Origin of the sequence: Curtobacterium sp. PhB115, assembly GCF_003752025.1 — a bacterium.
In the GTDB taxonomy this organism is placed as follows: Bacteria; Actinomycetota; Actinomycetes; order Actinomycetales; family Microbacteriaceae; genus Curtobacterium.
Genome location: NZ_RJKR01000010.1, coordinates 115,344 through 171,864, shown reverse-complemented (window position 1 = coordinate 171,864; position 56,521 = coordinate 115,344). Strand labels below are relative to the sequence as shown.

General features: G+C 72.1%; 52 protein-coding genes and 1 riboswitch (2 of these 53 only partly in view). Of the genes, 33 read left to right on the top strand and 19 right to left on the bottom strand.

Annotated features, from left to right (window positions below; genetic code table 11):
* A protein-coding gene (locus tag EDF19_RS14985) for an acyl-CoA dehydrogenase family protein (protein WP_123681655.1) crosses the window boundary here: on the top strand, positions 1-704 show its 3' portion. The gene continues 490 nt to the left of window position 1, outside the view; 704 of the gene's 1,194 nt are visible here — the last part of the coding sequence; the start codon falls outside the window, past its left edge; the stop codon is at positions 702-704.
* A 228-nt stretch (positions 705-932) separates the two neighbouring features.
* On the opposite strand, the gene EDF19_RS14980 is transcribed toward EDF19_RS14985, so the two are convergent.
* Both EDF19_RS14980 and EDF19_RS14975 read right to left on the bottom strand, forming a co-directional pair.
* Positions 933-2,972, bottom strand: a complete 2,040-nt coding sequence (locus tag EDF19_RS14980) for a prolyl oligopeptidase family serine peptidase (RefSeq protein WP_123681654.1) — start codon at positions 2,970-2,972, stop codon at positions 933-935.
* Positions 2,969-3,865, bottom strand: coding sequence for a patatin-like phospholipase family protein (locus EDF19_RS14975; protein WP_123681653.1), 897 nt, complete (start codon positions 3,863-3,865; stop codon positions 2,969-2,971). Before EDF19_RS14975 ends, EDF19_RS14980 begins: the two co-directional genes overlap by 4 nt.
* A 147-nt stretch (positions 3,866-4,012) precedes the next feature.
* Here EDF19_RS14975 and EDF19_RS14970 point away from each other — a divergent pair, with 147 nt between their 5' ends.
* Positions 4,013-4,822, top strand: coding sequence for a GAF domain-containing protein (locus EDF19_RS14970; RefSeq protein ID WP_148071109.1), 810 nt, complete (start codon positions 4,013-4,015; stop codon positions 4,820-4,822).
* A 41-nt stretch (positions 4,823-4,863) separates the two neighbouring features.
* The gene (locus tag EDF19_RS14965) at positions 4,864-5,049 is read left to right on the top strand and encodes a hypothetical protein (protein ID WP_123681651.1); all 186 of its coding nucleotides are present in this window, start codon (positions 4,864-4,866) and stop codon (positions 5,047-5,049) included.
* A gap of 78 nt (positions 5,050-5,127) precedes the next feature.
* Here the strand turns inward: EDF19_RS14965 and EDF19_RS14960 are convergent, their stop codons facing one another.
* Positions 5,128-6,159, bottom strand: a complete 1,032-nt coding sequence (locus tag EDF19_RS14960; RefSeq protein ID WP_123681650.1) for an NADPH:quinone reductase — start codon at positions 6,157-6,159, stop codon at positions 5,128-5,130.
* A gap of 140 nt (positions 6,160-6,299) precedes the next feature.
* Positions 6,300-6,662, bottom strand: a complete 363-nt coding sequence (locus EDF19_RS14955) for a helix-turn-helix domain-containing protein (protein ID WP_123681649.1) — start codon at positions 6,660-6,662, stop codon at positions 6,300-6,302.
* 113 nt (positions 6,663-6,775) lie between these two features.
* Between EDF19_RS14955 and EDF19_RS14950 the strand changes: the two genes are divergently transcribed.
* A complete protein-coding gene (locus tag EDF19_RS14950; protein ID WP_123681648.1) occupies positions 6,776-7,423 on the top strand; it encodes an NAD(P)-dependent oxidoreductase in 648 nt (215 codons plus the stop codon).
* 333 nt (positions 7,424-7,756) lie between these two features.
* On the opposite strand, the gene EDF19_RS14945 is transcribed toward EDF19_RS14950, so the two are convergent.
* Positions 7,757-9,079 (bottom strand): MFS transporter, encoded by a 1,323-nt coding sequence (locus EDF19_RS14945; protein ID WP_123681647.1) that lies wholly within the window; start codon positions 9,077-9,079, stop codon positions 7,757-7,759.
* A 147-nt stretch (positions 9,080-9,226) separates the two neighbouring features.
* Here EDF19_RS14945 and EDF19_RS14940 point away from each other — a divergent pair, with 147 nt between their 5' ends.
* Complete coding sequence (locus tag EDF19_RS14940; protein ID WP_123681750.1) at positions 9,227-10,084, top strand: LysR substrate-binding domain-containing protein; 858 nt, start codon at positions 9,227-9,229, stop codon at positions 10,082-10,084.
* Between the two features lie 38 nt (positions 10,085-10,122).
* Here the strand turns inward: EDF19_RS14940 and EDF19_RS14935 are convergent, their stop codons facing one another.
* Positions 10,123-11,049: a hypothetical protein gene (locus EDF19_RS14935; protein ID WP_123681646.1), complete on the bottom strand. Its 927-nt coding sequence runs from the start codon at positions 11,047-11,049 to the stop codon at positions 10,123-10,125.
* Between the two features lie 257 nt (positions 11,050-11,306).
* On the opposite strand from EDF19_RS14935, the gene EDF19_RS14930 reads away from it, so the two are divergent.
* Positions 11,307-12,275, top strand: coding sequence for an aldo/keto reductase (locus EDF19_RS14930; protein ID WP_123681645.1), 969 nt, complete (start codon positions 11,307-11,309; stop codon positions 12,273-12,275).
* A gap of 139 nt (positions 12,276-12,414) precedes the next feature.
* On the opposite strand, the gene EDF19_RS14925 is transcribed toward EDF19_RS14930, so the two are convergent.
* Complete coding sequence (locus EDF19_RS14925; protein ID WP_123681644.1) at positions 12,415-13,116, bottom strand: NADPH-dependent F420 reductase; 702 nt, start codon at positions 13,114-13,116, stop codon at positions 12,415-12,417.
* Between the two features lie 9 nt (positions 13,117-13,125).
* On the opposite strand from EDF19_RS14925, the gene EDF19_RS14920 reads away from it, so the two are divergent.
* The 4 genes from EDF19_RS14920 to EDF19_RS14905 all read left to right on the top strand — a co-directional run bounded on the left by EDF19_RS14920 (position 13,126) and on the right by EDF19_RS14905 (position 14,975).
* Positions 13,126-13,434, top strand: a complete 309-nt coding sequence (locus EDF19_RS14920; RefSeq protein ID WP_123681643.1) for a GNAT family N-acetyltransferase — start codon at positions 13,126-13,128, stop codon at positions 13,432-13,434.
* 22 nt (positions 13,435-13,456) lie between these two features.
* Positions 13,457-13,918 (top strand): VOC family protein, encoded by a 462-nt coding sequence (locus EDF19_RS14915; RefSeq protein ID WP_123681642.1) that lies wholly within the window; start codon positions 13,457-13,459, stop codon positions 13,916-13,918.
* Positions 13,919-14,001: 83 nt separating this feature from the next.
* Positions 14,002-14,472, top strand: coding sequence for a MarR family winged helix-turn-helix transcriptional regulator (locus EDF19_RS14910; protein WP_123681641.1), 471 nt, complete (start codon positions 14,002-14,004; stop codon positions 14,470-14,472).
* Complete coding sequence (locus tag EDF19_RS14905) at positions 14,469-14,975, top strand: metallophosphoesterase (RefSeq protein WP_123681640.1); 507 nt, start codon at positions 14,469-14,471, stop codon at positions 14,973-14,975. Before EDF19_RS14910 ends, EDF19_RS14905 begins: the two co-directional genes overlap by 4 nt.
* A 118-nt stretch (positions 14,976-15,093) precedes the next feature.
* Here the strand turns inward: EDF19_RS14905 and thiD are convergent, their stop codons facing one another.
* The 3 genes from thiD to thiM form a co-directional block, all read right to left on the bottom strand.
* On the bottom strand, positions 15,094-16,623 hold the full coding sequence (gene thiD, locus EDF19_RS14900) for a bifunctional hydroxymethylpyrimidine kinase/phosphomethylpyrimidine kinase (protein ID WP_123681639.1): 1,530 nt from the start codon (positions 16,621-16,623) through the stop codon (positions 15,094-15,096).
* On the bottom strand, positions 16,620-17,384 hold the full coding sequence (gene thiE, locus EDF19_RS14895; protein WP_260217224.1) for a thiamine phosphate synthase: 765 nt from the start codon (positions 17,382-17,384) through the stop codon (positions 16,620-16,622). Before thiE ends, thiD begins: the two co-directional genes overlap by 4 nt.
* Positions 17,381-18,256: a hydroxyethylthiazole kinase gene (gene thiM / locus EDF19_RS14890; RefSeq protein ID WP_185022878.1), complete on the bottom strand. Its 876-nt coding sequence runs from the start codon at positions 18,254-18,256 to the stop codon at positions 17,381-17,383. Before thiM ends, thiE begins: the two co-directional genes overlap by 4 nt.
* Positions 18,245-18,340: riboswitch (TPP riboswitch) on the bottom strand. It overlaps the preceding gene by 12 nt.
* A gap of 124 nt (positions 18,341-18,464) precedes the next feature.
* Here thiM and EDF19_RS14885 point away from each other — a divergent pair.
* Complete coding sequence (locus EDF19_RS14885) at positions 18,465-19,436, top strand: NUDIX hydrolase (RefSeq protein WP_123681638.1); 972 nt, start codon at positions 18,465-18,467, stop codon at positions 19,434-19,436.
* Positions 19,437-19,846: 410 nt separating this feature from the next.
* Here EDF19_RS14885 and EDF19_RS14880 read toward each other — a convergent pair whose 3' ends face one another.
* Together EDF19_RS14880 and EDF19_RS14875 are read right to left on the bottom strand one after the other, a co-directional pair.
* The gene (locus EDF19_RS14880) at positions 19,847-21,085 is read right to left on the bottom strand and encodes an MFS transporter (protein ID WP_123681637.1); all 1,239 of its coding nucleotides are present in this window, start codon (positions 21,083-21,085) and stop codon (positions 19,847-19,849) included.
* Positions 21,082-21,726 carry a GntR family transcriptional regulator gene (locus tag EDF19_RS14875; RefSeq protein ID WP_221180680.1) on the bottom strand — a complete coding sequence of 215 codons (645 nt, stop codon included), beginning with the start codon at positions 21,724-21,726 and terminating at the stop codon, positions 21,082-21,084. The genes EDF19_RS14880 and EDF19_RS14875 overlap by 4 nt, the downstream gene beginning before the upstream one ends.
* Before the next feature lie 140 nt (positions 21,727-21,866).
* Between EDF19_RS14875 and EDF19_RS14870 the strand changes: the two genes are divergently transcribed.
* The 4 genes from EDF19_RS14870 to EDF19_RS14855 all read left to right on the top strand — a co-directional run bounded on the left by EDF19_RS14870 (position 21,867) and on the right by EDF19_RS14855 (position 25,212).
* Complete coding sequence (locus EDF19_RS14870) at positions 21,867-22,613, top strand: phosphotransferase enzyme family protein (protein ID WP_123681636.1); 747 nt, start codon at positions 21,867-21,869, stop codon at positions 22,611-22,613.
* Between the two features lie 25 nt (positions 22,614-22,638).
* Positions 22,639-23,715 (top strand): winged helix DNA-binding domain-containing protein, encoded by a 1,077-nt coding sequence (locus EDF19_RS14865; RefSeq protein ID WP_123681635.1) that lies wholly within the window; start codon positions 22,639-22,641, stop codon positions 23,713-23,715.
* Positions 23,716-23,887: 172 nt separating this feature from the next.
* Complete coding sequence (locus tag EDF19_RS14860) at positions 23,888-24,841, top strand: nuclease-related domain-containing protein (RefSeq protein WP_123681634.1); 954 nt, start codon at positions 23,888-23,890, stop codon at positions 24,839-24,841.
* Positions 24,841-25,212, top strand: coding sequence for a hypothetical protein (locus tag EDF19_RS14855; RefSeq protein ID WP_185022877.1), 372 nt, complete (start codon positions 24,841-24,843; stop codon positions 25,210-25,212). The genes EDF19_RS14860 and EDF19_RS14855 overlap by 1 nt, the downstream gene beginning before the upstream one ends.
* On the opposite strand, the gene EDF19_RS14850 is transcribed toward EDF19_RS14855, so the two are convergent.
* Entirely contained in the window at positions 25,206-25,568 is a 363-nt protein-coding gene (locus EDF19_RS14850) for an RNA-binding S4 domain-containing protein (RefSeq protein WP_070418630.1), read from the bottom strand. The two genes, EDF19_RS14855 and EDF19_RS14850, sit on opposite strands and share 7 nt — an antisense overlap.
* 33 nt (positions 25,569-25,601) lie before the next feature.
* Here EDF19_RS14850 and EDF19_RS14845 point away from each other — a divergent pair, with 33 nt between their 5' ends.
* Positions 25,602-25,859 carry a hypothetical protein gene (locus tag EDF19_RS14845; RefSeq protein ID WP_260217222.1) on the top strand — a complete coding sequence of 86 codons (258 nt, stop codon included), beginning with the start codon at positions 25,602-25,604 and terminating at the stop codon, positions 25,857-25,859.
* A gap of 190 nt (positions 25,860-26,049) precedes the next feature.
* Positions 26,050-27,210, top strand: coding sequence for a hypothetical protein (locus tag EDF19_RS14840; RefSeq protein WP_123681633.1), 1,161 nt, complete (start codon positions 26,050-26,052; stop codon positions 27,208-27,210).
* A 1-nt stretch (position 27,211) separates the two neighbouring features.
* On the opposite strand, the gene EDF19_RS14835 is transcribed toward EDF19_RS14840, so the two are convergent.
* Positions 27,212-28,705: a S1C family serine protease gene (locus EDF19_RS14835; RefSeq protein WP_260217221.1), complete on the bottom strand. Its 1,494-nt coding sequence runs from the start codon at positions 28,703-28,705 to the stop codon at positions 27,212-27,214.
* 159 nt (positions 28,706-28,864) lie between these two features.
* Here EDF19_RS14835 and EDF19_RS14830 point away from each other — a divergent pair, with 159 nt between their 5' ends.
* The 7 genes from EDF19_RS14830 (at position 28,865) to EDF19_RS14800 (ending at position 37,465) form a co-directional block, all read left to right on the top strand.
* Positions 28,865-29,899: an iron ABC transporter permease gene (locus EDF19_RS14830; protein WP_123681632.1), complete on the top strand. Its 1,035-nt coding sequence runs from the start codon at positions 28,865-28,867 to the stop codon at positions 29,897-29,899.
* Entirely contained in the window at positions 29,896-30,906 is a 1,011-nt protein-coding gene (locus tag EDF19_RS14825) for an iron ABC transporter permease (RefSeq protein WP_260217220.1), read from the top strand. Before EDF19_RS14830 ends, EDF19_RS14825 begins: the two co-directional genes overlap by 4 nt.
* Positions 30,907-31,294: 388 nt before the next feature.
* Positions 31,295-33,781, top strand: coding sequence for a glycosyltransferase family 2 protein (locus tag EDF19_RS14820; RefSeq protein ID WP_123681631.1), 2,487 nt, complete (start codon positions 31,295-31,297; stop codon positions 33,779-33,781).
* The gene (locus EDF19_RS14815; protein WP_123681630.1) at positions 33,781-35,334 is read left to right on the top strand and encodes a chitinase; all 1,554 of its coding nucleotides are present in this window, start codon (positions 33,781-33,783) and stop codon (positions 35,332-35,334) included. Before EDF19_RS14820 ends, EDF19_RS14815 begins: the two co-directional genes overlap by 1 nt.
* Positions 35,335-35,536: 202 nt before the next feature.
* Positions 35,537-36,016, top strand: coding sequence for an FHA domain-containing protein (locus tag EDF19_RS14810; RefSeq protein ID WP_123681629.1), 480 nt, complete (start codon positions 35,537-35,539; stop codon positions 36,014-36,016).
* Complete coding sequence (locus EDF19_RS14805; RefSeq protein ID WP_123681628.1) at positions 36,016-36,720, top strand: MerR family transcriptional regulator; 705 nt, start codon at positions 36,016-36,018, stop codon at positions 36,718-36,720. Before EDF19_RS14810 ends, EDF19_RS14805 begins: the two co-directional genes overlap by 1 nt.
* A 184-nt stretch (positions 36,721-36,904) precedes the next feature.
* Complete coding sequence (locus EDF19_RS14800; protein ID WP_123681744.1) at positions 36,905-37,465, top strand: MerR family transcriptional regulator; 561 nt, start codon at positions 36,905-36,907, stop codon at positions 37,463-37,465.
* 1,354 nt (positions 37,466-38,819) lie between these two features.
* Here the strand turns inward: EDF19_RS14800 and EDF19_RS14795 are convergent.
* The gene (locus tag EDF19_RS14795; protein WP_123681627.1) at positions 38,820-39,632 is read right to left on the bottom strand and encodes a ParA family protein; all 813 of its coding nucleotides are present in this window, start codon (positions 39,630-39,632) and stop codon (positions 38,820-38,822) included.
* A gap of 60 nt (positions 39,633-39,692) precedes the next feature.
* Between EDF19_RS14795 and EDF19_RS14790 the strand changes: the two genes are divergently transcribed.
* The 3 genes from EDF19_RS14790 (at position 39,693) to EDF19_RS19415 (ending at position 43,899) form a co-directional block, all read left to right on the top strand.
* The gene (locus tag EDF19_RS14790) at positions 39,693-43,103 is read left to right on the top strand and encodes a pyruvate carboxylase (protein ID WP_123681626.1); all 3,411 of its coding nucleotides are present in this window, start codon (positions 39,693-39,695) and stop codon (positions 43,101-43,103) included.
* A 1-nt stretch (position 43,104) separates the two neighbouring features.
* Positions 43,105-43,608, top strand: coding sequence for a peptide deformylase (locus EDF19_RS14785; RefSeq protein WP_123681625.1), 504 nt, complete (start codon positions 43,105-43,107; stop codon positions 43,606-43,608).
* Positions 43,609-43,767: 159 nt separating this feature from the next.
* Positions 43,768-43,899, top strand: coding sequence for a hypothetical protein (locus EDF19_RS19415; protein WP_260217219.1), 132 nt, complete (start codon positions 43,768-43,770; stop codon positions 43,897-43,899).
* 181 nt (positions 43,900-44,080) lie between these two features.
* Here the strand turns inward: EDF19_RS19415 and EDF19_RS14780 are convergent, their stop codons facing one another.
* Entirely contained in the window at positions 44,081-46,018 is a 1,938-nt protein-coding gene (locus EDF19_RS14780) for a long-chain fatty acid--CoA ligase (protein WP_123681624.1), read from the bottom strand.
* A gap of 121 nt (positions 46,019-46,139) precedes the next feature.
* Between EDF19_RS14780 and EDF19_RS14775 the strand changes: the two genes are divergently transcribed.
* The 3 genes from EDF19_RS14775 (at position 46,140) to EDF19_RS14765 (ending at position 49,346) form a co-directional block, all read left to right on the top strand.
* On the top strand, positions 46,140-47,093 hold the full coding sequence (locus EDF19_RS14775) for an ROK family glucokinase (RefSeq protein WP_123681743.1): 954 nt from the start codon (positions 46,140-46,142) through the stop codon (positions 47,091-47,093).
* Between the two features lie 48 nt (positions 47,094-47,141).
* Positions 47,142-47,867: a 1-acyl-sn-glycerol-3-phosphate acyltransferase gene (locus EDF19_RS14770; protein WP_123681623.1), complete on the top strand. Its 726-nt coding sequence runs from the start codon at positions 47,142-47,144 to the stop codon at positions 47,865-47,867.
* A gap of 93 nt (positions 47,868-47,960) precedes the next feature.
* A complete protein-coding gene (locus EDF19_RS14765; RefSeq protein ID WP_123681742.1) occupies positions 47,961-49,346 on the top strand; it encodes a class II 3-deoxy-7-phosphoheptulonate synthase in 1,386 nt (461 codons plus the stop codon).
* Positions 49,347-49,610: 264 nt separating this feature from the next.
* Here EDF19_RS14765 and pknB read toward each other — a convergent pair whose 3' ends face one another.
* Both pknB and EDF19_RS14755 read right to left on the bottom strand, forming a co-directional pair.
* Complete coding sequence (gene pknB / locus EDF19_RS14760; RefSeq protein ID WP_123681622.1) at positions 49,611-51,692, bottom strand: Stk1 family PASTA domain-containing Ser/Thr kinase; 2,082 nt, start codon at positions 51,690-51,692, stop codon at positions 49,611-49,613.
* Between the two features lie 91 nt (positions 51,693-51,783).
* Positions 51,784-53,106, bottom strand: coding sequence for a LysM peptidoglycan-binding domain-containing protein (locus EDF19_RS14755; RefSeq protein WP_185022876.1), 1,323 nt, complete (start codon positions 53,104-53,106; stop codon positions 51,784-51,786).
* A 170-nt stretch (positions 53,107-53,276) separates the two neighbouring features.
* On the opposite strand from EDF19_RS14755, the gene EDF19_RS14750 reads away from it, so the two are divergent.
* Entirely contained in the window at positions 53,277-53,633 is a 357-nt protein-coding gene (locus EDF19_RS14750; RefSeq protein WP_123681620.1) for an Rv2175c family DNA-binding protein, read from the top strand.
* 72 nt (positions 53,634-53,705) lie between these two features.
* On the opposite strand, the gene EDF19_RS14745 is transcribed toward EDF19_RS14750, so the two are convergent.
* Positions 53,706-54,824: a polyprenyl synthetase family protein gene (locus EDF19_RS14745; protein ID WP_123681619.1), complete on the bottom strand. Its 1,119-nt coding sequence runs from the start codon at positions 54,822-54,824 to the stop codon at positions 53,706-53,708.
* 142 nt (positions 54,825-54,966) lie between these two features.
* On the opposite strand from EDF19_RS14745, the gene EDF19_RS14740 reads away from it, so the two are divergent.
* On the top strand, positions 54,967-55,371 hold the full coding sequence (locus EDF19_RS14740; protein ID WP_123681618.1) for a DUF3040 domain-containing protein: 405 nt from the start codon (positions 54,967-54,969) through the stop codon (positions 55,369-55,371).
* Positions 55,372-56,166: 795 nt separating this feature from the next.
* On the top strand, positions 56,167-56,521 hold the 5' portion of the coding sequence (gene mraZ / locus EDF19_RS14735) for a division/cell wall cluster transcriptional repressor MraZ (protein WP_017886616.1). It continues 77 nt past the right edge of the window; the window shows 355 of its 432 coding nt (coding positions 1-355); its start codon is at positions 56,167-56,169; the stop codon falls past the right edge of the window.

The window sequence follows — 56,521 nt, the reverse complement described above, 5'->3', positions numbered from 1 at the left end:
AGTGGGTGCTCGACGGTGAGAAGCGCTGGATCGGCAACGCCACCTTCGCCGACGTCGTCGTGATCTGGGCGAAGGACGTCGAGGACGGGCAGGTCAAGGGCTTCCTCGTCACGACGGACACCCCCGGGTTCACCGCCACGAAGATCGAGGACAAGATCGCGCTGCGCAGCGTCCAGAACGCCGACATCGTCATGCACGGCGTGCGGGTGCCGGAAGCACGGCGGCTGCAGCGGGCCACGTCGTTCCGTGCGACGGCCGAGGTCCTCCGACTGACCCGGACCGAGGTCGCGTGGCAGGCGGTCGGCATCGCGGTCGGCGCGTACGAAGCGGCCCTGGCCTACGCCCGCGAGCGGATCCAGTTCGGCAAGCCCATCGCCGCGCACCAGCTCGTGCAGGACCTGCTCGTCAAGTCGCTGTCGAACATCACGGCCTCGATCGCCCTGTGCACGCAGGCTTCGGCCATGCAGGACGCGGGGGTCGGGGGTGACGAGCACTCGGCGCTGGCGAAGGCGTTCGCGACGTCGAAGATGCGTGAGACCGTCGCCTGGTGCCGCGAGGTGCAGGGCGGCAACGGCATCGTGCTCGACACGGGCGTCGCGCGGTTCTTCGCGGACGCCGAGGCGATCTACTCGTACGAGGGCACGCGCGAGGTGAACACGCTCATCGTCGGTCGGGCGATCACGGGCCAGGCTGCGTTCGTGTAGCGCGCCGCGGCCGGCGTCCTGCTGGGCCGCCGGCGCGCCCGCTGCCCTGCTGGCCCGCCGGTGCGCCCGCTGTCCTGCTGGGCCGCCGGCGCGCCCGCTGTCCTGCTGAGCACCGGTGTCCGTGCGATGAACCCACGCACACGGGTGTGCAATGCGCGCACACCGGTGTTTCGCGCCCGAGCGCCGGCCAGAGCCCCGGCCCGAGCGCTGGCCAGCCCCCGCCGCCCGCTACCCCAGCAACTCGGGCCGCTGCCACTCCGCCCCGCGCACGTGCTGGTCGAGGAACGCGAACACCGTCTCGTACCAGACCACGGCGTGCTGCGGCGCGAGCACCCAGTGGTTCTCGTCCGGGAAGTACAGGAAGCGGTGCGGCATCGACCCGTCCGGCGCCGCGTGGTGCTCGGCGAGCTCGGACCACAGGCGCAGCCCCTCGCCGATCGGCACTCGGTAGTCCTTGTCGCCGTGGATGACGAGCATCGGCGACGAGATGTCGGTGACGAACCGGTGCGGGTCGTTCGCCTCGAGGCCGGCGGCGTCGAAGATCGACTCCCAGTAGTGCGACGCGTCCGTGGTGCCGTTGAACTGGTCGAGCGCCCAGAGGCTCGCGTGCGTCACGATCGCCCGGAACCGGTCGGTGTGCCCGGCGACCCAGTTCGCCATGTAGCCGCCGAACGAGCCGCCGAGCGCCGCAGTACGGGTCTCGTCGATGTCCGGTCGTGCGACGACCTCGTCGGTGATCGCCATGAGGTCCGTGTACGGCGCCTGCCCCCACGCGTTCCAGCCGCGGTTCACGAAGTCGAGCCCGTACCCGGTCGACAGCGCCGGGTCGGGGAGGAGCACCGCGTACCCGCGCTCCGCGGCGAGCATCGGGTTCCAGCGCCACGACCACTGGTTCCACGAGTTGAGCGGTCCGCCGTGGATCCAGAGCAGCAGCGGGTGCGGCCCGTCGCCGTCCGGCACGACCAGCCAGCCACGCACACGGGCACCGTCGGCGGCGGTCGTCTCGACCTCTTCCAAGCGCGCGGGCACCTCCGGCAGGGGCGCCGGGGTCGCGAGCGTGGTCACCTGTCCGTCCGTCGCGATCCGCACGGGGTGCAGCGGCGCCGCCCAGGAGGCACGGAGCGCGACGACCACGCCCGTCGCCTCCGCCACGCGCAGGCCGGAGTACGCGAAGTCGTCGTGGGTCACCTGCTCGACGGCGCTGCCGTCGAGCGGGATCCGGAAGACCGGTGCGCGGCCGTCTTGGTCGGCGACGGCGAGGAGCGCCCGGTCACCGTGCTCGAAGACGAGCTCATTCGGCCAGCGGTCCCAGTCGGTCGCGATGCGGCGAGCATCGGACCCGTCGATGCCGGCGGTCCAGACCTCTTGCTGGTGCGCGCCTGCGGGCGTCGAGCGGACCGTGCGGACCCACGCGATCGTCCGGCCGTCGTGGCTGAGTGCAGGCATCTCGTGATCGACGTCGACGTCGTCGAACAGCACCGTGCGGTGGCCGCTGGAGCGCTCGATCGTGACGAGCGTCGAGCGGTCCCCACGGGCCTCCCGGACGCCCACGGTCGCGACCAGGACCGATCCGTCGGGCGTGAGCGCCCCGTCGACGTGGTCGAGTGAACGGCCCGGTGCCGGGGTGAGGTCAGCCAGGTCAGGGAGCCGGGCGGCGCCAGCCGCTGTCGCATCCGCACTGAGGTCGAGGGCCAGCACGTGGGTCTGGTCGGGACCGAGGTCGTGGTCCCAGTACCGAACGGGGTAGGTCTCGTGCAGGATCGCGTGGACCTTCTTGTCCTTGCGGGCCTTCCGGAGCTCGGCGTCGGCGTCGATCACGGTCGACGGGTCGGAGCCCGCGCCCGGCAGGAGGTCGGCGGTCAGTGTGACGACGTCGGCGGCCGCTGCCGTCGCGAGCACGCCGCCGACACCGCCGGTGAGACGGGTGAGGGGCCGGGCCTCGCCACCGGCTGCCGGGAGGACCCAGAGCTGCGGTGCCTCGACGTCCTTCGCGTCGGCGTCGGGGCGGGCGGACACGAAGAGCAGGTCACCGGTGCGGGTGAAGGCGACGCCGCCCTCGCCCTTGGCGGAGCGGGTGAGGCGGACCGGTCGGGCGTCTGCGTCGTCGCCGTCTGCTGGCACCTGCCAGATCGAGCGCCGGTAGCCGGTCGCGTCCGCGTCGAGCGCACTCACGGTCAGGGCCACGCGGGACCCGTCCGGACTGATGGCGATCCCGTCGACCCGGGGGAGCGCGATGTACTGGTCGAGGTCGGAGAACGGCGTCGTCATGCGACCACGCTATCGACGACCTCTGACCAGAACGCCGCGACCTGCTCGGCGACGGCGCTTCCCTGCGCTCGACCGGCCTCGGCAGAGGGTGCCTGCGTCGCCAAGGACAGCGAGTTCGTCCCGAAGGCCTGCTGCGCGGTGCTGTCGGCGACGATCACCTCGACGGAGCTGCCACCGGCGCGGAGCGATTCCACCGCGACGTCGAGCCACGGCCCGAGCGGCGAGGGACCCTCGGGGCCGCACGCGATCACGAGCACCCGTTCGTGCCCGGCAGCGGCGTCGGCGTTCGTGCCGGAGCGCATCCCGCCGTCGACGTACGGCCGACCCTCGATGCCGACGGGCGACCACACGAACGGCACCGAGCAGCTCGCGGCGACCGCACGGGGGAGCGGCACGCCGTCGGCCGAGGTGAGGAGCCGGAAGGTGCCGTCGGTGGCGTCCACGGCGGTGACGGCGAGGGGCTTCGCCGGCCACTCGGTCGACGGCAGCGTCTCGCTGAAGGTCGCGGTCCGCTCGTCGTCGCTCTGCCCGCCGGTCACCTGCTGCGCCGCGAGGCCGAGGCGCGCTCGGGCGTCCTGCTCACTGGTGGCTCCCTCGAGCGCTGCGCCGATGCGCTGCTGGACGGCCTCGGCGTCGATGGCGGCTGGTTCCTCGTACGTGGTGGGCGCGGGGGTGTGCTGCTGGTCGTACGCCTGCTGCACCGCCCCGCTCCGGACGAAGGCGCCGACGACGCTGCCCGCACTCGTGCCGACGACGAGGTCGGCCGCGTCGAGGTCGACGCCGGCGTCCTGCAGCGCCGAGAGGACCCCGACCTCCCAGGCGATCCCGGCGACACCGCCGCCTCCGAGGACGAGGGCTCTGGATCCGGGTACGGGTGTCGCGACGTCGGTCATGGGTCCTGCTTACCAGCTGCGAGCGACGGGCCGGTGGAGGCCGGGACGTCCTGTGGAGAACCGGGCCGCGGGGGCCGGGGTGCCCCGGGGAGCGCCGGCCTGTGGACAACTCCGTCTGCGTCGGTGGCGTGACCTAGCGTCGTGGTCATGGGGCAACAGCGTTCAGGACGGGTCGGCTCGGTCGTGTGGCCGATCGTGGTGGCTGCCGCGCCCACCGCCGCGTTCCAGCTGCCGAACCTGTTCGTGACGCCGACGGTGCGGGCGGTGCTCGTGGTGTTCGGGCTCGTGGTGCTGGTCGCAGCGGTCGTGGTCCAGGTCGTCCGCGCCCGGCGCAGCGACTCCGCCCGGATCGCCGCCGAGGAGAACGCGACCGCGTCCGAGCTCGAGCACGCCACCGCGATCCGGTACGCGTTCGGCCAGATCGCGACGCGGCTCGTCCGGTTCACCGAGCTGCCCCGGTCCCAGCGCCACGGCGAGCTCGCCGTCATCGCGGACCGCGTCGCCGTCGCCCTCGCGTTCTACCTGCTGCCGACGGTGCCGGACGTCCGGGCCAACGTGTACCAGCTGTCCACCGACCTGCGGGCGCTCGAGCCGATCGGCCACGGCGGAGCGGGCGACACCGCCGGGGTCTTCCGCGCGGGCACGCCCTACGGGGACCGCAACCTCGAGTGGGTCCTCGTCGGGGGCTCACCACGGATCGTCGGCGACCGCTCGGCCGACGTCGACGTCGACCAGGACGTGCCGGGTTTCGAACCGCGGTACACCTCGTACGTCTCGGTGGTGATCCGATCCGACGAGTACTCGTTCGGCATGCTCACCGTCGACTCCCCGGCTCCCGACGCGTTCACGGACCTCGACGCCAACAACGTCGCGATGATGGCCTCGTTCCTCGCCGTGGCGTTCTCGTTGACCTACTCGTTCCCCGAGCGCGACCGCAATCCAAGGAAAGGCCCGTGATGCTCACACGCTCTGTCGGACGCTCGACGTACGATGCCCCCATGACGACCGTGAACCCTGCTCCGCTGTCGTTCGGGCGTGCCCGGATCTCCTCGCCGAACTGGAACGACACCACCACCGACGCCGACTACGAAGACCTCGACGTCATCGCCGCCAACATCGAGCGCGAGCGCGCTGCTGCCCGGATCCGGGTCCACGCAGCCATCGCCGCGCGTCGGGGTCGCTGACCCGTCCCGCATCGTCCACGACGAACGGCCCCCGCGGATCCGCGGGGGCCGTTCGTCGTCGGCAGACCGGGCGGGGTGCTACGGCGCCTCGGTGACGTCGATGAGGACCTTGCCGACCGTGTCGCCCTCGACCGCGTCGTGCGCTGCAGCGGTGCGCTGCAAGGTGAAGCGGGTGAGCGGCAGGCCCGCGTCCTCGCCGACGGGCAGCACACCGTCCTGCAACGCTTCCGAGATGTCCTCGGCCGCGGCGGCCAGTGCTTCGTCGCCGATCGTGTAGAGCAGCACGAACTGGTAGCGGGCGTTGATGCTCATGTTCGGGCGGACCGGCAGCACGGCCTCGTCGCCACCGTTGTTCGCGTAGATCGACACGACGCCGTGGTTCGCCAGCACGTCGGCGACGAGTGCGGCGTTCTGCGGGATCGACACCTCGACGACGATGTCGACGCCGTCGGGAGCGATCGCCCGGATCTGTTCCGCGGCGTCGTCCTGCCGGTAGTTCACCGTGTGGTGGGCTCCGGCCGCGGTCGCCAGGGCGGCCTTCTCGTCCGAGCTGATCGTCGAGATCACCGTCGCACCCGCCCACCGAGCGAGCTGGATGGCGGCGTGTCCGACCGCGCCGGCACCGCCCGCCACCAGGACGACCACGCCGTCGAGCGCGTCGGGGCCGAGACGCGACGGACCGTGCTCGTGGGTGGTCAGTGCGCGGTGCGCCGTCATCGCGGGGACGCCGAGCGAGGCCCCGACGTCGAAGCCCGTGCCCTCCGGCAGCGGGACGACACGTTCGGCGGGGACGACCGTGTACTCCTGCGCAGTGCCCGTCGGGCGCGACGCCGCGGCCATGAAGAGCCACACACGGTCGCCGACGGCCAGGTGTCCGACGCCCGGGCCGACCGCGTCGACGACACCGGCGCCGTCCTGGTTCGGCGTGATCTCGGGGAAGGGCAGGCCGTCGCCGTAGGTGCCGCCGGCTCGCGCCTTCCAATCGGTGGGGTTCACGCCCGAGACGACGACGCGGACACGGACCTCGCCGGGTCCGGGTTCGGGGACGTCCCGCTCGACGAGGTCGAGGACGCTGCTGTCACCGGGCTTCGTGTAGACGATCGATCGCATGGCCCCAGGCAACCACGCGTGCGTGATCGTGAGCAGAAATGGTCGAGTGCGCGCGGGCGACCCGACCATTTCTGCTCACGATCGCGCACGCATGCACGCACGCATGCACGCACGCACGCACGCCCGATCGCACGCGCGTCTCAGTGCGCGTCGTACTCGCTGCGCGACACCGTGACGTCGTCCATGTGCGAGGTCGCCCAGTCCTCGAGCGGCTCGAGCACCCGGCGGAGCGACCGCCCGCGATCGGTGAGTTCGTACTCGACGTGCGGGGGGATCTCGGGGAAGACCGTGCGCGTCACGAGGCCGTCGCGCTCGAGCGCCCGGAGCGTCTGCGTGAGCATCTTCTGCGACACGCCCTGCACCCGGTTCGCGATCGCCGAGTACCGTTGCGGCCCGTCGGCGAGGGTGCCGATCGTCAGCACGCTCCAGCGGTCGCCGATGCGGTCGAGCAGCTGCCGGCTGGGGCAGTCCGCCGCGTAGGGGCTGTACTCGAGTGCTGACATCGTGGCCTGACCTCCGTGATGAACGGGTTCCGTAACGCACCGCGAGGTGCCTACTTACTCAAAGAGAGTAACTCTTGTACGGTGAGGAACACCAGCTCCACGAAAGGAACAGCATGACCAGCATCGTCGTCTTCGGAGGCACCGGCTACGCCGGCTCCGCCATCACCCACGAGGCCCTCTCGCGCGGCATCACCGTCACCGCGGTGGCCCGTGACACGAGCAAGCTCGAGCCTGCCGAGGGCCTGACCCTCGCTCAGGGTGACGCGTTCGACGCCGACTTCGTCGCCGAGGTGACGAAGGGCGCGGACGTGATCGTCGTCGCACTGCACGCCGTCCAGGCCGACGGCAGTGAGCTCAAGGACAAGTTCCAGCACTTCGTCGACGCTGCGGCCAGCGCCGGTGCGCGTCTCGGCATCGTGGGCGGCGCCGGTTCGCTGCTCGTCGCCGAGGGTGGCCCGCGCCTGTTCGACACCGCCGAGTTCCCGGATGCCTTCAAGGGTGAGGCGAAGAGCCACGCGCAGATCCTCGATGCACTCCGCGCCGGTGACACCGAGGTCGACTGGTTCTACGTGAGCCCGGCAGCGGCCTTCGGCAGCTACAACCCGGGCGAGCGCCGCGGCACCTACCGCACGACCGACGAGGTCCTGCTCACCGACGCCGACGGCAACTCGGACGTCTCCGGTGCCGACTACGCGCTGGCCTTCGTCGACGAGATCGCGACCCCGACGCACCACCAGACGCGCTTCGGCGTGGCGTACTGAGGCAACCGCTCACCGGACGGGACGGGCGTGGCGGGGCCACCCCGTGCCTCCCGTCCGTCCCGGACCGAGTCCGCGCCCTGTTGCGGGCATTGCGCCCCTGTGTGTCGGGGCGCGACGCCCGCAGCGGGGCGCAACGCCTCGGCCCGCAACGGGGCGCGACGCCCGCAACGGGGCGCAACGCCTCGGCCCGCAACGGGGCGCAACGCCTCGGCCCGCAACGGGGCGCGACGCCCGCAACGGGGCGCAACGCCTCGGCCCGCAACGGGCGGGAGGCCCGTGGCGACGTCGCCACGGGCCTCCCGTCCGGTGAGCGGGCGCGCTCACCGCCCCGCCTCAGTGGGCGACGATCGCCGGCAACGGCACGTGGTGGCGCATGCGGACCGCGAGGTGCAGGCCGCCTCGGCGGGCAAGGACGAGCGCGATCACGGCGGCGGCCGCGGCGGGGACGCCACCGGCGACCATCATCCCGACGTGCGCACCGAAGTGGTCGACGACCTGGCCCATGAGTGGCCCGCCGATCGCCTGACCACCGAGCAGCACCAGGACGTAGAGCGACATCACCCGGCCGCGGATCGCCACGTTCGACGACAGCTGCACGAGTGAGTTCGACGCGGTCTGGAACAGCAGTTGGGACATCCCGACGGCCACGAGCGCCACGGTGAACGGCGCGATGACGGGGATCGACCCCGAGACGACGAGCAGCACACCGGTCAGGAACACCCCGCCGACGATGGTCCGGAGCCGCACGACCGCTCGTCGGGTGGAGAGCAGTGCGCCGACCAGGGCACCGATCGCCACGGCGGAGTTGAACACGCCGTAGCCGCCGGCGCCGACGTCGTAGACCTCGGACGCGAACGCCGACAGCAGCACCGGCATCGTCAGCGCGAACACCGAGAAGAACGCGACGAGGATCACCGGCACGATGATCGTCGGCTTGTTCACGGCGTAGCGGAGTCCCTCCATCAGCTGCCCCTTGCCGCGGGGCGCCGGGGGAGTCCGGTGCAGCTCCGAGACCTTGAGGAACCCGAGCGTCACGACGACGGCGACGCAGGCGAGGGCGTTCACGCCGAACGACCAACCTGCTCCGACCGCCACGAGCAGTGCGCCGGACAGCGCCGGCCCGATCATCCCGCCGAGCTGGAACACCGACGAGTTCACGCTGATGGCGTTCCGCAGGTGCTGGTGGCCGACGATCTCGGTGACGAACACCTGGCGTGCGGGGTTGTCGATGACCGTCACCATGCCGACGACGAACGCGATCACCCAGATGTGCCACGCCTGCACCACCCCGGCGAGCGTCAGCACCGCGAGCAGCGCGGACAGCACCGCGAAGGCGCCCTGCGTGATCATCATGAGCGCGCGCTTCGAGAACCGGTCGACGAGCACCCCGCCGAGCAGCCCGAACAGCAGCATCGGCGCGAACTGGCAGGCGACGGTGATGCCGACCTGCGCGACCGAGCCGGTCAGCTGCAGGACGAGCCAGTCCTGCGCGATGCGCTGCATCCACCCCGCGGTCATGGCGACGAGGTTGGTGGCCGTGAACAGCCGGAAGTTCGGCACGGACAGGGCGATGAGGGTGTGCCGCCACGGGGGACGGGTGGCCTGGATCGGGAGGGGTTCGGTGGGCGGGGGGAGGGTCGTCGATGACGCGCTCACGGTGGGGGATCTCCGGACGTCGGCTGCGGAACTGGTACCCCATCGAAACTACGTGACCGCGACCCATTCGATACCCCTATGGTGGCTATCAGTCCATTGCGAAGTCGAATGACCGCGCGAACGAACCGCGAACGAACGGAGTCCGCCGTGCTCGATCCGGTCCTGCTGCAGACCTTCCTGGCCGTCGCCGAGACCGGCAGCTTCACCCAGGCCGGCAGTCGCCTCGGCATCAGTCAGCCGACGGTGTCCCAGCACGTGCGGCGGCTCGAGACCGCGGTGTCCCGAACCCTCGTCGCCCGGGACACCCGGGGCGTGGCACTCACCGACAACGGTGACGCGATGGCCGGGTTCGCGCGCACGATCCTCGCCGCACACGCCACCGCGGACTCGTACTTCTCCGGGTCGGCGACGCGTGGACGCCTCCGGTTCGGCGCCGCCGACGACCTCGCGATCACGCAGTTGCCGCGGATCCTCCGGGACTTCCGGCGTCTGCACCCGCAGGTCAACCTCGAGCTGACCGTGAACCAGTCGTCACCGCTGCTGCGTCGGGTGCACGCCGGCCAGCTCGACCTCGTCTTCATCAAGCAGACCGCTGGGGAGTCCGCCGAGGGAACCCGCGTCGCGACCGACCAGATGGTGTGGATGGCCCAGGACGGCATCGCGGTCGAGCGCGACGAACCCGTGCCGCTCATCGCGTACCAGGCGCCGAGCATCAGCCGGCAGATGGCGATCGACGCGCTCGAGGCCGCCGGTCGCACGTGGCGGATCACCTGCAACACCCGTGACGTGAACGGGGTGCTCGCGGCCGTGCGGGCCGGCATCGGTGTCGCGGTCTTCCCGCACTCGCTGATCCCGGCGGACCTCGTGAAGGTCTCGCAGCGGCTCGGGCTGCCGGACCTGCCCGCGGTGGACTACGTCCTCATCGCGAACCCGACGGTGCAGCGCGAGCCGATCGATGCCCTGACGAACGCGATCCTGTCCCGAGGGGTCGTCCGCGCCGTCTGACCGGCCCCCCGCGAGGACCGATCAGGTGACGCCCGGCCCTACGGGGCGAGCGTCGGGGTCGTCCCGCTGCCCGTCAGGTCGGGGAGCGTCACACCGGCGAGCGGCAGCAGCGCCGACGCCACGGCCCAGAGCAGCACGAGCGTGCCGACCCCGCCGAGCACGGCGCCGAGGAGCGCGACCGGTCGCTGCCAGGTCGCGGCACGGTTCCGCAACGTGACGATCGAGAGCAGCAGCGCGAGCAGCCCGAGGACGACCCCCGCACCGTGCACGGTCGCGGGTGCGGTGAACCACCACGCCGCGAGTCCCAGCGTGGCGATGCCCGCCACGGCGCCGATGACGGCCCCGGGGGTCGCACCGAGCGCACGGCTCGGCTCGGGTGCGGCGGCCGCGGTCACGGGCTGGTCGAGCAGTTCGGTCTGGAGGCCCGGCTCGGCCTGGGCAGGGACGGTCGCCTCCGCCACGGGTGGCGCTGGTGCGAGCGGCGGGACGGGGACGACCGGCGCGGGCAGTCCGGCGGCGGCGGACCGGGTCAGCGGCGACGACGGCGGGGTCATCGCGGGGACCAGTGCGGCTGCGGCCTGCTGGTGGGCGAAGCGGCGGGGCGTGCGGTAACCGATCGGGCCGACGGGCTCCGGCTCGGTGCCCTCGACGACGACGTGCTCGAGGCCGGGCACCGAGAACCGCGGCTGACCGGCCGCCGGCACGGGCGACGGCACCGGTGCCTGCGGAGCACGCTGTGCGGCCTGCACGGGCGGGGCGGCGTCGATCGGGGAGACGGGTGCTGGTGCGGGGGTGACGCCAGCGGTGTCGAACGGCACGGTGTGCACGCTCGGCGAGGTCGGGGCCGGCGGCAGGAGGTGCTCCTGCGGCGGGTAGTCCGGCACGGTCACGTCGTCCTCGACGAGGGTCGCGATCGACGCGGGCTCCGCTGCCCGGCCGGTCGCGGCGGGGGCCGATCCCGGCAACCGGCCTGAGGGGGTCGATGCCGGCGCACCACCGGGCGCGGGTGCCGAGGAGGGCGCGGGGCGTGCCTCCAGGCCGGGGGCGCCGTCCGGCGGTGTGGTGACCCAGGCGGGCACGGGACGGCGTGGCCGGTCCGAATCCGGCATGCGATGCGATGCCACTGCGGTGCTCCCTCCGTCGACTGATCCATCGTCAGTTCTAGCGGCAACCGGTGCCCGATCCGCAGCCCCAGTTCCGGGGTCGCCGGTACGGTCGACGCATGACCGGAATCGAACACCGTCCACTGGGCCCGTCCGGGCTCGTCGTCTCCACCGTCGGCCTCGGCTGCAACAACTTCGGACGACCGGGCACCGCGTCCGAGTCGCAGGAGGGCACCGACGCCGTCGTCCGCGCCGCGCTCGACGCCGGAGTCACGCTCTTCGACACCGCCGACATCTACGGTGGCACCCCCGGCATGTCCGAGGAGATGCTCGGCAAGGCCATCGCCGGTCGCCGTGACGAGATCGTCCTCGCCACCAAGTTCGGCATGGACATGCAGGGTGCGAACGGGCCGGACTGGGGCGTCCGTGGCTCCCGTCGGTACGTGCGGCTCGCCGTCGAGTCGTCGCTGCGCCGCCTCGGCACCGACTGGATCGACCTGTACCAGATGCACCGGCCCGACGGTGTGACGCCGATCGAGGAGACCCTGTCGGTCCTCGACGACCTCGTCCGCGAGGGCAAGATCCGGTACGTCGGGCACTCGAACTTCGCCGGGTGGCAGATCGCCGAGGCCGAGCTGACCGCCTCGATCGCGGGGACGACGTCGTTCGTGTCGGCGCAGAACGAGTACAGCCCGCTGTCCCGTGCCGTCGAGGACGAGGTGCTGCCGGCGGTCCGTGCCTACGCGCTCGGGTTCCTGCCGTTCTTCCCGCTGTACAACGGCCTGCTCACCGGCAAGTACACGAAGGCCGGGGGCCCTGCCGACGGGCGCCTGTCGAAGGCGAAGCCGCAGCTGCTCGAGGACGCGCCGTGGGACGTCCTCGACGACTACCAGCGCTTCTGCGACGAGCGCAACGTGACGATGCTGCAGGCGACGTTCGCGTGGCTCCTCGCGCAGCCGGGGCTGTCGAGCGTCATCGCGGGGGCGACGAAGCCGGAGCAGATCACGCAGAACGTCGAGGCGGGCACGACGTGGGAGCCCTCCGAGGACGACATCGCCGACATGACGGTGATCTTCGACCGGGCGTGAGCGGCGCCGGGCGCGCGCGGCGTGGGCGCGGGTCGGCGCGGGCGGGCGCGGGCGGCGCGACCTCGCGCGCTGAGCGACAGTTCACGGGCTGCGGAGCGCGTGAACTGTCGCTCAGCGCGAAACGTCGCGACGCTCGGCGTTACCGGGTGGCGGCGGAGAGCGCCTCGCGCAGTTCGTCGGAGGTCAGGCGCGGGCCGTACCCGGGGGTGTCCCGCTGGATGCGCCAACCCTCGGCGAGGGGTCCCGCGTCGACGACGTCGAAGCCGAACTCGTCGATGAGGTCCGTGACGACCTGCTTCGCCTCGGCGTCGTCGCCCGCCACCACGAGCGCGCGGCGGTCCGGCGTGCCAGCAGGGGTCGCGTGCCCGGTGAGGTCCGCGGCGCCGATGTGGTTGAACGCCTTCACGACCCGGGCGCCGGGCAGGTGGTCCTGCAGCAGTTCGGCGGTCGTCGTCGACTCGTCGTCGAGCGCGGCGATGTGCCCGTCGCGCTCCCAGTAGTAGTTGTTCGTGTCGATGACGACCTTGCCGACCAGGGGCTCGACGGGGATCGTCTCGATCGCGGCGAGCGGTACCGTCACGACGACGAGCTCGCCGGCTGCGGCTGCCTCGTCGCGGGTCGCTGCACGGGCACCGTCGCCGAGCTCGGCGACGAGGTCGGTCAGGGTCTCCGGGCCGCGCGAGTTCGCGATCACGACCTGGTGGCCGTGCTGCACGGCGAGCCGTGCGAGCTGGGATCCGATGTTGCCTGCGCCGATGATGCCGATCGTCGTCATGGTGTCCTGGAACGCCGTGCCGCGCCGTCCATTCCCCGTGCGGCACTCTCGGCGCGCGTGGAGCATGATGGCGGCATGGACGAGGACGGCGAGCGCGAGTTCCGCGACGAGCGCGATCGGGACCGCTACGCCATGTACGTCGGCGGCGAACTCGTCAGCGTCCTCGACCACCGCGACAACGGCGACGCGGTAGCGTTCCCGCACACGTACACGGTCCCGAAGCACCGCGGCCACGGCTACGCGGCGGAACTCGTCGAGTTCGCGGTCGCCGACGTCGAGACGAACACCACGAAGCGCATCGTGCCGATGTGCTGGTTCGTCGGCAAGTGGTTCGACGACCACCCCGAGAAGGCACACCTGCTCAGCCGCAGTGTCGCGGACTGAGCCGACGCGAGAAGAGCGCCCCATGCCCACCATCACCCCCTTCCTCTGGTACGAGGACCAGGCCGAACCGGCCGCCAGGTACTACGTCGACCTGTTCCCCGACAGCGCGATCGACAGCGTCGCGAAGACGCCGGACGGGCAGACGCTCGTCGTCGAGTTCACCCTGCTCGGCCAGCCGTACCGAGCCATGAACGGTGGCCCCGGGCACCCGCACACCGATGCGGTCTCATTCCAGGTCGACGTCGACACGCAAGAGGAACTCGACCGGATCTGGGACGCCCTGCTCGCCGACGGCGGCACGCCGAGCATGTGCGGCTGGCTGTTCGACCGCTGGGGCGTCGCCTGGCAGGTCACGCCGTCGATGATGGGCGAGCTGATGACCGGGTCGGGAGACCCGGAGGCGAACGCCCGCGTCTTCCAGGCCATGATGCAGATGCAGAAGCTCGACATCGCGGCGCTGCGGGCCGCGGGTTCGGGGCACTGAAGCCCCGTTCCACGTACCCGCCGGTATGGTGGCGGGACCCGAACACCGCCGGCAGGCGCCGGCATCGACAGGCTGGAGCCACCATGGACCACCCGAGCTCCGAGGTCCGCAACAGCGAGATCGGCCGTGCCTACACGGAGCTCGCCCGGATCACCCGACGTGCGAGCATCCGGGCACGCGGCTCCGACCAGGTCCTCAGCGTCGTCGACCAGTCCCTCGTCGACTTCGTCGTGCAGCACGAGGGCTGCATGGCGATCGACATCGCCCGGTACCTGCGGCTCAACCGTTCGACGATCTCCCGGCAGCTGTCCGGGCTGCTCGCGACGGGGCTGATCCGCACCACCGACGGCGGCACCGGCAACGCGAAGCCCCTCGAGGCCACCGACGCCGGTCGTGCCGCCCTCGCACGGTCCGTCCAGCTGCACCGCGACGCCCTCGAGGAGCGGCTCGCGGGTTGGTCCGACGACGACATCGCGCTGCTCGCCGGGCTCCTCGAACGACTCGGGGCCGCCGACGAGGAAGGCCTGCCGATCCCCGGACGCAGCACGCCGTGACGACCTCGTTCGTCCTGCTGTCCGACACCCACCTGCCGAAGCGCGCGAAGGACCTGCCCGACGGGTTGTGGGCCGACATCGACGCCGCCGACCTCGTGGTGCACGCCGGCGACTGGGTGGACCTCGCCACGCTCGACGCGGTCGCGGGGCGTTCGCGTCGGTTCGAGGGGGTCCGCGGCAACAACGACGGCCCCGAGTTCGACGACCGACTGTCCCTCGTGGCACGGTTCACGGTCGAGGACCTGCGGTTCGCCCTGGTGCACGAGACCGGGGCCTCGACCGGCCGGGAACGTCGGATGGCCGCGGAGTACCCGGACGTCGATGTCCTGGTGTTCGGGCACTCGCACATCCCGTGGGACACCGTGGCGCCGTCGGGGCTGCGGCTGCTGAACCCGGGGTCACCGACCGATCGTCGCCGACAGCCGGACTGCACGTGGATGCGCGGGACGGTCAGCGGCGCGGAGCTGTCCGTCGAGCTGGTGCGCCTGCCGCCCGCGCGGTAGACGCCCCGCGCGGTAGACGCCCCGCCGCCCCCGCCGCCCCCGCCGCCGCCGCGACCTCGCGCCGCCGGATTTCGCGCTGGCCGACACCTCACGCGCCGCGGACCCCGTGAACTGTCGCTCAGCGCGTGAACTCGGAGGGACCCGCGCCCGCCAGCTCGAGCGGCATCCGGAAGAACGCCAGCTCCCATTCGGTCGAGCGCCGGAACGCCCGCGCCATCCGGCCCCGCTCCTCCGGGGTCGCGGCCGCCGCGAGCTCCTCGACGAGCCGGGTCGCCTCGGCACTCGACGCCGCGAAGCCGGGGTCTCCGTAGGCGGTGATCCAGTCCGCGAACGCGTGCCCCTCCGGTGCCGTCCCGAGCTGCGACCCCACCCACGCGTACACCCGGAAGCAGGGGAGCACCGCCGCCGCGAGGACCGCGACCGACCCGGAGTCCGCGGCCTGCTGCAGGTGTGCGAGGTACCCGGCGCACGTCGGGTGCACGGGGTCGTCGGCACGGGCGCCGGCGAGCCGACGGTGGTGGAGGTCCCGCGCCTCGGCGGCACACCCCTCGGCCGCCGCCGCCCAGAACGCACCAGCGCCAGCCGCAGCACCAGCACCGCCAGCACCCGCGCCAGCCGCAGCACCAGCACCAGCACCGCCAGCCCGACCCAGCGCCGCCAAGTGCCGCTCGTACGCCCGCAGGTAGTGCACGTCCTGCGCCAGGTACCCCGCGAACACGTCCGCGTCGAGCGACCCCTCCCGCAGCCCCACGAGGAACCCGCACGCGAGCGTCGACCGCAGCAGGGAGTCGACGTCGCTCCACCACACGTCGGTGAAGCCGACCGAGGGCAGCGCGGAGCGGACCACGGCGCCGTGGTCGATCGGACCGTTCCCGGATCCGACGTACAGCGAATCCGCCCCCTCCAGCGCCGCCGTCAGCCACGTCTTCGCCGACCCGACGGCCACCTCCCAGTCGCCGTGCCGCGCAGCGAGGGTCGCGATCGCACTCGACAGCGAGCACCCGGTGCCGTGCGTGTTCGACGTCGCGACCCGAGGGGCGGTGAACCGCCGGACCGACCCGGAGGGCGACACGAGCAGGTCGTCCGACGTCGGCCCCTCGTCGTGCCCGCCCTTCGCCAGCACGAGCACGTCCCACCGTGCAGCCACGGCGCGAGCGGCCTCCAGCGAAGACAACACGGCACCAGAACCGGCACCAGCACCAGCGAGCTCCGCCAACACCGCCAGCTCCGCCCGGTTCGGCGTCACCAGGTCAGCCAGCCCGAACAGCTCCCGCATCGCCGACGCAGCGTCCTCGTCCAGCAACCGGTCACCACTCGTCGCCACCATCACCGGATCGACGACGACCACCGGCGGCCGGTGCTCCCGCAGCCACTCGGTCACGACCCGCACGACCGGCGCCGTCCCGAGCATCCCGATCTTGACCGCGTCGATCGTCACGTCGTCCGACACCGCGTCGAGCTGCTCCCGCAGGAACGCGACGTCCGGCACGTGCACCGACCGCACTCCGTGGGTGTTCTGCGCGACGAGCGCCGTCACGACGCCCATCCCGTACCCGTCGTGCGCCGCGATCGACTTGAGGTCGGCCTGCAGCCCGGCGCCGCCGGTCGGGTCGGTCCCGGCGATGCTCAGGACGCGCGGGATCGTCACGACGCAACTCCTGCCTGGGCCGCGCCGGTTCCGGGGCGAGGCACCCACGGGAGGCCCGGATCACCCTGACGGGACCGTCCCGGCTCCGCCCCGTGTCCGGGTCCAGGACCCCACGCGGCCACGTACGCAGCCGCCGCGGATCCGGGGTCCGCTGCGGCGCAGATGCCCGACACGATCGCGACCCCGGCGGCGCCCGCGGCCCGGAGCGGCACGACGTCGTCGAGGGTCACGCCACCGATCGCGACGCAGGGCACGTCGGTGGCCGCAGCGAGGTGGGCGAAGCCCTCGTGCCCGAGGGCCGGCGGGTGGTCGGCCTTCGTGCTCGTCGGGTGCACGACCCCGACGCCGAGCAGGTCGACGGTCCCGTGGGGGAGCCGGGCGACGGCGGCGAGGTGCTCCGGGGTGTTCGCGGTCAGCCCGACGTGGGCGTCCGGTCCGAGCAGGGCACGGGCGGCGGTCACGGGGACGTCCGACTGGCCGAGGTGCACCCCGGCGACCCGGTGTCCGGCGTGCCGGGCGGCGAGGGCGACGTCGAGCCGGTCGTCGACCACCACGCTCGCCCGGTCACCCACGGCGTCGGCCACCGCACAGGTCAGCGCCAGGAGGTCCCGTGCCGAGGCGTCCTTGTCCCGCACCTGCACGATCCGGACGCCGGCGTGCACGGCTGCGCGCACGACCCCGAGCACGCCGACGCCGTGCCGGTCCGACAGTGCGCCGTCGGTGACCAAGTAGACGCCGTGGTCGTGCCGCAGCCCGTTCATGCCGACACCACCAGGGACGCGGCCTCGGTCTCGACGGTGATGCGGGCCTCGCGGACGACGTCCTCCGGGGTGAGCGACGCCAACCGGTCGAGGAACAGCGGCTGGAAGGTCCCCGGCCCAGCGGCGTCGCGCGCCGCGAGCTCGGCCGCGATCGTGTGCACCGCAGTGGCAGCGACGGCGGCCGCGCCGGCGTCGTCGGGCGCGACCGACGTGAACGCGGCGACGACCGCGCCGAGCGCGCAGCCGCCACCGGTGATCCGTGTCAACAGGTCCGTGCCGTTCGCGACCCGGACCACACCGATGCCCGGCGCGACCACCAGGTCGACGGGACCCGACACGGCCAGCGCGGCCACGAGCCTCCCGGCTGGACGTGGACCGGCCACGGCGTCGACCGCAGCCTCCCGGGCGTCCTCGGTGCCTGCCGTGCTGTCGACGCCGCGGCCACCGGCCGAGGTGCCGAGCAGGGCGAGGACCTCGGAGGCGTTGCCGCGCAGCACCGTCGGGTGCAACCCGAGCAGGTCTCGGGCGAGTGCGGTGCGGACGGGCAGCGAACCCACCGCGACCGGGTCGAGGACCCACGGGGTGCCGGCGTCGACGGCTGCCGTGGCGGCCTCGAGCGCAGCGACCCGTGGTTCGGCGTGCGGCGTGCCGGTGTTGACCAGCAGGGCGTCGGCGACCCGGGCGAACGGCCCCGCCTCCGTTCGGACGTCGACCATCGCGGGCGAGGCCCCGAGCGCCAACAACACGTTCGCGGTGACGTTCTGCACCACGGTGTTCGTGATGCACTGCACCAGCGGGCTCCTGGCACGCACGGCCTCGAGCAGTTCGGCGGTTCGGTGGGCCCAGGCAGGGGAGGGCGCAGCGGTTTCCATGGACGATCCCTTCGCGAGTACGAGCTCGAGCAGGTTCGACGGGTGTGATCTCAGCCGCTGGATGCGGCACCCCGTGTCTCGATCGACACCGTACACGAGGAGCTGCGTCGCGCCACGGGTCGTCGTCTCCCGCGTCGTCTCCCGCTCGTCGTCTCCGGCCCCCGTCGTCTCCGGTCACATGTGCGGCCCCGTGTGACAGGGTTGACGGGTGCCAGACTCCACGCCTCCCGGACCGCCACCGGGCCCCCGCGATCCCGGCGACGCCTGGGCGGTCGGACCCGACGGCACGAAGGCCTGGGGACTCTTCGGAGCCGCCGGTCTGCTCGTCGACGACGGCGCCGGACGGGTGCTCCTGCAGCACCGCGTCGAGTGGAGCCACCACGGCGGGACCTGGGGCATCCCCGGGGGCGCACGCCACCAGGGCGAGGACGCCGTGACCGGAGCGCTCCGCGAGTCCGCCGAGGAAGCCGGTGTGCCGCACGACGGCGTCGACCTGCGGCACACGGCTCTGCTCGACCTCGGGTTCTGGACGTACACGACGGTGGTGGGGCGTGCCTCCCGGCCGTTCGAACCGGTCATCGCGGACCGGGAGAGCCTCGCGCTGTCCTGGATCCCCGTCGACGAGGTCGATGCGCTGCCGCTGCACCCCGGGTTCGGGGCGTCGTGGCCGGCGCTCCGCGAGGCCATCGCCACCACACCGCACATCGTGGTCGACGCTGCCAACGTCGTCGGCAGTGTGCCGGACGGGTGGTGGAAGGACCGGGCCGGGGCTGCCGCACGGTTGCTGTCGTCGGTCGCGGCGCTCGCCGAGGGTGGGGTCCCGGCTGACCTGCTCGAACTGCCCTTCGCCCGGTGGTGGCCGCGGTGGACCGTGGTGCTCGAGGGCGAGGCGCGAGGGGCTGCGGGTGCGGGGGCTGCTGACGGCGCTGACGACGGTGCCGGTGCGGGTGTCGGTGTCGGTGCCGGTTCCGGTGCCGGTTCCGGTTCCGGTTCCGGTGTCGTCGAGGTCGTGCGGGCTCCGGGCTCCGGCGACGACGCGATCGTCGATGCTGCTCGTGGCGCGGTCGAGCGAGGCGACGCTCCTGTCGTGGTCGTCACGGCGGACCGCGAACTCCGTGCCCGCGTGGAGGCGTTCGGTGCCGTGGTGCGCGGCCCGTCCTGGCTCCGCGACCAGTTCTAGCGTGGGCGCGCGGTTGCGCGGGGTCGCACGGTGCGAGGTCGCACGGTGCGAGGTCGCGGGGTCGCACGGTATCGCACGGTGCGAGGTCGCGGGGTCGCACGGTGTCGCACGGTGCGAGGTCGTTCCGCGCCGCCGGCCGCAGTGTGCGAGGTTCCGCGCCCCGTGCGAGCCTGCGCGGCTCGCACACCGGTCGGAACCTCGCACCGTGGCTCAGCGCCCCTCGCACCGTGCGAGGTGCCGCGAGCCCGGCCCCGGGCTCGCACGGTGCGAGGTCGCGCCGCGCCGCCGGCCGCAGTGTGCGAGGTTCCATGCACCGTGCGACCCCGCGCGGCTCGCACACTGGTCGGAATCTCGCACCATGGCTCAGCGCCCCTCGCACCGTGCGACGCCGCACCCCGCAACCGCACCCCCTACGGGATGTACCGCCGCGACGACACGAGCACCGCTCCCCACGACGCGACCCCGAGCCCCACGACGACCCACAGGATCACCGGCAACGCCACGACGCTCGCGACCGCCGCGATGACGGCCGGCGCCAGGAACCCCGCGTACGCCGCCGCGTAGAACACCCCGGTCAGCCCGGCCAGGTCCCGCGACCCGGCGATCCGCTGCACCTCGAGCAGTGACGACACCAGCGCGATGCCGATCCCCACTCCGATGACGACGTTCGCCACGAGCCCGATCACCACGGACTGCAGCTGGATCGCGACGACGACGACCGCGATCCCCGCGGTCATGCACGCCAGTGCGGTCAGCAGCCCCCGTGCGGAGACGAGCGAATTGATCCGTGCAGCGAGTGGCTGGACGGCGCTGGACACCCCGAGCGCGACGACGGTGGCGGCGGTGGCGAACACGAGCCCCCACGTGCCGGTCGCCCCTGCGATCCGGGTCGGCAGGTACCCGTACCCGATCGCCGCCGAGCCGAAGATCCACGGTGCGGTGACGAGCACGACCCGGGTGAACCGCTTGTGCCCGGCGCTCGGGACGGCGAGCTGCCTCCACCACGGGCCGGGGACTCCACCGCGGCGGTTCGTCTCGGGGGTCCGCCACACGACGACGGCGAAGGGTGCCGCGACGGCGATGTGCACCAGGAAGGGCAGGACTTCCGGGATCGGACCCCACTGCGCGATGAGCCCGGCGACGAGTGCGCCGGACGCCGACCCGAGGGTGAACGCGAGCGAGGCGCGACGGGCCCCGGACCCCGCGTCGGCCGAGGGGTCGAACCGGCCCTGCGACAGCTCCTTCACCCAGCTGTTGCCGACCGCCATCGCGATGCCGACGGTGACGCCGGAGAAGAGTCGTCCGACTGCCAGGAACACCGGCCCGAACGGTCCGAGCGCCAGGAGTCCGCTGCCGATCACGGCGGACACGATGCCGGCGAGCATCAGGGGGCGGCGGCCGTGCCGGTCGGACAGGGACCCGGCGACGAGCAGTGCCGGCGCGAGCCCGAGCACGTAGACACCGAGGAAGACGTTGACGACGACCGACGAGTAGTGCTCGCGGCCCTCGTACATGAGCAGCAGCGGCGAGAACTGGTTCCCACCCCACGAGCAGACGAACACGGCGCCCCACACCGCGACCCAGGGCATCACCCGGGCGTCCGGGACGGCGATCGACCCGGTGGTCGGGATGCTCCCCGTCGCGCTCACAGGGCACCCCGGTGCGATGCCACGTGCGCGTGCAGCACCTCGGCGTAGCGAGTGGCGTCCCCGGCCTCCAGCGCGGCCGCGAGCGCCCGGTGGTCGTCGAGCGACGCCTGCAGCTGCGACGGCTGCACGCGCATGAGCTGGTGGCGCAGCCGGTTCTGCCGATCGCGGAGGGTCTGCGCGAACCGGATGGCGATCGCGTTCCGCGACGCGCCGATCACTGCGCCGTGGAACGTCGCGTCCGCCTCGATGAACCGGTCGACGTCGCCGGTCGCGACGGCCTGCTCCTGTTCCGCGAGCACGGCCTGGAGGCCCGGGGTGACGTCCGCCACGCGGCCGTCGGTCACGACGCGGGTCGCCGCCGTTGCCTCGATCGCCTCGCGCATCTCCAGCACGTCCGCCGCCTCGTTCGGGGACATCGGGCGCACCACCGCGCCCTTCCGGGACTCCAGCGTGAGCAGGTCCTCGGCCGCCAGGCGCAGGAAGGCCTCGTGCACGGGTGTCCGGGACACGCCGATCTCCTGGCACAGGGCGTTCTCGCTGATCGCTGCGCCACCCGGCAGGTCACCACGGATGATCGCCCGCTTCACGTGCTCGTAGGCGCGGTCGGATGCCGCCTGGGTCGTCGTCGTGCTGGTCTCCACGGCGACGATGGTACGCCCTTGCATGCAACGCTGCATGCCGTCACGTGACGTGTTGTTCACACCGACGAACGACACGTGGAGGCTCCCGTCGATACGCTGGCTCCCACGTCAACGGAGACGCACACACAGGAGGTTCCCCCATGGAGCGGATCACCAGGGCAGACGACCGCGTGCACCGCCCGGCAGGGCCGTGGACACCGACCGTGCACCGGCTGCTCGCGCACCTGCACGAACAGGGCTTCGTCGCCGCACCGGAACCGATCGAGCTGGGGCACACGCTCGAGACGGTCTCGTTCGTCCCGGGCACCGCGGGGGAGTACCCGTGGACCGACGACGTCGCGAGCGAGGCCGCCCTCGTCACGAGCGCCCGGCTGCTGCGGCACTACCACGACGCCGCGGCGACCTTCCCGCGCGACGACTCCCGCGACGTGTGGTCGCAGGCGGACCGCTGCCCTGCCGAGACGATCGTGCACGGCGACTTCGCCCCGTACAACTGCGTCTACGACGGCATCGCCGCGGTCGGTCTCATCGACTTCGACACCGCACACCCCGGCCCCCGCGTCTGGGACGTCGCGAGTGCCGTCTACCGGTTCGCACCGTTCACCACCGGCACGGTCGAGGGGTCGACGGCGCCGGCGCTCGACGAACGGCTCGCCCGCGCCGCGGAGTTCTGCCGCGCCTACGAACTCGACGACCGGTCCCGCGCGGTCCTCGCCGAGACCATCACGGCGTCGCTCGTCGCCATGGTCACGACGATCGAGCACGAGGCCGCCGCCGGGAACCCGAAGTTCGTCAGCGACCTCGCGCACGGACACGCCGACCTCTACCGGGCCGACGTCGCCTACGTCGAGGAGCACGCCGAGGCCATCACCGCCGCCGTCGCGTGACGGTGGTGCCGGGCATGCTGAGCAGATGAACCCCACCCCGGCGCAGCTCCGCACGGCGCGACTCGCCGCGCAGGGGATCGCCGTCCCCGGGCTCGACCCGACCGGTGCCGTCGAACGCATGCTCGCCGTGCAGGGGCAGGACCTCGGCCAGGTGCTCTGGGCGATCGGCGTGCGCTCGCCGGGGTCGACCCGTGACGACGTCCGAGCCGCCTTCGACCGCGGCGACCTCGTCCGCTCCTGGCCGATGCGGGGGACCCTGCACGCGATGCGGCCCGACGACCTGCGGCTCCTGCTCTCCCTGACCGCCGAACGGACGCTCCGGAGCATCGCCCGGCGCGCCGCGGAACTCGGCATCGACCAGCCGCTGCTCGACCGGGCTCGGGACACCACCGTCGCCGCGCTCACCGGGGGCAGGTCCCTCGTCCGCGACGAACTCTTCGAGGTGTACCGGACCGCGGGCATCGACCCAGCCGGGGGCCGTGGCTACCACCTGCTGCTGCAGCTCTCGCAGGAAGGACTGGTCGCGTGGGGGCCCACCGCCCGCGTCGGCCAGGGGCTCGTGCTGCTCGACGAATGGGCACCGGCGACCGAGCCGTTGCCCGACCGGGACGAAGCGCTCCGCCGCGTCCTCACCGGGTACCTTCGCGGCCGAGGTCCCGCCACCGAGGCCGACGCCGCGAGCTGGACGAAGCTCCCGCTCGGGGACCTCCGACGGGCCCGAGCCGCTGCCGGTGACGCCGTCGAGGACCTCGGCGGCGGATTCCTCGCCCTCGCCGACCGACCGACCACCGCCGGCATCCCGACCGGACACCTGCTGCCCGGCTTCGACGAGTACCTGCTCGGCTACGCGGACCGCTCCGCCCAGCTCGACCCCGCGCACGCCGACCGGGTCGTCCCGGGCGGCAACGGCATGTTCCTGGCGATGGCCGTCGTCCGCGGCCGGGTCGTCGGCACCTGGAAGCGCACCGAGCGGCGGGGCGACGTCCTCGTCACCGTGACCCCGTTCAGCCCGCTCGACGCCGCTGCCGTCCGCGCACTCGACGCCGCCGCTGCCCGCTACGCGGCGTTCCTCGGTGCACCCGTGGTGACCACCGTGGTCTGACGCGACCCGGCGCCGAGCCGCAGCCCGACGCTGCGGGGCCGCACCGCGCCTCCAGACCGGCACGGCCGACCCGCCGCTGGCACGTCGGCGCGGAACCGGCGGCGTAGGCCCAGACCGTACCCAGCAACCGTGCGGCGGACTCCGACACTCCCTCTAGTACTGTCACAAGGCCATGACCGACAGCCCGGCCGACGCCACTCCGTACGAAGTCCTCGGCGTCCCCGCGACCGCTGACGAGGAAACCCTCCGCCGGGCCTACCGGCGTGCCGCTCGCGAGTCCCACCCGGACCTCGGCGGCGACGCGCACCGCTTCCGCCAGGTGCAGCTCGCCTGGGAACGCATCGGGACGCCGTCGGCGCGGCGCGCCTACGACGTCGGTTCGCGCGGGTCCGGGTCCGGCGCGTTCGGTCCAGCTGGTTCGTCGGATGGGTCTGCTCGGAGGCCCGGCACCGGTCGCGACGACTACGCACCCCCGGCGGCGCGCCGGGACACCCGCCCGCGAGCCCGGTCCCACGGACACCCCGGCGGTCGTTCCCGCGAGGTCTTCCTGCAGGCCGAGCGCGAGTGGGTCGGACTCGGCGACCCCATCGAGGACCCGTACGACCCCGTCCTGGTGCGTTCGGCGCCCCGGCACATCCGGCGACTGCTCGGCGAGGCCCTGGCGGAAGAGGCCACCGCCTCGATCATCGCCGACATGGGCATCGGCGTGACCGTCTGGCACGACCTCGACGCCGGAGCCGACGGCAAGCTCGACCACGCCGTCCTGACGCCGAGCGGGCTCTGGGCGGTGGAGTCCATCGACTGGGGGGCACCCGTCCACATTGAGCACGGCGAGATCGTCGGCGAGACACTGGCACCGGGGGAGCGCCCCGTGAAGGAGCTCGTCCGTGCCGCCCGCGCCGTCCAGAAGCAGACCCGGGTGCGGTTCACCGGCCGGCTCCTCGTCGTGCCGGACTCCGCCGTCGAAGAGGACGTGCAGCTCGTCGGCTCCCCGAAGAAGCCCACGGCCCTCGTCGTCCGCCGCAGTGCGCTCGGCCAGGTGCTGACCGGGGTCTGGTCGCCGGTCGGCTCCGTCGACGTGTTCGAGATCCGCGACCGCCTGCAGCAGACCGTCCGGTTCGTCTGATGCCCGAACCCGTGGTCGTGCTCGTCGGTGGGTGGGAGCACCAGTGCTGCGGACCGGCCGTCGAGATCGGTGACGTCGTCGAGTACGGCGTCGTGCCCGCTGACGGCGCGCGTCGGTTCGACGAGGTCCGGCACGACACGGTGCGGACGCAGACCATCCGTGGTCGGGTGGTGGAGCTGTACGCCGTCGGGGTCGACGGTCGTGTCGCCATCGAGCGGGTGCCGAGCGGCTCGGCGCTCTGTGGGTCCGACGAGGACGACGACGGGCACCTCGAAGCGCGGTGGACCGGCCAGCCGATCACGGTCGAGTGGGCCGCCGACGAGGAGTTCGAGGTCGTCGTCGACCCGTACGGCAAGCCGCGGCGTCAGTAGCCGCGGAGCTTCTCGAGGTCGCGGCGCTCCCGCTTGCTCGGGCGTCCGGCGCCGCGGTCCCGCATCGGGACGAAGCCGGCTTCCTCCTTCGGCAGACGCGGCGGGGTCTTGTCCTCGAAGTGCTTCGCGGCCTCGGGAGCGCTCGTCCGCTTCAGGATGATCCCGGTCACGACGACGATCCGGTCGAAGCCGTTCTGCCGCACGCGGACCTCGTCACCGGGGCCGATCGGTTGCGCCGGCTTCGCGCGCTCCCCGTTCACCCGGACGTGCCCGGCCTTGCACGCAGCGGTCGCGGCGGAGCGGGTCTTGGTGATCCGCACCGCCCAGATCCAGCTGTCCACGCGAGCCTTGGCCATCCCCTCACTCTAGGCTCCCCGTACGCTGGCACGGTGAGTGCGGGCGAGCAGGACGCGATCGCGAGGGCCCGGGCGCTCGGCGTGCTGGCGGACGCCGCGATCGGGGACCGGCTCGTGGTCCGGGCCCACCACGGTGACGGCGCGCAGGACGCCCTCGGCGAGCTCGTCGCCCGGACGGTCGACACGGTCACGATCGCGACGCGCCGCGGTCCGGTCGAGGTGCGGCTCGCCGACGTCGTCGCTGCGAAGCCGGTCCCGCCGCCTCCGCCGCCGCGCGCTCGTCGCCGCTGACCCCGCACGGTGCGAGGGTCGCGGCGCCGCGGGTCGCACGGTGCGAGGTTCCGGCGAGTGTGCGGGGCCGCGCGGGTGCCACCGTGCGAGGAACCTCGCACACTGCGGCACCGGGCACGGCGCGCCCTGCCCCGCGCGAACCCGGCGAGCCGCGGGCCCCCGGGCGCCCCTCCCGACGTAGCCTCGTGCCATGGCAGTCCCCGTCCCGCTCGGCACCGAGGACCGCACCGCCCGCCTGACCCTCCGCCGCCCGGACCGCTGGCGCCGCGAGGACTCCTCCCAGGCGGACCTGCGCGTCACCGGCGACGACATCGTGCTCACCGTCCGCTCCCGCCCGAGCGACCGCGCGATCGGCGACGAGAACACCGGCCTCCTCGCGCGGCTCCCCGGCTCGGTCGACGGCCTGCTGCTCGTCGGCTGCGACACCTGGACCGCCGCCGGAGCCCCGGCTCGACTCGTCGAGTACGTCCGCCCCGACGACGAGGGCGACGTCGCGGGAGCGCACCTGCTCTTCGTCACCGGTCGGCACCGTGTGGACCTGACGATCGAGCGGCCCCTCCGCCGACTGCTCGAGACCGACGACCTCGTGTTCGCCGTCCTCGAGAGCGTCCGCGCGACCGAGCCGGTGCCGGTGCGACCCGAGCGTGACCTCGAGCCCCTGCCGGACCCCGCGCCGGCACCCGCCCTCGACGGACCCCGGCTCAGCGCCGCCGCCGTCGGCACGCTCGGGAGCCTCGCCGGCCGCCGTTGGAACCCGACGCTCCTCCGCACCGCCGCGGGCCGCGAGCTCATCGAGGCCGGTCTCGTCGGCCGCCTCGGCACGCTGCCGGAGGCGACCCAGACCCTCCTCGGGCCCTGGCAGGGCGATGCCCAACCCGTCACGCTGGAACAGCACCTGCCCGACGGCGGCGAGTCGCGCCTCCAGGCCTGGTCGGAGACCGTCGTCGACGGGACCGACGAGACGGGCCTCGTGGTCGCGTCCCTGACACCGGACCGCGTCGTCGCGCTGGCGGCCGGGAGGCTCGGCGTCGGTCCGGCATGGACCTTCCCGTTCCGCACGGGGTCGCTCCCGGCGCACCTGCTCGGGCGGAAGCTCGCCGGCGGTGCGGACGCACCGGACCTGCCGGAGTCGCTCGTCGAGGCGGACCCGCGGCTCGCGCGGTTCTGGGCGGCACCCTGGACGGTGTCGTACCTGCGTCGGCCCGGCAAGCCGAAGCCGATCACGATCGTGCACGCGGACGAGCTGGGGTTCGCCCGCGTGGGCAAGACGGAAGCCGGGGAGACCGTCTTCGTGACGGACTCCCCGGCCAACGTCCACCGGTCGCTCGTGCGGGCGCTGCTGCCGGCCTAGATCAGGCGGCGGGACCGGCGGTCAGGGTGACCGTGACGGTCTTCGCGGCGCCGGTGGTGTCGGTGTAGCCGACGGTGACCTTGTCGCCGACGGAGTGCGACTGGATCGTCTCGGTCAGCTGGTCCGAGGTCGTGATCGCGGTGCCGTCGAGGCTCGTGATCGTGTCACCGGCGACGAGGCCGGCGCTCTCCGCACCGGAGCCCTCGACCGTGCCGGCGACCGCGACGCCGGTGGTCGTGCTGGTGGCGCTGCTGACCTCCACCCCGAGGAACGCGGGCAGACCGATGGTGATCGTGTCGGAGGACTCACCGGCGAGGATCTTCTGCGCGATGGCCTTCGCGGTGGTGATCGGGATCGCGTACCCGGTGACGTCCGTCGTGCCCGAGGACGCTGCGGTCGCCATGCCGACGACCTCGCCCTCGCTGTCGACGACGGGGCCGCCGGAGTCGCCGGAGACGATGTTCGCGGCGATCTCGATCAGGCCGGTCAGCGACTCGGTGCCGGTGCCGGACTCGCTCTGGACCTGGATGTCCTGGTCGGTCGCGGTGACGGTGCCCTCGGCGGCGACGAGGTTGCCCGTGCCCTCCGCGTTGCCCACGTCGGTGACGGTGTCGCCGGTCGACGGCTCACCGTCGTCGTCGAGCGTCACGGTGGACAGCCCCGAGGCGTCCTCGAGCTTCAGGACGGCGACGTCGTTGGTGGCGTCGGTCCCGACGACGTCGGCCTTGTACTCCTTGCCGGTGGTCTCGTCGGTGACGGTGATGCTCGTCGCGCCCTGGATGACGTGGTTGTTCGTCAGGACGGTGCCGTTCGAGCTGAGGATCATGCCGGTGCCGGCGGCCTGCGAGGACTCGTCGTAGTTCAGGACCGTGTTGATCGTGACGACGCCCTTCTTCTGCGCGGTCGTCGCGGCGGTGGCGGCGGACTCGGTGCTCGTCCCGGTGCTGCCGTCGGTGCCGGTGCTGCCGTCGCTCGAGCCGGTGCCGTCGCCGGGGACCGTGAAGCCGTTCGTGCCGTCGCTCGTGCCCGAACCGGTGCCGGTGTCCGGCAGGGTCGTGGTGCCCTGCGACTGGCTCGACGTCGTGGTCGTGCTCTGCGACGACAGGCCGAGGGCGGTGCCTCCGGCAGCGCCGACGATCGCGAGTGCGGCGATGCCGGACCCGATCATCAGGCCGAGGCGGCGGGGACGCTTCGTCGTCGCGCCCGGGTGGTTCGCCGTGGCGGCGGTGTGCGCCCAGGCGTGGTGGGTGCCGGTGAGGGCCGGGCTGCCGATCAGGTACGGGCCGCGGCCGTCGGGGGAGTAGGCGTAGGGGCCGGAGCCGTCCGCGCCGTAGAGGTACGGGCCGGAACCGTCGAACGCGTACGCGGGGCGCAGCGTGGCGGGGTCGGCGTGCGGCGCCTCCCAGCTGATCCCCGGAGCCTGCTGCTGCGCGGCCTCGGTGCGGGCGGTGCCGTTCTCGTCGTGGTCGGCGGCGGGGGTCGGGTTCTCGTTCATCGGTGCTCTCCGGTCGTCCCTCGACGACCCGGTCGGGTGTCGATGGAGACCAGTACAAGCGGCTTCCCCATGACGGAGCTATGAACGAACCCTGCGACCGCTCCGGGGTTGCTCGGGGACCGCCGTACGAGGCCCTCCGTTAGGCTCGCCTTACTTCCCATGCGTTCCCCGTCGTCCACGCCCCCGGCTCCCAGTTCCGTCGCCCGCCTCGTCGGTGCGACCGTGCTGGCCGTCGTCGTCCTCGCGGTCGCGGTGGCGCTCTCGATCGCGTACGGGTCCAGGCCGATCCCGCTCGGCACCGTGCTCGACACAGTCCTGCACCCCGGCCGGAACGACGAGGTCGGCCTGATCGTCCTCGGGAACCGCGTGCCCCGGACCGTCGTCGGGCTCCTCGCCGGGGCAGCCCTCGGCGTCGCCGGTGCGGTCATGCAGGGCGTGACACGGAACCCGCTCGCCGACCCCAGCGTGCTCGGCATCAACTCCGGTGCGGCACTCGCGGTGGTCGTCGGCATCGCGGTGTTCGGCGTCAGCGGCACGGCGGGCTACCTGCCCTTCGCGTTCGCCGGCGCAGCGCTCGCGGCCGTGCTCGTCTACGGGATCGCCGCGGTCGCCAGGGGCGGGCTGACCCCCGTCGGTCTCGCGTTGTCCGGGGCGGTCGCCGCCGCCGCGCTGTCGTCGGTCACGACCGCGGTGCTCGTCACGAACGCGAGCCTGCTCGACCAGCTGCGGTTCTGGCAGGTCGGTGCCCTCGCCGGCAAGGACCTCGGCACCGCCGGCATCATCACCGTCCCGGTCCTGGTCGGACTGGCCATCGCGTTCGGTCTCGGTCGCTCGCTGAACACCCTCGCGCTCGGCGACGAACTCGCGGCGTCGCTCGGGCAGCGGGTCGTCCTCGTCCGGGCCGTCGGCGGGCTCGTCACCGTGCTGCTCGCCGGGTCGGCCGTCGCCGCTGCGGGACCGATCGCCTTCGTCGGGCTCGCCGTCCCGCACGCCGTCCGGCGCCTGAGCGGCCCCGACCACCGCTGGACCATCCTGCTGTCCGCGACCGTCGCCCCGGCGCTGCTGCTCGTCGCCGACGTCATCGGCCGCGTCGTCGCGTACCCGGGGGAGCTGCAGGTCGGCATCGTCACGGCGCTCATCGGTGCGCCGGTGTTCATCGCGCTGGTGCGCTCGAGGGCGGTGCGCGGACTGTGAGCGCCGAGCAGGTGGGTCCGCGTCGGCTCCGGGGCCGACGTCGCGAGGTCGTGGTGCTCGTCGCCGTGGTCGCACTGATCGTGGTCCTGGTGCTCGTCGGCCTCGGCGTCGGCTCGATCCCGCTCACGCCGGCGCAGGTCGTCGGCGCGCTCGTCGGGCAGGGCGACCGGATCTCGGACTTCGTGATCGGCCAGCTCCGCGGGCCGCGTGTCCTCGGCGCCGTGCTCGTCGGTGCGAGTCTCGGCGTCGCCGGGGCGATCGTGCAGAGCGTCGTGCGCAACCCCATCGCGAGCCCGGACGTCATCGGCATCTCGTCGGGTGCGAGCGCCGCTGGGCTCACCGCCATCGTCCTGTTCGGGGCATCGGGCGGAATCCTGTTCTCGGTCGTGCTCGTCGGCGCGGTCGTCGTGTCCCTCGTGATCGCCGGGCTCGCCTGGCGCCGGGGGATCACCGGCAACCGGGTCGTCCTGGTCGGCATCGGCGTCGCGGCGATCTGCCTGAGCATCACCGGGTGGATGCTCACGAGCGGCACCGTGACGCAGGCCGGCACCGCGCTGCTCTGGCTCTCCGGCAGCCTGAACGCCGTCGACCGGAACCTGGTCGGGGTGCTCGGCGTCGCGTTCGTGGTGCTCATGGTCCTCGCCCTCGTGCAGTCCCCGCGCCTGACCGTGCTGTCCCTCGGTGACGAGGTCGCCTCGGCCCTCGGGCTCCGGCCGAACCGGGCGAAGGTGCTGCTGCTCCTGACGGCGGTGTGCCTGACCGCGGCGGCGGTGGCGACGGCGGGCCCGGTGTCGTTCGTGGCGCTGATGGCGGCGCCGATCGCCCGTCGGCTCGTCGGCGGAGGTCGCGTGGCGCTCGGGCCGGCGGCGGCCGTGGGTGCGGCGATCACGCTCGGGAGCGACCTCGTCGCCCAGTTCGCGATCCCGGGCAACGCGCTGCCGGTCGGCGTCGTCACCGGGGTCGTCGGCGCCCCGTACCTGCTCTGGCTCCTGGCGCGCGGTCGCTGACGCGGTCGCAGAGCGGGTCGTGACCCCGCCACCCGCCGGAGCGAGCCGGCGGGGCGGACCCGCACCGTGCCTCCAGGCCGACGTCGCGTGACCACACGCCGGACGCGAGCCGTACGCCCACGCGTCTTCCGACAGGACACGCGTCGATCGCCTCGTGGATCGTCGCTCGATGCGCACGCATCCACTCGCCCGGACGCTCCGCGGCAGCGACACGCCCCCGATGCGGCCATCCGCGCAGCATTGCGGGATCCCGCACGGCACGCCCAGAACCCCCCGTCCGGGTGTCCGTACCGATCGTTCCGTCCCCCTACGGTCGAAGACGACCCCGGGGCTCCCCGACAGCGCACCGACCCGATGGAGCGCTGGCCCCGAGGAACGAAGGACCGTCATGCCCGAACAGCTGGACGGCGCGCCCGTGCGCCGTCGCCAATGGGGCGCCGAGCGTCGTACCCGCCCGCTCGACACCCTCCACGAACGTCCCTCCGACCGGAAGCTCGTCTCCGGTCGCGTCGCGATCATCCTGACCATCGCCTTCTGGCTGGCCTACGTGATCTACACCGTCATCCGCCAGTTCCTCGACTCCGGCGCGGAGAGCTTCCGCTTCACGACCGAGGCCGTCTCGTACCTCGTCGTCGTGACGTTCCTGACCTTCTCCGCCCTCATGCACCTGGTCGCCCGCCAAGGTGCGATGGAGCGGTTCTCCACCCACGTCCGCGTGCCCCGCGCCGAACTCGACCGGCACTTCGCCGAGGGACACGAGGTGCCGATGACGGTCCTCGTGCCGAGCTACGCCGAGGAGCCCGACGTCGTCGCCACGACGCTGTGGTCGGCCGCGCTGCAGGAGTACCCGAGCTTGCGCATCGTGCTGCTCGTCGACGACGCGCCGTTCCCCACCGACCCGGAGACGCTCGACAAGCTCGAGCGCACCCGTGCCGTCGCCGAGACGATCCAGACCCAGCTCGCCGCACCGTCGAGCCGCTTCCAGGAGGCGCTGCTCTCCGCCGAGGTCGAGGCCGCCAACGCGCCGTTCGCCAGCGTCGACGCCCTCCGCACCCTGGTGGAGCACCACCGCTGGGCCGACGCCTGGCTCCGCCGCCACGCCCGTGAGCACGACGTCGTCGACCACGTGGACCGCTTCTTCCACGACCAGGTCCTCGTCGAGCTGGCCGACGAGCTCCGCCTGACCTCCGAGGCGCTCGAGGCCGCGATCGTCGACGCGATCGACGCCGGCGCCGCGTTCACCGAGATCACCTCGGCCCGCGCCGTCGAACTGCAGCGCCGCCTGGCCTGGACCTTCACGGCCGAGATCACCACGTTCGAGCGGAAGCGCTTCGCGAACCTCTCCGACGAGGCGAACAAGGCGATGAACCTCAACGCCTACATCGGGCTGCTCGGCGGTGCGTACGCCTTCGAGGAGACCGCCAGCGGCACGATCCTCCGCACGGTCACCGACCCGGAGGACGCCGACCTCGTCGTCCCGGCGTCCGACTACGTGCTGACCCTCGACGCCGACTCGGTGCTGCTCCGCGACTACTGCCTGCGCCTGGTGTACTTCCTCGAGCAGCCGGAGAACGCCCGCGTCGCCGTGACGCAGACCCCGTACTCGTCGTTCCGCGGCGCCGCGACCCGCATCGAGCGGCTCGCCGGTGCCACCACGGACATCCAGCACATCCTCCACCAGGGCATGTCCCGCCACAACGCGACCTTCTGGGTCGGCGCGAACGCGGTCATCCGCACCCGGGCGCTCCGCGACATCGAGGAGGTCGAGACCGTCGGCGGCTTCGAGGTGAAGCGCTACGTGCAGGACCGCACCGTCATCGAGGACACCGAGTCGAGCGTCGACCTCGGCATGCACGGCTGGACCCTCGTCAACTACCCCGAGCGTCTGTCCTACAGCGCGACCCCGCCGGACTTCGGCTCGCTCATCGTGCAGCGTCGCCGCTGGGCGAACGGCGGGCTGCTCATCCTGCCGAAGTACATCCGCCAGGTCCGTGAGCGTCGTGCCCGTGGCGAGCGGGTCGGCATCGTCGAGATGTCCCTCCGCGTCAACTACATGGCGTCCATCGCCTGGGCGTCCTTCGGCCTGATCTTCCTGCTGGCGTACCCGTACGATTCCCGGCTGCTCAGCCCGATGGTGCTGCTCGCGGCGCTGCCCTACTTCTGGCTCCTCAGCAGCGACCTGAAGTACTGCGGCTACAAGCGCACCGACGTGTTCCGCATCTACGGCTTCAACCTCATCCTGATGCCGGTCAACGTCGCCGGTGTGCTGAAGAGCATCCAGCAGGCGCTCACGGCGAAGAAGATCCCGTTCGCCCGCACGCCGAAGGTCCGGGACCGCACCGCGTCGCCGGCGCTGTACGTCCTCGCGCCGTACGCCATGGTCGTCTTCTCGGTGTTCACCTTCGCCCGCGACTACCAGGCGCAGAACTGGGGCAACGCCGTGTTCGCGGCCTTCAACGCCCTGCTCGCGATGTACGCCATCGTCGCCTACATCGGAGTGTGGAACTCCGTCGTGGACGTGTGGCTCTGGGCCACCAGCTGGATGTACTACGACCCGTCGGCTCGGGCTGCTGCCCGTGCGGGGCGCCGTGCCGAGCGGATCGCGCGGAAGGCGGTGGCTCGCGGTGTCGTGCCCGAGACCGTTTCCGTCCGCGACACCGAGGACTGGCGTGCGGTGCTGTACTTCGGCCACCGCGGCGGCCGGATGCCGGTGCGCCACCACGCCGACGTCGTCGGAGCGAGCGCGACGACCGGCGCAGCGGCGACCGGCGCAGCGGCGACCGGCGCAGCGACGACCGCCGCAGCGGCGACGGCCACCGCCACCGCCACCGCCACGAGCTCCACCCCCACCGACACCGAACGGACCGCTGCCTGATGTCCACCACCAGACGACTCTCCCCGTTCCGGGTCGGCATCGCCGTCGTCCTCACCGCCGCCCTCGCCACGGCTGCCTACGCCGGGTTCGACCGGTGGCAGTCGGCCCAGGCCGCCGAGACCCAGCAGTCCTGGTTCGCCGCGTACACCGACGTCACCGTCACCCCGACGTTCGCCTTCGAGGACGTCAAGTCCGCCAAGGGCCGCGACGTCATGCTCTCCTTCGTGGTCGCCGACAACGACGCCGCCTGCACCCCGACGTGGGGTTCGGCGTACTCGCTGCAGGGTGCCTCGGACTCGCTCGACCTGGACCGGCGCGTCGCCCGACTGGAGCAGCAGAAGGGTGAGGTCGGCGTCTCGTTCGGCGGCCTCGCGAACGACGAGCTCGCCACGACCTGCACGGACGCCTCCGATCTGGTGAGTGCGTACGCGAAGGTCGTCAAGCGCTACGACGTCAGCACGGTCGACTTCGACGTCGAGGGCGACGACCTCACGAACCACGCTGCGGGGGAGCGCCGCGCGAAGGCCGTCGCGGCCCTGCAGGAGGAGCGCCGCGCCGCCGGGCACCCGCTCGCCGTGTGGCTGACCCTGCCAGCGGCCCCCGCCGGGCTCACGGCCGACGGCACCACCGCGGTCGCGCAGTTCCTGAAGGCCGGCGTCGACCTCGCCGGGGTCAACGCGATGACGATGGACTACGGCGACGGCAAGGGCGCGAGCCAGAGCATGTACTCGGCCTCGGTGCAGACCCTGCAGGAGGTCCACCGGCAGCTCGGCGTCCTCTACAAGCGCTCCGGCACGCCGCTGTCCGACGCGACGCTCTGGCACAAGGTCGGCGCGACGCCGATGATCGGCCAGAACGACGTGCAGGACGAGGTGTTCACCCTCGCCGACGCGAAGAAGCTGAACACGTGGGCCCGTGACAAGGGCCTCGGCCGGATGTCGATGTGGTCCCTGAACCGCGACACCACGTGCGGGTCGAACTACGTCAACCTGTCGACGGTCTCGAACTCGTGCTCCGGTGTCGACCAGGACGGTGTGCTGTTCGCCGACGTGCTCGGCAAGGGCTTCAGCGGCGGCATCGTCGCAGCGGCCTCGGACGTCACCACGGCCGAGCCGTCCGCCACCGTGCAGCCGACGGACGACCCCTCGACCAGCCCGTACCCGGTGTGGAGCACGGACGCGTCGTACCTCGAGGGCACGAAGGTCGTCTGGCACCGCAACGTCTACGAGGCGAAGTGGTGGACCTCCGGCGACCTGCCCGACGACCCGGTGCTGAGCGCGTACGAGACGCCGTGGCAGCTCATCGGCCCCGTCCTGAAGGGCGAGAAGCCGGTCGCACAGGTCACGCTCCCGAAGGGCACGTACGACCCCTGGTCGGGCACGAAGCAGTACGACACGGGTGACCGGATCCTCTTCGACGGGGTTCCGTACCAGGCGAAGTGGTGGAACACGGGCGACAGCCCGGAGGCCTCCACCAGCGACCCGGACGGGTCGCCCTGGGTGAAGTTGAAGGACTCGGAGATCAAGGAGATCCTGTCGGCTCTCCGCGAGTAGGTGGTGCGGGCCACCGACTGACGGGAGGCACGGTGCCAGCTGGCACCGTGCCTCCCGTCGGTCTCCCCGCACGTCTCCCGGCCCCGCTCGCGCCGGTCCCGCGCGTTCGCGGTCCGCGGACGTCGTGCACAGCCCCGTTCGGGGCTGCCGCTGGGGTGCTGGTTTCCGATACGCTTGTGGGCCAAGAGGAGGAGGTCCACCGATGCCAGATCCAGTGGTCCCGCAGCCGGGCGGTCAGAAGACCCCGGAGCAGCGGCTGGTCGACACCACGCTGACCTTCAGCATGGACATGGGCGCGGCGCTCACCGCCGAGTCCGGAGTCTCGACCGAAGAGCGTGAGGCGGTCAACGCCCTGCCGTCCGGGTCGGCGCTGCTCGTGGTGCGCCGTGGTCCGAACGTGGGTGCGCGGTTCCTCCTCGACTCCGACGTCACGACGGCCGGTCGTCACCCCGACGCCGACATCTTCCTCGACGACGTCACGGTCTCGCGCAAGCACGCGCAGTTCCTGCGGCACGGCACGAGCTTCAGCGTCAAGGACAACGGCTCCCTGAACGGCACGTACTTCGACGGTGTCCGCATCGACGAAGCGCTGCTCACCGACGGGTCCGAGGTCCAGGTCGGCAAGTTCCGCCTGACGTTCTACGCATCTCGGGTCGACCTGGCGCGCCTGGCGAACGCGTAGTGGCCGCACGGTCCGCTGCGGCCCGGGCGGGGTCCGCGGCGCCGGACCTGCTCACCATCGGGCAGGTCCTCGCTCGCCTCAAGCCCGAGTTCGCGGACCTGTCGAGTTCCAAGCTGCGCTTCCTCGAGGAGCGCGAGCTCGTCACGCCGATCCGCACGGCCAGCGGGTACCGCAAGTTCTCGGCGGCCGACGTCGACCGCCTCCGGGTGATCCTCGGCCTGCAGCGCGACCACTACCTGCCGCTCAAGGTCATCAAGGACTACCTCGCCGACCTCGATGCCGGTCGCGAACCGGTGCTGCCCGGCGGGGGCGACGCGCCGAAGCCGTCGATCCTCGGCCGAGAGCGCCGCTACACGCGCGACGAGACCGTCCGCGCTGCCGGAGCATCGCCGATGCTGCTCTCCGACGCCGTGTCCGCGTCGCTGCTGCCGGCCACCGAGACCTACGGTGAGGACAGTGTGTCCGTGCTCAAGGCCCTCGTGGAACTGCAGCGCACCGGCATCGAGCCGCGGCACCTCCGCACGCTCCGCAGCACCGCCGAGCGCGAGGTCGGGCTCATCGAGTCGGCGCTCATGCCGGTGTCCCGCCGTGGTGACGCCACCTCGCGGGCGAAGGCCACCGAGCTCGCGCGCGAGATCGCCGGGCACCTCGAGGTCATCCGGTCGAACCTGATCCGTGCGGCGATCGGTCGTCTCGACGCATGACGGTCTGCGGTGCTCCGACAGGGGTTGTGCGTCGGTGGGTGGGGCGTATCCTCGACACGCCGGACGCGCCGAGTCGGATGTCCCGCGCAGGACCGGTCGGAGTCGCTACCGTTGACCTCGGAACAACTCTCAACCCGTCGTTGAACCTTCGGGTGGGAGCTCGATCGTCGTGGAAGGCAAGCTCATGAGTGGGAACGACACCCCTGGCACCGAGTCGGACACGACGCGGTACGACCTCGGGCTGCTCTTCACCGACGGCCTTCCCGAGCACGACGAGCAGAACGGGTACCGCGGCACCGTCGCTGCCCGTGCCGCCGGCATCTCGTACCGCCAGCTCGACTACTGGGCCCGCACCGAGCTCGTGCAGCCGACGATCCGCGGGGCCGCCGGCTCCGGATCGCAGCGCCTGTACGGGTTCCGCGACATCCTCGTGCTCAAGCTCGTGAAGCGGCTGCTCGACACCGGTATCTCGCTCCAGCAGATCCGCACCGCCGTGAACCAGCTGCGTGAGTCGGGCGTGTCCGACCTGGCGCAGACCACGCTGATGTCCGACGGCGCCTCGGTGTACCTGTGCACCTCCGACGACGAGGTCATCGACCTCGTGTCCCGCGGCCAGGGTGTCTTCGGCATCGCGGTCGGCAAGGTCCTGCGCGAGGTCGAGACCTCCCTCGTGGAGCTCGACGCCACCGCCGCGGCCGACCCCGCAGACGAGCTCGCCGCTCGCCGGGCCACGCGCGCTTCCTGACCCGCGCTTCCCGTCCCGCGTTTCCCGCCGCGCGCTCGTACCGCGTGGTCGCGCCCCGTCGTGCGCGCGTCGTCGCCGAGGTGCCATGAACCGCCGTGCGCGCGTCGCCGAGGTGTCGCAAACTGCCGTGCACACGGCGCCGATGGGTCGCAAACTGTCGTGTGCGACGGCTTCGGGCGACAGTTGGTGAGCTCTCGGCGGACGTGAGTGGCATGTCGTGACCGCTGGGCGAACCGGGGCCGGGCGTGTCTACCGGGGTCGGGGCGTGCCTCCCGGCCGTCGGCGAGTGGTCGCGAACCGTCGTGCGTGCGTTGCCGAGGTGTCGCGAACTGTCGTCTGCGCACCCTCCGGGCGACAGTTGGTGAGCTCTCGGAGGACGTGAGCGGCATGTCGTGACCGCTGGGCGAACCGGGGCCGGGCGTGTCTGCCGGGGGCGGGGCGTGCCTCCCGGCCGTCGGCGAGTGGTCGCGAACCGCCGTGTGCGCGTTGCCGATGTGTCACGAACCGTCGCCCGCGACGGCCTCCGGCGACAGTTGGTGACACCTCGGCGGAGATGAGCGGCATGTCGTGACCGCTGGGCGAACCGGGGCCGGGCGTGTCTGCCGTGGGCGGGGGCGTGCTTCCCGGCGGTCGCGAGTGGTCGCGAACTGTCGTGTGCGCGTCGGCGAGTGGTCGCGAACTGTCGTGTGCGCGTCGCCGAGGTGTCACGAACCGTCGCCCGCGACGGCCTCCGGCGACAGTTGGTGAGCGCTCGGCGGACGTGAGCGGCATGTCGTGACCGCTGGGCGAACCGGGGCCGGGCGTGTCTACCGGGGTCGAGGCGTGCCTCCCGGCCGTCGGCGAGTGGTCACGAACCGTCGTGTGCGCGTTGCCGAGGTGTCGCGAACTGTCGTGTGCGACCGCTCCGAGCGACAGTTGGTGAGCGCTCGGCGGACGTGAGCGGCATGTCGTGACCGCTGGGCGAACCGGGGCCGGGTGTGTCTGCCGGGGTCGGGGCGTGCCTCCCGGCCGTCGCCGAGTGGTCACGAACCGTCGTGCGTGCGTTGCCGAGGTGTCGCGAACTGTCGTGTGCGACGGCTCCGAGCGACAGTTGGTCAGCTCTCGGCGGACGTAAGCAGCATGTCGTGACCGCTGGGCGAACCGGGGCCGGGCGTGTCTGCCGTGGGCCGGGGGCGTGCTTCCCGGCGGTCGCGAGTGGTCGCGAACCGTCTTGCGCGCGTCGCCGAGGTGTCGCGAGCTGTCGTGCGCGCGTCGCCGCGTGGTCACGAACCGTCGCCCGCGACGGCCTCCGGCGACAGTTGGTCAGCTCTCGGCGGACGTGAGCGGCATGTCGTGAACCGCCCGCAAGCGCGACCTACGCGGCGCCGCCCTCGGCGTACGGGCCGATCTTGCCCGTCCGCATGATGCGCTCGAGCAGCTGGTCGAAGTTGCGCGCCATCTCCTGCGCGGACTCGCCGGGCCACACGTGCAGGGGCTTCGCCGCACCCTGCGCCTGCTGCAGCGAGGTGCGCTCGGGCAGCTGCGGGGAGAGCACGAGGGGGCCGAACATGTCCCGGAGTTCCTTGATGCGGAACTGGTGCTCGAGCGACTGGACGCGAGCACGGTTCACGATGATGCCGAGCGGCTGCAGGCGGGGGGAGAGGCCGCGGCGGATCTCCTCGATCGCCCGGAGTGCACGGTCGGCCGCGGCGACGGAGAACAGCCCCGGCTCGGTGACGACGGTGACGCGGTCGGACGCTGCCCACGCGGTGCGGGTGAGGGCGTTCAGCGACGGCGCGCAGTCGATGAGCACGAGCTCGTAGTCCTGCTCGACGTTGGCGAGGGCCTCTTCGAGCTTCCAGATGTCACGGATCGAGGGGTGCGGCCCGTCGAAGTTGATCGCGGAGGGCGACCCGACCATGACGTCGATCTTGCCCTGCGAGCCCTTCGTCCACCCGGACGGGGCGATCGCCTGACGGACGATCTTCTCCTTCGGGTTCTCGAGGACGTCGGCCACGTTGAGGTGTCCGGCGAGGTTGATGTCGAGGCCCGTGGAGACGTCGGACTGCGGGTCCAGATCCACCACCAGCGTGCGCAGTCCCTTGGCGAACGCGGCCGAAGTCAGGCCGAGCGTCACCGTCGTCTTGCCGACACCACCCTTGAGGGAGCTCACGCTGAGTACATGCACGGTCAGCAACGTTACCGCCACTAGGGTTGTCTCACCTCAACCCGGGCTGAAAGGGACGTCGTGTTCACCAAGATCCTCGTGGCGAACCGTGGTGAGATCGCCATCCGTGCGTTCCGTGCCGCGTACGAACTCGGAGCGCGCACCGTCGCGGTCTACCCGTACGAAGACCGCAACTCCCTGCACCGGCTGAAGGCCGACGAGTCGTACCTGATCGGGGAGCGCGGGCACCCGGTGCGCGCGTACCTCGACGTCTCCGAGATCATCCGCGTGGCCCTCGAGTGCGGCGCCGACGCGATCTACCCCGGCTACGGCTTCCTGTCCGAGAACCCGGACCTCGCCGCCGCTGCCGCCGCGAACGGCATCACCTTCATCGGCCCGGGGCAGCACGTCCTCGAGATGGCCGGCAACAAGGTCACCGCGAAGGAGCACGCGATCGCGGCCGGTGTCCCGGTCCTCGCGAGCACGCCGGCGAGCCGTGACATCGAGGAACTCATCGCCGGTGCGGACGCGATCGGCTTCCCGGTGTTCGCGAAGGCCGTGGCCGGCGGTGGCGGGCGTGGCATGCGCCGGGTCGAGACGAAGCCCGAACTCCGCGCCGCGCTGGAAGAGGCGATGCGCGAGGCCGACAGTGCGTTCGGCGACCCGACGATGTTCCTCGAGCAGGCGGTGATCCGGCCGCGGCACATCGAGGTGCAGATCCTCGCCGACGCGTCGGGCACCGAGGCCGGCACGATCCACCTCTTCGAGCGGGACTGCTCCGTGCAGCGCCGCAACCAGAAGGTCGTCGAGATCGCTCCGGCGCCGAACCTCGACCCGTCGATCGCCCGCGCGCTGCACCGCGACGCCGTCGCCTTCGCCCGGTCGATCGGCTACGTGAACGCCGGCACGGTCGAGTTCCTGCTGGACACCGAGGGCGAGCGGGCCGGCCAGCACGTGTTCATCGAGATGAACCCGCGCATCCAGGTCGAGCACACCGTCACCGAAGAGGTCACCGACGTCGATCTGGTGCAGTCGCAGATGCGGATCGCCTCGGGGGAGTCCCTGGCCGACCTCGGGCTGTCGCAGGACACCGTCGCCGTGCACGGGGCGGCCCTGCAGACCCGCATCACGACGGAGGACCCGACGCAGGGCTTCCGTCCGGACACCGGCCGCATCACCACGTACCGCAGCCCCGGTGGCGCGGGCGTGCGGATGGACGGCGGCACGGTCGCGACCGGCGCCCAGATCAGCCCGCACTTCGACTCGATGCTCGCGAAGATGACCTGTCGCGGTCGGGACTTCCCGGCGGCCGTCGCCCGCGCGAAGCGTGCCCTCGCCGAGTTCCGCATCCGTGGCGTCAGCACGAACATCCCGTTCCTGCAGGCCGTGCTCGAGGACCCGGACTTCGCCCGCGGCGACGTCTCGACGAAGTTCATCGAGGAACGCCCGCAGCTGTTCAGCGGCCACGTCTCGAAGGACCGCGGCACGAAAGTCCTGAACTGGCTGGCGGACGTCACGGTGAACAAGCCGAACGGTGAGCGGTCGCCGCTGGTCGTCGACCCGAGCGCGAAGCTCCCCGCCCTCGACCTCAGCACTCCGGTGCCCGAGGGGCAGCGCGACCTGCTGCTGGCGAAGGGTCCGGCCGCGTGGGCGCAGGACCTCCGCGCGCAAACCGCCCTCGCGGTGACCGAGACGACGATGCGGGACGCGCACCAGTCGCTCCTCGCCACCCGGGTCCGCACGAAGGACCTCGTCGCCGTCGCCCCGTACGTCGCGCGGCTCACCCCGCAGCTGCTCAGCGTCGAGGCCTGGGGCGGTGCGACCTACGACGTCGCCCTCCGGTTCCTCGGCGAGGACCCGTGGGAGCGCCTGGCGTCCCTGCGCGAGGGGATGCCGAACATCCCGATCCAGATGCTGCTGCGCGGCCGCAACACCGTCGGCTACACCCCGTACCCGACCGAGGTGACCGACGCGTTCGTCGCCGAGGCCGCCGCCACGGGCGTCGACGTCTTCCGCGTGTTCGACGCGCTCAACGACGTCAATCAGTTGCGACCGGCGCTCGAGGCCGTGCTCGCGACCGGCACGGCCGTCGCCGAAGCGGCGCTCTGCTACACCGCCGACCTCCTCGACCCCGCCGAGGTCCTGTACACGCTCGACTACTACCTCCGCCTCGCGGAGCAGATGGTCGAGGCCGGCGCGCACGTCATCGGCATCAAGGACATGGCGGGGCTCCTCCGCGCAGGCGCCGCCGAGAAGCTCGTCGCCGCCCTGCGGGAGCGCTTCGACCAGCCCGTCCACGTGCACACGCACGACACCGCCGGTGGCCAGCTCGCCACGCTCCTCGCGGCGTCCCGCGCCGGAGCCGACGCGGTGGACGTCGCGTCCGCGCCGATGGCCGGCACGACCAGCCAGCCGAGCATGTCCGCGCTCGTCGCCGCCCTGGCGCACACGGAGCGCGACACCGGACTGTCCCTCGATGCCGTCGGTGACCTCGAGCCGTACTGGGAGTCGGTCCGGCGTGCGTACGCACCGTTCGAGTCCGGGCTCCCCGGTCCGACGGGTCGCGTCTACAAGCACGAGATCCCCGGCGGCCAGCTGTCGAACCTCCGGCAGCAGGCGATCGCGCTCGGTCTCGGCGACCGGTTCGAGCAGGTCGAGGACTGGTACGCCGAGGCGAACCGGATCCTCGGTCGTCCGACGAAGGTGACGCCGTCGTCGAAGGTCGTCGGTGACCTCGCGCTGCAGCTCGCAGCCGTCGACGCCGACCCGGTCGACTTCGAGCAGAACCCGCAGAAGTACGACATCCCTGACTCCGTCGTCGGCTTCATGGCCGGCGAGCTCGGCGACCTGCCCGGCGGTTGGCCCGAGCCGTTCCGGTCGAAGGTGCTGGAGGGGCGGACCATCACCCCGACCGTCACGCCCGTCCCCGACGACGAGCGGGCGAACCTGACGAAGACCGGCCCGGAGCGCCAGCACGCGCTCAACCGCCTGCTGTTCCCGCAGCCGACCGCGCAGTTCGAGAGCGTCCGCGAGCAGTACGGCGACCTGTCCGTCGTGCCGACGGTCGACTACCTCTACGGCCTCCGCCCCGGGCAGGAGCACGTGGTGCCGCTCGGCAAGGGCGTGAACCTGTTCGTCGGGCTCGAAGCGATCGGCGAGGTCGACGACAAGGGCATCCGCACGGTGATGGCGACGATGAACGGGCAGCTCCGCCCGGTCTCGGTCCGCGACCGTTCGGTCGAGGTCGAGACGAAGACGGCCGAGCAGGCTGACAAGTCCGACCCCAAGCAGGTCGCCGCGCCGTTCTCCGGTGTGGTGACGCTCAAGGTCGCCGTCGGTGACGTCGTCGAGGCCGGAGCGGCCGTGGCGAGCATCGAGGCGATGAAGATGGAAGCGGCCATCACGGCGCCCGTGTCGGGCACCGTCGGCCGGCTCGCGATCCCGGTGACCCAGCAGGTGGACGCCGGCGACCTCCTGGTGGTGCTGCAGTAAATTGACCGTCCGTCCGATCCGCCTCTTCGGCGACCCCGTCCTCCGTTCGCCGGCCGACCCGATCCGACCCGAGACGCTGGGGAGTCCGGGGCTCCGCGACCTCGTGCAGGACCTGCTCGACACCGTGCAGGAACCCGGCCGTGCCGGCGTCGCCGCGCCGCAGATCGGCGTCGGCCTCCGTGCGTTCTCGTACAACGTCGACGGCGAGGTCGGCTACGTCCTCAACCCCGAGATCGTCGAGGTCTCCGGTGAGCGCGAGCTGATGGAGGAGGGGTGCCTCTCCGTCCCGGGCCTCGGCTACCCCACCCCCAGGTACCCGTACGCGAAGGTCCGCGGGGTGGACGTCGACGGCGCCGAGGTCGTCCTCGAGGGCACCGGTCTGATGGCCGAGGCGCTCCAGCACGAGGTCGACCACCTCGACGGCACGGTGTACGTGATGACGCTCGACCCGGAGGTCCGGCGGCAGGCGCTCCGTGACATCCGGGCCCAGGACTGGTTCCACTGAACCGCTCCGCGTTCGCCCTCTGCGGAACCCGCCGAGCAGCCAGCTGGGCAACACCGGTGACACCCCCACGGGGGATTGTCGCTTTGTCCTGACGAAGAGGTACCGTATCGGCGTCGGCCTCCCACCGACACCGTCACCCACACCCCCAGGACGATCAGCATGGCCTCCCAGAACGACGAGCTCAGCTCCCACCGCACCCGTACGAACCGACGCCTCGACCCGGTCCCCGTGACGACCTCGTCGACGGCCGTCCTCGACGCCCCCGACGTGCAGGACGCACCGCAGCGCTGACCGCAGCTGGCGGACCCGACAGCGGGTCGCGCCCCGCGCGCAGACGCAACAGCCTGGAGGCCCGGATCACGTCCCACGGACGTGATCCGGGCCTCTCCCCATCGACACGGCCGGTCCGCCGCTGGCGCGTCGGACCGGAACCGGCGACGTGGGCCCAGACCGTTGCGTTGTCGGTCCGCGTCTACGCGCGATCGCGGCGGCGCCGCTCCGCGATGACGGGCGTCGCCGTGGTCTGCACCTTCGATCCCGAGTAGATGTGGTCGATGTCGGCCGCGAAGTCCTTCAGGATGACCGGCCGCTTGATCGTCAGCTTCGGCGTGAGGTGCCCGGACGCCTCGCTCAGCTCGGTGTCGAGGATCGTGAACGACCGCACCGACTCCGCGCGCGACACGCGGCCGTTCGCGGCGTCGATGGCCTCCTGCACCGCGTGGTGCACGCGCTCGTCGTAGGCGGCCTCGTGGGCGGACAGTGCCGGCGTGATCCCGCGGGTCTCGCACCAACCGCCGAGCATCTCGCGGTCGAGCGTGACGAGGGCGGCGACGAACGGCTTCCCCTCGCCGACCACGACGACCTGCCCGATGAGCGGGTGTTCGCGGATGCCGTCCTCGAGCGGCGCCGGTGCGACGTTCTTGCCGCTCGCCGTGACGATGAGCTCCTTGGCTCGGCCGGTCACGGTGAGGATGCCGTCGCCGTCGAGCCGGCCGAGGTCGCCGGTGCGGAACCACCCGTCGGCGAACGCCTTGGCGGTCGCCTCGTCGTTCCGCCAGTAGCGGTCGAAGACGTCGACACCGCGGATCAGGATCTCGTCGTCGTCGGCGATCCGGATCTCGACCCCGGGGAGGGCACGACCGACGGAGCCGATGCGGAGCTCGCCGGCACGGTTGACGGTCGCCGGCGCGGTCGTCTCGGTGAGGCCGTAGCCCTCGAGGATGAGCACGCCGATCGAGCGGAAGAAGTGCGACAGCCGCGGTGACAGCGGGGCGGAGCCGCTGATGGCGTACTCGACCCGGCCGCCGATCGCGTCGCGGAGCTTCGCGTACACGAGTCGGTCGAAGAGCTTGTACTTCAGGCCGAGCGTGAACGGGACCCTGCCGGCCGCGAGCGCCTCGGAGTGCGCGACGGCGGTGGCTGCGGCGGCGCGGAAGACGCGGCCCTTGCCACCGAGGTCGGCCTTCTGCTCCGCCGAGTTGTAGATCTTCTCGAAGACCCGGGGGACCGCGAGCAGGAACGACGGCTTGAAGGTCGACACCGCCCGCATCAGGTCCTTCGTGTCCGGTTCGTGCCCGACCAGGACACCGGCGGACACCGACATCGCGGCGATGAACCTGGCGAAGACGTGGGCCATCGGGATGAAGAGCAGGGTGGAGGCGCCGTCGGCGACGACCTCGGGCATGGCCTCGCTGGCGCCCTCGACCGTCGCGGTGAAGTTGTCGTGCCGGAGCACGCACCCCTTCGGCCGGCCGGTCGTGCCCGAGGTGTAGATGAGCGTGGCGTCGTCGTGCCCGTGGACGGTGGCCGTGCGGGCGTCGAGCTCCTCGTCGGTGACGTCCTCGCCGAGCCGGGTCAGGTCGTCGAGCCCGCCGCCGTCGATCGTCCAGTGCTGCCCGAGGTGCGGCAGGTCGGGGGCGATGGACGCCACCCGTCGTGCGTGGTCCTCTTGTTCGACGATGATCGCGACGGCCTCGGAGTCGGAGAGGATCCAGCGCACCTGGTCGGGGGAGCTCGTCTCGTACACGGGGATCGACACGAGTCCGGCGGTCCACACCGCGAAGTCGACGAGGGTCCACTCCAGGCGGGTACGGGACAGGATCGCGACGTGTGCGCCCTGTTCGAGGCCGGCGGCGACGAAGCCCTTCGCGATGCCGCGGACGCGGGCGAGGACCTCGCCGGCGGTGATCGTCGTCCACGTGTCGCCGTGGCGCTCGGCCAGGATCGGCCGCGACGGGGTCAGGCGGGCGCGGTCCGTCAGGAGCCGTGCGGCGGAGCCGTGGTCCGGCGCGACCGGGCGGCTGTCGGGCGTCTCGCGGCGCGTGTCGGTCGTCTCGCGACCGGTGTCCGGTGGCGTGGCGTGCTTGCCGGAGGTGGTGGCGCTGCTGCGAGCGGGCCGCTGATCGTTCACGGTGACTCCCTTGTCTGCCGGTTCGATTCGAGTGCGCCTCAGCACCGAGGCGACACCGCCAGCATAGGACTCGTCACCGGGCGTTCCGTGACTTCGCGGCGAACCGGTAGGCTCGTTGCTCGTGCACGCCATCGGAATCGACATCGGGGGCACCAAGATCGCGGGAGCGGTCGTGACGGAACTGGGCGAGATCGTCGCCGAGGACCGCGTGGCCACGAACGCTGCGGACCCGAACGCCATGCTCGACGACGTCGTCTCGATGGTCGAGCGACTCAGTTCGCAACACCAGGTCGGCGCCGTCGGCGTCGCAGCTCCTGGGTTCATCGACGCCTCGCAGTCGATCGTCTACTACACGCCGAACATCCGGTGGCGGAACGAGCCCCTCCGTCAGAAGCTGCAGCAGCGCCTCGGCGACCTGCACATCACGGTCGACAACGACGCCAACGCCGCCGGCTGGGCCGAGTTCCGCTTCGGCGCCGGTCGCCTGGTCTCCGACATGACGATGCTCACGATCGGCACCGGTGTCGGCGGGGCCATCGTGACCGAGGACCGCCTGTTCCGCGGCGGCTTCGGCACCGGCGGCGAGATCGGCCACCTGCGCATCGTCCCGAACGGCCTGCCGTGCGGCTGCGGCGCCCGCGGCTGCATCGAGCAGTACGGCTCGGGCCGCGCCCTGCAGCGGATGGCGAACGACGTCGCCGACGCCGGCGGCATCGGTTCCGCCCTGGCCGACGCGCGCGATGCGAACGGCGGTGAGCTCGACGGCAAGATCGTCGGCGACCTCATCCTCGCCGACGACCCGGGTGCCCTCGCGGCGCTCCGACGCCTCGGCCGGCACCTCGGCGAGGCCTGCGCCTCGCTCTCGGCGGTGCTCGACCCCCAGCTCTTCGTGTTCGGCGGTGGCGTCGCCAGCGCGGGGGACCGGCTGCTCGACCCGATCAAGCAGGCGTACCTCAACAACCTGCCGGCGCGCGGCTACCACCCGGAGCCCGACTTCGTGATCGCCGAGCTCGTCAACGACGCCGGTGTCGTCGGTGCGGCCGACCTCGCCCGCATCCACGCCCGGACGGCGTAGGGTCAGGCGTCCCCACCACCCGGGCCTCCCCACCACCTGGAGTCGTCGATGACCTACTGGCTGCTGAAGAACTTCCTGCTCGGCCCGCTCATCCTCACCCTGTTCCGCCCGTGGGTGGTCGGACGCGAGTACGTGCCCACCAAGGGCCCGGTGATCTTCGCGTCCAACCACATCTCGTTCATCGACTCGGTGATCCTGCCGGCGGTGCTCGACCGGCGGCTGTCGTTCCTGGCGAAGAGCGACTACTTCACCGGTCGGGGGCTGAAGGGCTGGGCGACGAAGACGTTCTTCAACGCCATCGGCCAGCTGCCGATCGACCGCTCCGGCGGCAAGGCGTCCGAGGCGTCGCTCCGCACCGGCCTGCAGGTCCTGGCCCGCGGTGAGCAGCTCGGCATCTACCCCGAGGGCACCCGCAGCCCCGACGGCAAGCTGTACCGCGGCCGCACCGGCATCGCGCGGATGATCCTCGAGGGCCGCGTGCTCGTCGTGCCGGTCGCGATGGTCGGCACGCGCGAGGTCCAGCAGATCGGCCAGCGCTTCCCGAAGATCAAGCGGGTCGGCGTCGTGTTCGGCAAGCCCCTCGACTTCTCGCGCTTCCAGGGGTTCGAGACGGACCGCTTCATCCTGCGCAGCGTGACGGACGAGGTCATGCACGAGCTCGCCGGGCTGAGCCGCCAGGAGTACGTCGACGTCTACGCGACGAGTGTCAAGGAACGCGCGAGCACCGCGCGCGAGGCCGTCATGCGGGAACGGAAGACGACGCCCGCACGTTAGGCTCTGATGGTCCCGGCACTCCGCCGGGACGCCCGTGTCGTCGCGTGGACACACGCCGCCGGGCCGCCCGCACAGAACACCGAGGTAACGCCCTTGTTCGAGTCGACCGACTTCGTCGCCCTGCAGGATCCGGACGTCATCGAGGGCCTCGACTATTGGCGGACGCTCCCCATCAAGCAGCAGCCCACGTGGCCGGACGCCGCTGCGGCCGAGGCTGCATCGGCGGAGATCGCCACGCTGCCGCCGCTCGTCTTCGCGGGCGAGGTCGACAAGCTCCGTGAGCGGCTCGCCGCGGCGGCCCAGGGCAAGGCGTTCCTGCTGCAGGGCGGTGACTGCGCCGAGACCTTCGCCGGCGCCACCGCCGACTCCATCCGCGACCGCGTCAAGACGATCCTGCAGATGGCCGTCGTGCTGACGTACGGCGCGTCGATGCCCGTCATCAAGATGGGCCGCATGGCCGGGCAGTTCGCCAAGCCGCGCTCGAGCGACTTCGAGACCCGTGGTGACGTCACGTTGCCCGCCTACCGCGGTGACATCGTGAACGGCTACGACTTCACGCCGGAGAGCCGTCAGGCCGACCCGCGCCGTCTGGTGCAGGGCTACCACACGGCCGCGTCGACGCTGAACCTCGTCCGTGCCTTCACCCAGGGTGGCTTCGCCGACCTGCGGCAGGTGCACTCGTGGAACAAGGGCTTCGCGTCGAACCCGGCGAACGCCCGCTACGAGCACCTCGCGAAGGAGATCGACCGCGCGATCCGCTTCATGGACGCCTGCGGTGCCGACTTCGAGGCGCTCAAGCACGTCGAGTTCTACGCCTCGCACGAGGGGCTGCTCATGGACTACGAGCGCCCGATGACCCGCATCGACTCCCGCTCCGGTCTGGCGTACGACACGTCCGGGCACTTCATCTGGATCGGTGAGCGCACGCGCGACCTCGACGGCGCCCACGTGGACTTCCTGTCGCGGGTGCGGAACCCGATCGGTGTGAAGCTCGGCCCGACCACGTCGGTGGACGACATGAAGGCCCTGGTCGACAAGCTCGACCCGAACCGTGAGCCCGGCCGCCTGACGTTCATCACCCGCATGGGCGCCGGCAAGATCCGCGACGAGCTGCCCAAGCTGCTCGAGGCGATCAAGGGCATGGACGCCAACCCGCTGTGGGTCACCGACCCGATGCACGGCAACGGCCTCACCACGCCCACCGGGTACAAGACCCGTCGGTTCGACGACGTCGTGGACGAGGTCCTCGGCTTCTTCGAGGCGCACCGCGAGGTCGGCACGTACCCGGGCGGCATGCACGTGGAGCTCACCGGTGACGACGTCACGGAGTGCTTGGGCGGCTCGGAGCACATCGACGAGGCCACCCTCGCGACCCGCTACGAGTCCCTCTGCGACCCGCGCTTGAACCACATGCAGTCGCTCGAGCTCGCGTTCCTCGTGGCCGAGGAGCTCAGCGCGCACCCGCACGTGCGCGCGTAGCGCGCCGCGCCCTCGCGCCGACTCTTCGCGCCGGGCGACAGTTCTCGCGGCTGCGGCCCCGAGAACTGTCGCTCAGCCCGGAAGTCGGCAGCGCAACGTCGGCCGGGAGGCGCGGTGCCAGCTGGCACCGTGCCTCCCGGCCGTCGTCGTGGTGCGTTCCGGGCCCGCGCCGACTTCGCGGGGTGAGCGACAGTCCACGCGCCGGGGTGCGCGCGAACTGTCGCTGAGCCCGAAAGTCGGGCGCGGGCGCGGCCGCGGCGGCGCCTACTGGTCGTAGGAGAGCGTCACCGTGTCGCCGCGGTACACCGTGGCTCCGGCGCCCGGGTCGGTGCCGGTCACCGGCAACTTGGACTTCCAGTCGTAGAAGCCGCAGAGGATGTTCGTGCAGTCCGGCACGGAGACCTTGAGCCCGAGGCCCTCGAGCGTCGCGGTGGCGTCGTTGATCGTCTCGCCGACGACGCCGTCCTCCGGCACCGTGATCGGCGTCGGGCCCTTCGACACGACGACGTCCACCGCGCTCCCACGGACGGCCGGGGAGTCCTGCACGGCGGCGGAGACGATCTGCCCCGAGGGGACGGACTCGTCGTACTCCTCCGTCCGCGCGCCGAGGATGAGCCCGACGTCGTCGAGCGCTGCCGAGGCCTCGTCGACGGTCTTCCCCACCACGTCCGGCACCGGTCCGAGCGACACCGTGAGCGTGACCGGGCCGGTCTCGCCGTAGGCCTTCACCGACGTCAGGTCGAGTGCCTTGCCGCCGGATGCCCGTCCGGTCGCCGCGATGACGGTGTCCTTCGCGGCGTCCGCCGAGAACTCGTAGCGGTTGTCCTGCAGCTCGAAGTCGTCGTCGAGCGCGGCCGTCACGGTCGAGATCGGCTGTCCGACGATCGCCGGGAGCGCGATCATCCGCGGACCGCTCGACACGACGAGCTGCACCGCGCTGCCCCTCTGGACCTCACGTTGGGCGGCGGGCTTCGTCGTGGACACCTGTCCCTTCGCGACGACGGCGTCGAACCGGGTTCCGGTCTTCGACGCCGCGTGCAGGCCCTGGGCTTCGAGCAGTTGCCGGGCCTGCGAGACCGACTTGCCCGTGACTTCCGGGATCCGCACGTTGCCACCCGGCCCGGGGCCGAAGTACCAGCCGAAGCCGGCGCCGATCAGGGCGAGCACGACGACGACGGACAGCAGGATCCAGCCGCGCTTGCGACGCTTCGCGGACTGGTCGGCGAGGCGCTGGCCCGCGGGGGAGAGCACGCCGGGTTGCGAGCCGGTCCGACGGGGACCGGGAGGCGCGTTCCGCCCGCGGTTCACCGGACGCCCGCGGTCCGGGCTCTGGATGATCGCGGTGGCGTCGGCGGAGTCCGGCGACGACGGAGCTGCCGCCGCAGCCCCGGCCGCGAGCGTGTTTGCACCGGGAGCCCCGGCTGCGCTGCCGGCTCCACCGCCGGACGGCAGGATCGCGGTCGCGTTCTCGGGGCGGAGCACCGCCGTGCGGTACTGGCCGGTGGCGCGCTGCTGGTTGCCGGCCATGTGGTCGAGCATCTCGCGGGCGTCGCGGGGGCGGTCCTCGGGGTCGCGGGCCGTCGACCAGGCGACGAGTTCGTCGAGTTCCGGCGGGACCCCGGCGACGGCGGCGCTCGGCGCCGGCACGGAGTCGTTCGCGTGCTGGTAGGCGATCTGCATCGGCTGCTCGCCCTTGTACGGCTGCTCGCCGGTGAGCATCTCGTAGAGCATGATGCCGAGCGCGTAGATGTCGCTGCGGGAGTCGGCGGCGCCGCGTGTGACGAGTTCGGGCGACAGGTAGGCGATCGTGCCGAGCAGAGCGGCCCCGGTCGCGGTGTTCGCGGTGGTGGCCCGCGCCAGCCCGAAGTCACCGAGCTTGATGCGCCCGTCGTCGGCGAGCAGGACGTTCTCGGGCTTCAGGTCGCGGTGCACGATGCCGGCGCGGTGCGCGGAGGCCAGCCCGGCGAGGACCGCACGGAGGATGTCCGTCGCCTGCTCGGGCGTCAGGGCGTGGTGCTCCTGCAGCAGGTCCCGCAGCGTGATGCCGGGGATGTACTCCATGACGATGTACGCGGTGTCGTCCTCGGCGCCCTGGTCGTAGACGCCGACGAGGTTGGGGTGCGACAGGCGGGCGGCCGAGCGGGCCTCTTGGATGAAGCGCTCCCGGAAGGCCTGGTCGTCGGCCAGGTGCCCGTGCATGATCTTGATCGCGACGCGTCGCTCGAGGCGCACGTCGGTGGCGAGGTACACGGTCGCCATGCCGCCCCGCGCGATGCGCGAGCGGACGCGGTACCGCTGATCGATCATGCGACCGATCATCGGATCCGTGGCGGCGTTGGTGCTCATCGGCCGTATTCTACGAATCCGGACCGGGAGAGCCCGCACCGGCGCACCGGTCGTGACCGAATCTCGATCTCGGGGATGACGTCTGGGCGGGTCAGAGCGTCGCCAGCCAGCTCTCGGCGGCGGACGCCCAGTGTGCGTAGGCCTTCGGGTAGGCGGACAACTGGACGGCCTGTGCGGCGTCGGTGATGCTCATCGACGACCAGCCGTTGACGTCGAGCAGCCCGCGGGTCTTGCCGGGGTTCGGGTTGGCCCGGCCGCCGAAGAAGGCCTTCGTGGCGTACACGGGGTCCTGCAGCTGCGTCGCCGTTCCCCAACCCTGGCTCGGGCGCTGCTGGAACAGGCCGATCGAGTCGCGGTCGCCGTGCGGCAGGTTCCGGAGGCTCGACTCCTGCATCGCGGCCGCGAGGGCGACGACGATGCCGCGGTCGGACACACCGAGGGAACGGCCGACGGAGACGATCGTCGCGGCGTTCCCGCGCTGCTCCGCGCTCAGCCCGACGGCGGAGCTCACCGCGGCACCGGACGAGGCGGCACCCGAACCCGACCCCGTCGAGACGGCAGCGCCCGGGATCACGAGCGTCTTCCCGGCGTAGATCGTGCTCGTGTAGCTGAGCCCGTTCGCCGACAGGAGCGATGCGACGGACACGTGGTGCGACGCCGCGATGGAGCCGATGGTGTCACCGGCCGAGATTTTGACCGACGACGACGACGTCGACGACGTCGACGACCCCGACGACGCCGTGGACACCGATGCGCTGCCCGTCGAGCCGTGCGGCACCCGGAGCGTCTGCCCGGGGTAGATCACGGAGCGCGGCGACAGCTTGTTCGCGCTGAGGAGCGCCGTCGTCGACACGCCCACCCGTGACGCGATGCCGGACACCGTGTCGCCGGACTTGACGTGGTAGCTGGACGTGCTCGAACCCGAGCCGGAGGTCGAGCCCGACCCGGAGGTCGTCGCGGTCCGCACCGAGGCCGTCGTCACCGCGGGGGTCGAGGCGAGGTGCAGCGTCTGCCCGGGGTGGATGATCGTGTTCCAGCCGAGCCCGTTCCGGACCAGGACCTCCTGCGCGGACAGGCCGTACCGGGCGGCGATGCCGGAGACCGTGTCGCCCTGCCGGACGGTGTAGGTCGTGGGTGCTGCGGTCGCAGGGGACTTCGTCGCCGCGACCGTCGTGACGGTGGTCTGGGCGGGGCGTGCGACGGCGGTGCCGAACACCGGTCGGTTCCCGACGTTGCGGTCCTGGTCGACGTGCCGCTTGGCGTTCGAGTCCTGGTCGTCGTGCCGTGGTTCGGCGTGCGCGATCGGGCCGGTCAGGCCGGCGGTCACCGCGATCGTCCCGGCGAGGACGATGGGTACGGTCGCGAACCGGGCGGATCGAGCGCGCCGGGCGTCTTCGTCTGCAACGTTGTCCACGGGTTTCTCCCTGATCTCGTGTGAGCCGTGCATCGTGCGCGCACTCACAGGTGGCACAACGCTGGCATGGCGTGATTCCCAAGTCAACCAGAGAGCCGGATGTGACGGATGGGACGAATGTGACGAACGGGGCGTATTCACTCCGACCCCACCTCTGGCACCATGGGCGTGTGAGTGCTGCACCCGTCGACGACCTGACCCTCTCCGAGCGCTGGCTGACCGTCCCCGAACTGGTGGACCTGTTCAGCACCAGCCCGGGTCGGATCCACCGCCTGTTCGAGGAGAAGACCCTGCTGGCCGCCCGCGTCGGCGGTGTCCTCCGGGTCCCCAGCGAGTTCCTCGAGGACCGCGAGCCCCTGCCCGAGCTCCGTGGCACCCTCACCGTCCTCAGCGACAACGGCTTCACCGACGACGAGGCCGTGCGCTGGATGCTCACGGTCGACGACTCGATGGGCGTCTCGCCGATCGCGGCGCTGCGCGCCGGTCGCAAGGCCGAGGTGCGTCGCGTGGCCCAGTCGCTGCTCTAGCAGCCGACCCCGGATCGGACTGGAGGCGCGGTGCCAGCTGGTACCGCGCCTCCAATCCGTGACGGGCTGGTTCTAGGACGTCCGCCGGCTGACCGTGTCGGCCAACGACGCGAGCTGGTCGCGCGCCGACGGCGTCAGTGGCGACGCCTCGAGCGCCGCCTTCGCACGCTGCACGTGCCGGTCGATCGACCGCTCCACCGCGGCCACCGCACCGGACTCGGTGAGGGTCGCGCGGAGCATCTGCACCTGCTCCTCGTCGAGGTCGGGGTCGCCGAGCAGCTCGTCGAGGAGCTGGCGCGGACCGGACGGCAGCGCCTTGCGGGCCGAGGCGATGAGGACGGTGCGCTTGCCCTCGCGGAGGTCGTCGCCGGCGGGCTTCCCGGTGACCTCGGGGTCGCCGAACACGCCGAGCATGTCGTCGCGGAGCTGGTAGGCGACGCCGAGGGGGAGTCCGAACGCGCGGAGCCCCTCGAGCTGCGAGTCGCTCGCGCCGGCCACGAGCGCACCGATGACGAGGGGTGCCTCGATCGAGTACTTCGCGGACTTGAAGACGATGACGCGCTGGGCACGGAGCAGGTGCTCGGACTCGTCGATCACCGGCCAGGCGGTCTCTTCGTGCACGTCGAGGTACTGCCCCGCCGTGACGTCGAGGCGCATCGCGTGGAACTCCTGGCGGACGATCCGGCCGCGCACCGGGTCGAGGAGCGCGAGGCCCTCGTCGAACACGGCGTCGCTGAGGGACAGGAGCAGGTCGCCGAGGAGCAGCGCGGAGTTCGTGCCGTACTGCCCGCGGTCGCCGACGAAGCCGGACTCCTCGTGCAGGGACTCGAACCGGCGGTGTGCTGCCGGACGCCCGCGACGGGTGTCCGAGCGGTCCATGATGTCGTCGTGGACGAGGGCTGCGGCGTGGAAGACCTCGAGCGCGGCGGCGACCGTGACGATCGCCTCGGCGGTGGTCTGCCGGGACCCCTCGGCCAGCGGGTCGAACGACCCGGAGCGGCCCGCCACCGACTGCCATCCCCAGTAGCAGAACAGCGCCCGGAAACGCTTGCCGCCGGACAGCAGGTCTCGGGCGTACTGGTCGAACGGCGCGAGGTCGGGGCTGATCGCGAGGAGCCGTTCACGCTGCTCGTCGAGTGCCCGGTCGATACGCGCCGATACGAGGTCCACTAATCGCGTACTCTCAGCCACGATCCCTACCCTAGTGGAGTGACTGAGGCATAGAATCGGTCCACTCGGCAAGGTGTTCCCCACCTCGTCCGGAACACCAGCTTCACCCGAACACCAGAGTCATCCCAACCAAGCGTCGATCCCAGGAACAGAGGGAACCCAGATGCCGCTCTCGGAACAGGAGCAGCGCCTTCTCGAAGAGATGGAGCGCAGCCTCTACCAGAACGATTCCGATTTCGTGGCACGTGTCACACGTCGACAGGGCCGTCCGACGTACACGTCCATCACGCTCGGGGTGCTCGGCGCACTCGCCGGGGTCGCAATCGTCATCATCGGACTCGTCATCAAGGCGCCGCTGCTGGGCATCCTCGGCTTCGTCGTCATGCTCGCCGGTGTCCTCTTCGCGCTGCGACCCGGCATGCGCGCCCCGAAGGCGAAGGCGCCTCGGAGCGGCGGTCCCGCGTCCGGCGGTGCTGCTCGACCCACCGGCAGCGCCGGCAGCAACGGCGGGGGCTCGTTCATGGATCGCATGAACGACCGCTGGGACAAACGGAACGACCAGAGCTAGACGCTCCACACTCCTCCACGGGGTCGGCCTTCGGGCCGGCCCCGTTTCGTGTTCCCGGGGGTGGGTAGGTGTGGGTGGCGCGCGGGGAGCCGGCGCGGGTGGCGGCGGCGCGAGGGGTCATGACACCCCGTCCGCTGACCGCCGAGGGGTCACGAAGTGTCGCCCGCGGTCCTCTTGGGTGACAGTTCGTGCGACCTCGGCGGCGCGCGAGCGGCTTGTCGTGACCACTCGGGGACCGGCGGCCGGGCGCGGTGGAGCCGGCCGCGCGTGGGTGGGTGGTGCCGGGCGGAGGTGCGTGGTGCCTCCCGGCGGCGTGGCGTTGGCGGGGTGGTGGCGGCGCGAGGGGTCACGACACCCCGCCCGCTGATCGCCGAGGGGTCACGAAGTGTCGCCCGCAGCTCGCTCGGGCGACAGTTCGTGCGACCTCGGCGGTGCGCTGGCGGCATGTCGTGACCACTCGGGGGCCGGCGGCCGGGCGTGATGGAGCCGGCCGCGCGCGTGCGGGTCGTGCGGGGCGGGGGTGGGTCGCGCCTCCCGGCCGGGGTGAAGCCGCGCGCCGCGCCCCGCCGCGCTCCACCGGCTGTGGAAGTCCTCCACTTTCCTCCACGCACTCCACTCCGCTCCACATCCCCGTCCTGACGGGCATCGGGCGACGCGTCGGCGCGCGGAACCGGCCCCGAGCGACCCCAAAAGGGGTGTCGTGGGCGGAAAAGGGAGCGGAATCCTGGGCAGGGGGAGGGGAGTGGAGTAAAGTGGGGCTCGCAACGGTCCGGTGGAGCGGAGGGGAGGCCCGACGTGCTGCTCGGTACTCATGCCCCGAAGCTCGACGAGAAGGGTCGCGTGATCCTCCCCGCCAAGTTCCGGGACGAACTGTCCGGGGGACTCGTGATGACCCGCGGCCAGGAACGCTGCGTCGTGGTCTTCAGTGCCCGGACGTTCGAGGAACTCCACGAACGCATCCGGACCGCTCCGATGACGTCGAAGCGCACCAGGGACTACATGCGTCTGTTCCTCTCGGGGGCCAGCGCCGAACAGCCCGACAAGCAGAACCGCGTGACGATCCCGCAGAACCTCCGTGAGTACGCGGGGCTCGAGCGGGACCTCACGGTCATCGGCAGCGGTGACCGTGCCGAGATCTGGTCGACCCCCG

What these genes read in the sequence shown, in the direction of transcription:
- EDF19_RS14980 (WP_123681654.1), bottom strand. Translation starts at nt 2,972, where the DNA reads ATGACGACGCCGTTCTCCGACCTCGACCAGTACATCGCGCTCCCCCGG.
- EDF19_RS14975 (WP_123681653.1), bottom strand. Translation starts at nt 3,865, where the DNA reads ATGACCGACGTCGCGACACCCGTACCCGGATCCAGAGCCCTCGTCCTC.
- EDF19_RS14970 (WP_148071109.1), top strand. Translation starts at nt 4,013, where the DNA reads ATGGGGCAACAGCGTTCAGGACGGGTCGGCTCGGTCGTGTGGCCGATC.
- EDF19_RS14965 (WP_123681651.1), top strand. Translation starts at nt 4,864, where the DNA reads ATGACGACCGTGAACCCTGCTCCGCTGTCGTTCGGGCGTGCCCGGATC.
- EDF19_RS14960 (WP_123681650.1), bottom strand. Translation starts at nt 6,159, where the DNA reads ATGCGATCGATCGTCTACACGAAGCCCGGTGACAGCAGCGTCCTCGAC.
- EDF19_RS14955 (WP_123681649.1), bottom strand. Translation starts at nt 6,662, where the DNA reads ATGTCAGCACTCGAGTACAGCCCCTACGCGGCGGACTGCCCCAGCCGG.
- EDF19_RS14950 (WP_123681648.1), top strand. Translation starts at nt 6,776, where the DNA reads ATGACCAGCATCGTCGTCTTCGGAGGCACCGGCTACGCCGGCTCCGCC.
- EDF19_RS14930 (WP_123681645.1), top strand. Translation starts at nt 11,307, where the DNA reads ATGACCGGAATCGAACACCGTCCACTGGGCCCGTCCGGGCTCGTCGTC.
- EDF19_RS14925 (WP_123681644.1), bottom strand. Translation starts at nt 13,116, where the DNA reads ATGCTCCACGCGCGCCGAGAGTGCCGCACGGGGAATGGACGGCGCGGC.
- EDF19_RS14920 (WP_123681643.1), top strand. Translation starts at nt 13,126, where the DNA reads ATGGACGAGGACGGCGAGCGCGAGTTCCGCGACGAGCGCGATCGGGAC.
- EDF19_RS14915 (WP_123681642.1), top strand. Translation starts at nt 13,457, where the DNA reads ATGCCCACCATCACCCCCTTCCTCTGGTACGAGGACCAGGCCGAACCG.
- EDF19_RS14910 (WP_123681641.1), top strand. Translation starts at nt 14,002, where the DNA reads ATGGACCACCCGAGCTCCGAGGTCCGCAACAGCGAGATCGGCCGTGCC.
- thiE (WP_260217224.1), bottom strand. Translation starts at nt 17,384, where the DNA reads ATGAACGGGCTGCGGCACGACCACGGCGTCTACTTGGTCACCGACGGC.
- thiM (WP_185022878.1), bottom strand. Translation starts at nt 18,256, where the DNA reads ATGGAAACCGCTGCGCCCTCCCCTGCCTGGGCCCACCGAACCGCCGAA.
- EDF19_RS14870 (WP_123681636.1), top strand. Translation starts at nt 21,867, where the DNA reads ATGGAGCGGATCACCAGGGCAGACGACCGCGTGCACCGCCCGGCAGGG.
- EDF19_RS14865 (WP_123681635.1), top strand. Translation starts at nt 22,639, where the DNA reads ATGAACCCCACCCCGGCGCAGCTCCGCACGGCGCGACTCGCCGCGCAG.
- EDF19_RS14860 (WP_123681634.1), top strand. Translation starts at nt 23,888, where the DNA reads ATGACCGACAGCCCGGCCGACGCCACTCCGTACGAAGTCCTCGGCGTC.
- EDF19_RS14855 (WP_185022877.1), top strand. Translation starts at nt 24,841, where the DNA reads ATGCCCGAACCCGTGGTCGTGCTCGTCGGTGGGTGGGAGCACCAGTGC.
- EDF19_RS14850 (WP_070418630.1), bottom strand. Translation starts at nt 25,568, where the DNA reads ATGGCCAAGGCTCGCGTGGACAGCTGGATCTGGGCGGTGCGGATCACC.
- EDF19_RS14840 (WP_123681633.1), top strand. Translation starts at nt 26,050, where the DNA reads ATGGCAGTCCCCGTCCCGCTCGGCACCGAGGACCGCACCGCCCGCCTG.
- EDF19_RS14835 (WP_260217221.1), bottom strand. Translation starts at nt 28,705, where the DNA reads ATGAACGAGAACCCGACCCCCGCCGCCGACCACGACGAGAACGGCACC.
- EDF19_RS14830 (WP_123681632.1), top strand. Translation starts at nt 28,865, where the DNA reads ATGCGTTCCCCGTCGTCCACGCCCCCGGCTCCCAGTTCCGTCGCCCGC.
- EDF19_RS14820 (WP_123681631.1), top strand. Translation starts at nt 31,295, where the DNA reads ATGCCCGAACAGCTGGACGGCGCGCCCGTGCGCCGTCGCCAATGGGGC.
- EDF19_RS14815 (WP_123681630.1), top strand. Translation starts at nt 33,781, where the DNA reads ATGTCCACCACCAGACGACTCTCCCCGTTCCGGGTCGGCATCGCCGTC.
- EDF19_RS14810 (WP_123681629.1), top strand. Translation starts at nt 35,537, where the DNA reads ATGCCAGATCCAGTGGTCCCGCAGCCGGGCGGTCAGAAGACCCCGGAG.
- EDF19_RS14800 (WP_123681744.1), top strand. Translation starts at nt 36,905, where the DNA reads ATGAGTGGGAACGACACCCCTGGCACCGAGTCGGACACGACGCGGTAC.
- EDF19_RS19415 (WP_260217219.1), top strand. Translation starts at nt 43,768, where the DNA reads ATGGCCTCCCAGAACGACGAGCTCAGCTCCCACCGCACCCGTACGAAC.
- EDF19_RS14770 (WP_123681623.1), top strand. Translation starts at nt 47,142, where the DNA reads ATGACCTACTGGCTGCTGAAGAACTTCCTGCTCGGCCCGCTCATCCTC.
- pknB (WP_123681622.1), bottom strand. Translation starts at nt 51,692, where the DNA reads ATGAGCACCAACGCCGCCACGGATCCGATGATCGGTCGCATGATCGAT.
- EDF19_RS14740 (WP_123681618.1), top strand. Translation starts at nt 54,967, where the DNA reads ATGCCGCTCTCGGAACAGGAGCAGCGCCTTCTCGAAGAGATGGAGCGC.